Here is a 57,647-nt window from a genome sequence, read left to right on the forward strand (position 1 = left end):
CCACCGGTTGCGCGGTGGAAGATTTCCCGCAACGCCCGATCATCGGCCGGCCAATCGCCAACGTGCGTGCCTACGTGCTGGATGCGTTCCTTAACCCGCTGCCGGTGGGCGTGCCCGGCGAGCTGCACATAGGCGGTGCCGGGGTGACCTTGGGTTACCTCAACCGCGCCGAACAAACCGCCAAGGTATTTATCAACGACCCGTTTTCGCCGCTGCCAAAGGCGCGCATGTACAAGTCCGGCGACCTGGTGCGCTGGCTGCCGGACGGCCAGCTTGAATACCTTGGCCGCATGGACCATCAGGTCAAAATTCGTGGTTTCCGCGTGGAACTCGGCGAGATCGAAGCCTTGATCGGCGCGCAACCCGGCGTGCGTCAGGCGGTGGTACTGGCGCGCGAAGACGTGCCCGGTGACAAACGCCTGGTGGCCTACGTCACCACCGACCACGCGGCTGATGTAAATGCCTGGCGCAACAGCCTCGGCGCCGCGCTGCCCGACTATATGGTGCCTTCGGCGTTCGTGGTGCTCGACCAATTGCCGCTGACCGATAACGGCAAACTCAACCGCAAGGCCTTGCCCGCGCCAGACACCCAGGCCGAACCAGACGCGCAAGACCCGCCGCGTACCGACGCCGAACGCCAACTCGCGGCCTTGTGGGCCGATCTGCTGACTGTACCGGTGAGCGCAATCGGGCGTGACAGCCAGTTCTTTTACCTGGGCGGCCATTCGTTGCTGGCGGCGGTGCTGTTTGCACGCTTGCGTCAGCAATTTGCCTCGGTGCCACCGCTGCGTGCGGTGTTCGAACACCCAACCTTGCAAGCGCTGGCCGCGTTGCTGGCGCAGCCGCTGCAAAGCCCTGCCGCAACCTTCGTGCCAGCGCCGCGCCCCGCCAGCTTGCCGCTGTCGTTCGAACAGCAGCGCCTGTGGTTCCTCGAACAACTGAGCGGCGTCAGTGAATACAATGTGGTCAGCGCCGTGCAGTTCGACGGTGAGCTGAACCTGGCGGCGCTGCAATCGGCGCTGAACACGGTGATTCAACGCCACGAAATCCTGCGCAGCCGCATCGTGCGTGAAGCCGCAGGTGACTTGGCGTTGGTGATTGAGCCGTGGTTTGAGCTGGCGCTGGGCCTGACGCCGCTGGATGGCGTCGACGACCAACGCTGGCAGCAACTGACCGACGCCGCGATCCAGGCCGCCACCGCGCAGCGCTTCGACCTGGCGCGCGAAGTGCCGATACGCGCGACATTGCTTCAGCGCAACCGCCAGGCATTGTTGGTGCTGACCCTGCATCACTGCGCAACCGACGACGCGTCCACCCAGAACCTGCTCGACGAATTGGCCGAGTGTTACAGCGCACACTGCCAGAGCCGCACGCCCAACCTGCCAACGCTGGCGCTGCACTACGCGGATTACGCCGTGTGGCAACGCGAGCCTGCGCAGCACGCGCTGTTCGACAGCCAACTGGCGTACTGGCGCACGCAGCTTGAAGACCCAGGCTACCGGCTCGAACTGCCCACCGACCAGCCGCGCCCGCAGGTGCTCGACCCGCGCGCCGGTTCGGTGCAGTTGCAACTGCCCGCCGAGCTGACCACGCGTTTGCGCCAGTTTGCGCAACAGCGCGGTGCGACCCTGTACATGCTGTTGCTGAGTGCCGCGCAACTGCTGCTTGGGCGTTACGCCAACCAGCGCGACGTGCGCATCGGCAGCCCGGTGGCCCAGCGGCCGTTGGCCGAGTTGCAGCCGCTGATCGGTTGCTTCGTCAACACCGTGGTGATGCGTGCCGACCTGGAGCCGAGCCTGGATTTCGCCGGTTTGCTCGATCAGGTGCGCAATACCGTGCTGGACGCGCAACAGCATCAACAGGTGCCGTTCGACCAAGTGGTCGAACACCTCGCGCCGCAGCGCAGCCTCGGCCAGACGCCGTTGTTCCAGGTGCTGTTGGTGATGCAGAACGGCGCCGCGAGTGCCAGCCAGTGGCCGCAATTGCAGGTCAGCGAACGTGCGGTCACCGCCAGCGCAACCAAATTCGACCTGAACTGGGAAGTGCACGACGGCGAGGTGCTGTCGGTGTTGCTCGAATACCGCAGCGCGCTGTTCAGCCACGCCACCGCCCAACGCTGGTTGACGCAATGGCAAGCGCTGTTGGAAACCATGCTGGAAACGCCACAGATGCGCCTTGGCGACTGGTCAGCGGTGACGCCCGCCGAGCGTCAGCAGCAGCTGGAATGGAACGCTACCGCGCGCGATTACCCTGGGCCGACGCACTTGCACACGGCCCTGAGCCAACAAGCCGCACTGACCCCTAATGCAACGGCGCTGGTGTTCGAAGGCCAGCGCCTCAGCTATGCCGAGCTGGACCTGCGCGCGCAATCCGTCGCCCGCGCCCTGTGCAGCGCCGGTATTGGCCGCGAGTCGATTGTGCCGGTGTGCATGCAGCGTTCGGTGGAGATGGTCGTTGCCTTGCTCGGCGTGGTGCATGCCGGTGCGGCCTGGTTGCCGCTGGACCCGGAATTGCCTGCATCACGCGTGGCGTTTTTGATTGCCGACGCAGACGCCCAAGTGACGCTGACGCAAGCGCAGTGGCTGCCACACTTGCCCGTTGGGCACACGGCGTGGACGCTGGAGACGCTGCCAGAAGCACCTGCCGCAGACCCGCTGGCCGTCCAGGCCAGTGACCTCGCCTACGTGCTGTATACCTCCGGTTCCACCGGCCAGCCCAAAGGTGTGATGAACGAGCACGGCGCGCTGATGAACCGCCTGCACTGGATGCAGGACGCGTTCCCGATTGGCCCGAACGACCGCGTACTGCAGAAAACCCCGTACAGCTTTGACGTGTCGGTCTGGGAGTTTTTCTGGCCGCTGATCACCGGTGCGACCTTGGTGGTTGCACGCCCCGACGGCCATCGCGACCCGGCTTACCTGAGCCAGTTGATCCAGCAGGAGCAGATCACCACGCTGCACTTCGTGCCGTCGATGCTCCGCGCGTTTGTCGAAGAGCCGAGCCTGGCCGACTGCCGCAGCCTGCGCCAAGTGTTTGCCAGCGGTGAAGCGCTGCCAGTCGACTTGGTGCAGCGCTTTATGTCGCAACACCCGGCGGCGCTGGTCAACCTGTACGGGCCGACCGAAGCGGCAATTGACGTGTCGGTATGGCGCTGTTCAGTCACCGATAGCGTGGTGCCCATCGGCAAACCGATCGCCAACCTGCGCCTGTACATCCTCGATGACGCCCAGCAACCGCTGCCGATTGGCAGCATCGGCGAGCTGTACATCGGTGGCGTCGGTGTCGCGCGTGGCTACCTGAAACGTGATGACCTCAGCGCCGAACGCTTCCTGATGGTCAACGGTGAACGCCTGTACCGCACCGGCGACCGTTGCCGCTTCCTAGCCGACGGCAATATCGAGTACCTCGGCCGCCTCGACCATCAGGTCAAACTGCGCGGCCAGCGTATCGAACTCGGTGAAATCGACGCCGCGCTGCTGGCTCAGCCAGGCGTGCGAGACGCCGCCACCTTGCTGCTGGATCAGCGTCTGGTGAGTTTCTGGAGTGGCGACATTGATGAAGCCAGCCTGCGCGCGGCACTCGGCAATCAGCTGCCGACGCACATGCTGCCAAGCCTGCTGGTGCAGCTCGACCACCTGCCGCTGAACAGCAACGGCAAGCTCGACCGCAAAGCGCTCGCCGCCATCAACCTGCCGGACGCGCCGCGCGAACAGGCGCACCGGGCGCCGCACAACGCCACGCAAACGCTGCTCTGCGAACTGTTCAGCGAGGTGCTGGAATGCCCGCTGCCCGGCATCGACGACAACTTTTTTCAGCTCGGCGGGCATTCGTTGCTCGCCACGCGCTTGGTCGCCCGTGTGCGTGAACGCCTCAACGTCAGCTTGCCATTGGCGCTGGTGTTTGCCCAACCGACGGTGGCGGCGTTGGACGCGCACCTGCGCGATGCGTTGCCTGGCGAGCTGATCACTGCGCAACCGCGCCCGGCAGTATTGCCGCTGGGCCTGGCGCAACAGCGCTTCTGGATGCTCAGCCGCTTGGTGCCGGAGTCGCGCGAATACCACATGCCGTTCGCACTGAGCTTGAACGGCAACCTCAACGTGCCCGTGTTGCGCGAGGCATTTGACCTGGTCAGTGAGCGCCACCTGGTGTTGCGCAGCCGCATTGTCGACGTCGCTGGCGAAGCGCAATTGCTGATCGACGCGCAAGGCCCGGCGCTGCGCGTGACCGAGGTTGCCACCGATCACTGGAACACCGCGTGCGGCCAGGCACAGGCTGACTTGATGGCCCCGTTTGACCTGGCGAATGCCGCCCCGTGGCGCGCGCAGTTGCTGCAACGCCACGGCAGCGACCAACACCTGCTGCTGGTGTGCCTGCACCACAGCGCCACCGATGGCTGGGCCATGCAGTTGTTGATCGACGAACTGGCGCAGGCCTACCGTGCCGGCCTCGACGCGCAAGCGCCGGGCTGGGCTGCACTGGCGATCGACTATGTTGACTTCGCCGTGTGGCAACACCAAGCGGACACTCAGGCCCGACGCCAGCTCAGCCTGGACTACTGGAAACAGCACCTCGGCCAGGACGACTATGCCCTCGAACTGCCCCTCGACCAGCCACGCGCCGCCGAAGCGGATCGGCGCGCCGGTCAGCTGAGCGTCAGCCTTGGCGCCCAGCGCGCCGCCGCGATCCGCGAGTTTGCGCGGCTGCGCGGCAGCACGCCGTACGTGGTGCTGGCGACGGCCCTGAGCGCATTGCTCGCACGTTACAGCGGTCAGCGCGAGATTCGCCTGGGCACCCCGGCCGACCAGCGTGATCAGCCGCAAACCCAGGCGCTGCTGGCGTGCCTGGTCAACACGCTGGTGCTCCGCAGCGAGGTCGATCAACAGGCCCCGGCGGCGACCTTGTTGGCCAACCTGGAAGCCGACCTGCGCGCCGCCCAGGCGCATGCCGACCTGCCTTTCGCCACCTTGGTCGGCGCCGTGGCCCAGCGCCGCGACCTCAACCGCACGCCGCTGTTTCAGGTGCTGTTTTCGCTCAACCATGGCCGCATGGACAGCCGCCAGTGGCCGGGCCTGAGCCTGACGGAACAGACGCTGCCGGCCATCGACGCCAAGTTCGAACAAAGCTGGGAAGTCCACGACGACGGCAGCGACATGCGCCTCACGCTGGAATACCAGGCCGCGCTGTTCAACGCCGCGACGATGCAACGCTGGAGCGCGCAGTGGTGTGCCCTGCTCGATGCGCTGGTGGCTGCGCCGGAACGCGCGCTGGTCGAGCTTTTCCCGCAGTCGCAGGACCAGGCGCAGCTTGCGCAGTGGAACGCGACCGAGCGTGACTATAAAGGCCCAAGCAACCTGCACACGGCCTTGGCCCAGCAAGCCGCACTGACCCCGAACGCAACGGCACTGGTGTTCGAAGGCCAGCGCCTCAGCTATGCCGAGCTGGACCAGCGCGCGCAATCCGTCGCCCGCGCCCTGCGCAGCGCCGGTATTGGCCGCGAGTCGATTGTGCCGGTGTGCATGCAGCGTTCCGTGGAGATGGTCGTTGCCTTGCTCGGCGTGGTGCATGCCGGTGCGGCCTGGTTGCCGCTGGATCCGGAACTGCCGGCGGCACGCTTGGCGTTTTTGATTGCCGACGCAGACGCCCAAGTGACGCTGACGCAAACGCAGTGGCTGCCACGCTTGCCCGCAGGCCACACCGCCTGGACGCTGGAGACGCTACCAGACGCACCTGTCGCAGACCCGCTGACCGTCCAGGCCAGTGACCTCGCCTACGTGCTGTATACCTCCGGTTCCACCGGCCAGCCCAAAGGCGTGATGAACGAGCACGGCGCGCTGATGAACCGCCTGCACTGGATGCAGGACGCGTTCCCGATTGGTCCGAATGACCGAGTCTTGCAGAAAACCCCGTACAGTTTCGACGTGTCGGTCTGGGAGTTTTTCTGGCCGCTGATCACCGGTGCGACCTTGGTGGTTGCACGCCCCGACGGCCATCGTGACCCGGCCTATCTCAGCCAGTTGATCCAGCAGGAACAGATCACCACGCTGCACTTTGTGCCGTCGATGCTCCGCGCGTTTGTCGAAGAGCCGAGCCTGGCCGACTGCCGCAGCCTGCGCCAAGTGTTCGCCAGCGGTGAAGCGCTGCCGGTCGACTTGGTGCAGCGCTTTATGGCGCAACACCCGGCAGCGCTGGTCAACTTGTACGGCCCGACCGAAGCGGCAATTGACGTGTCGGTATGGCGCTGCTCGGTCACCGATAGCGTGGTGCCCATCGGCAAACCGATTGCCAACCTGCGCTTGTACATCCTCGATGACGCCCAGCAACCGCTGCCGATTGGCAGCATCGGCGAGCTGTACATCGGTGGTGTCGGCGTCGCGCGTGGCTACCTGAAACGTGATGACCTCAGCGCCGAACGCTTCCTGATGGTGAATGGCGAACGCCTGTACCGCACCGGTGACCGTTGCCGCTTCCTCGCCGACGGCAATATCGACTACCTCGGCCGCCTCGACCATCAGGTCAAGCTGCGTGGCCAGCGCATCGAGCTGGGCGAAATCGACGCCGCGTTGCTGGCTCAACCGGGCATCACCGGCGTGTGCACACTGGTCATCGATAACCGCTTGGTGGCGTTCTATAGCAGCCACTCGCCGCAGCCGCACCTGGCCGCTGCGCTCGGCGCCGAGTTGCCGGCCTACATGCTGCCTGCGGTCTGGGTTGAGGTGCCGAGCCTGCCGCTGACCAGCAACGGCAAACTCGACCGCAAAGCCTTGGCGGCGCTGCCGTTGCCACAGACGCAACACGAACCCGTGGCGCCGCGCACTGCGCTGGAAAGCCTGGTGTGCCAACTGTTCAGCGAGTTGCTTGGCGACAGCCTCACCGCTGGCCGCGCGGTCGGTGCTGCAGACAGCTTCTTCGCCTTGGGCGGTGACTCGATACTCGGCCTGAAGTTGATCTCACACTTGCGCGACCACGGTTACGCGCTGACGCCGAAAGACCTGTTCCGCGCGCAAACCCCGGCGGCACTGGCCCTGGTTATCACGCCGCTGCTGGCCGTGGCCGAGCAAGGCGACATCGTCGGCCCGATGCCGTTGATGCCGCTGCACCAGTGGTTTTTCGACCAGCAACAACCGCAGGCCGCTTACTGGAACCAGTCGGTGCTGGCCGACAGCGAGCGCCCACTGCAACTCGCCCACGTACAAGCGACACTCGACCGGCTGGTCGCGCATCACGACGCCTTGCGCCTGCGCTTCACCGACGTGGACGGCGCATGGCGAGCGCACTTCGCCGCGGTCGAACCTGCGCAGTTGACCCGCGTGACGCACGTGGAGCAACTGCAACAGGTCGCACAAAGCCTGAACCTGCAACACGGCCCGCTGTTCGCCGCCGCGCTGCTCGAAGGCACGCCGCAACGCCTGTACCTGGTGGCGCATCACTTGGTGATCGATGCGGTGTCCTGGGCGCCGCTGCTGGAAGACTTCCAGACGCTGTATGCCGCGCTGGAAAACGGTACGCCGGCGACACTGCCGGCGAAAACCACGGCCTATCGCCAGTGGGCCGAGCAGATGCACGCGCACGCGGCCAACGTCGGCGCCGAACAGCCTTACTGGGCCAGCCAGGTCGCCGCTAACCCTCGGCCACAGGCAACGGTGGCCGAGCGCGAGACCCTGGCGGCGCGTTGGGATGCGCCGCGCACCCACCAATGGTTGACCGAGTCCCATGCGGCCTATCGCACCCAGCCCGAAGAACTGTTGATCGCCGCGCTCGCCGCGACGTTGGCGGAAGTCGAGCAGCGCCACGACATCGTCGTCGACCTGGAACGCCACGGCCGTGATGCAGGTTTTGCCGGGCTGGATGTCAGCCGCACCGTGGGTTGGTTCACCACCCTGTTCCCGCTGCGGGTGAACGCGCGTGGCAGCGTCGGCGACTGGGTGCGCCAGGCCAAAGAGGCCTTGCGCGCAGTTCCAGGCCAAGGCTTGGGCCACGGCTTGCTGCGCCTGCGCGGTGAATTGCCGGCCGCCACCGGTGACGTGCTGTTCAACTATTTGGGCCACGAGCAACCGCCCGCCGGTTGGCTGCGCGCCAGCACGCTGGCGGCGCCGCCCGAGGTTGCCGGCATGAACCGGGTGAGCCATGCCCGTGAAGTAGTGGCGTGGCTGGAAGACGGCGTGCTGCACCTGCACTGGCACAGCGTCAGCCCGGCCGCCGACCGCGACCTGCCGGCGCGCCTGCTGACGCACCTGCAAGCACTGCTCGAACACTGCCTTGATCCACACGCCGGGGCACTGATGCCGTCCGACTTCCCGTTGGCCAAGGCGCTGAATCAGAAGTCGCTGGACACCTTGCTGAGCAAGCTCAAGCGCAAACCGAATGCCTGAAAACGCTGCGTCGTTCGCCGTTTTCTCCCCGTATTTGAAATGGATCGCACACCAATGAACAACATAGAAGACATCTACTCGCTTTCGCCGACGCAACACGGTTTGCTGTTTCACAGCGTGGTGGAGCCCGAGTCGCGGGTGTACTACCAGCAACTGAGCCTGGAAATGAACGGCCCGCTGCAACTGAACGCGTTTCGCAGCGCCTGGCAAGCCCTGATGCAACGCCACGCGGTGCTGCGCAGTGCATTCCTGTGGGAAGACCTCGACGACGCCTATCAAGTGGTTCAGGGCGACCTGCAACTGCCGTTGACCGAACTCGATTGGCAAGACCGCGCCGACACCCAAAACGCGCTGCAGCAGTTGGCGCTGGAGCAACGCGCCCAGCCGCTGGAGCTGAATGACGCGCCGCTGATGCGCCTCGCGCTGGTGCGGCTTGAGCCTGCGCGCTGGCACCTGATCTGGACGTTCCACCACATCATCATGGACGGCTGGAGCGTGGGCATCGCGATTCAGGAATGGCTGGCGCTCTACTACCAGCACGCGCATGGCCGCCCGGCCAACCTGCCGCCGACCCGCGCTTACCGCGACTACATCGCCTGGCTGGCGGAGCAGGACATGGCCGCCACCGAGAGCTTTTGGCGTGAGCAACTGCACGACGTCAGTGAGCCGACGCCATTGCCCGACTTCGGCCTGCGCCTGACGCCGCCCACCGACGCGCCTTGCGCCGAGCGCGAAAACCGCTTGAGTGTCGACGAAACCGAGCAACTGTCGCAGTTTGCGCGCCGTCATCACCTGACCCTGAACACCCTGATCCAGGGCGCCTGGGCGTTGCTGCTGGGCCAACACGCCGGGCGCGACGACGTGATCTATGGCGTCACCGTGGCCGGTCGCCCGGAACAACTGGCGGCTATCGACAGCACCGTCGGCCTGTTCATCAACACCCTGCCGCTGCGCGTGCAATGGTCCGAAGGTCCGGCGTTGGTGGACTGGCTGCAACAGTTGCAGCAGGCCAACAGCGACCTGCGCCACCACGCCTACCTGCCGCTGGGCAAACTCAAGGCGATGAGCAAGATCGCCGCCGAGCAGGCGCTGTTCGACTCGATCCTGGTGTTCGAAAACTTCCCGGTCACCGACGCGCTGAACCAGGACGCGGGCGGTTTGAGCTTCGCCGACCCGAACCGCGAGCAGGCCGTCGATGGCCTGACGCTGACCCAAGGCCGCAACCATTTCCCGCTGTCGCTGATCGTGGTGCCGGGCGAGCAATTGCATTACCTGTTCAGTTACGACCGCAAGCGCTTCAGCGATGCAGAAATGGCGCTGCTGTCGACGCAATTGCGCAGTGTGCTGTTGGCCATGGCCGCGCAGCCAGCGTGCCGCGTGGGCGAACTCGACTGGCTCAGCGCTGCCGAGCGCACGCAGTTACAAACCCTCGGGCGCGGTGCACCGCTCGCCGTCGCGCCACTGTGCTTGCACCAGCGCTTTGAGCAACAGGTTGCGGCCGCCCCCGACCAACCGGCGCTGCGTGACGCACACGGCGCGCTGAGTTACCGCGAACTCGACCAGCGCGCCAACCGCCTCAGCCAGCATTTGCGCGCCCAAGGCATCGGCCACGACAGCCTGGTCGCCCTGGCGCTGGAGCGCAGCGCCGATTTTGTCATCGCCCTGCTCGCCACCCTCAAGGCGGGCGCCGCCTACCTGCCACTGGACCTGAAACAACCGCTCGGGCGTTTGGCCGATGTGCTGCAAGACAGCCGCGCCGCGCTGTTGATCGGCGCGACCGCGTCGCCGTTGCTGGCCCGCCTGGCCGAGCACACGCCACTGCTGTGCCTGGCTGAACAGGCCGCCGTGATTGCCGCCCAGCCCGACACCGCGCCGGCTATCACGCACTCGCTGGATGCTGCGGCCTACGTGATTTACACCTCGGGTTCCACCGGTACGCCAAAAGGCGTGGTGGTCGAGCATCGCGCCATCGTCGACTACCTGACGGCGGTGCACAGCGTACTCACACCGCCAGCCGCCGCGCGCTACGGCCTGCTGTCGAGCATTGCCGCCGACTTGGGCCACACCCAATTGTTCGGCGCGCTGTGCAGCGGCGGCAGCCTGTTGCTGGTGGATGACGAAAGCGGGTTCAGCCCACTGGCACTCGCCGAGCTGTTCAGCCAACACCCGGTGGATGTGTTGAAAATCACCCCAAGCCACCTCGCCGGCCTGTTACAGGCGCTGCCGGATGCGCGCTTGTTGCCCACCGCGCTGCTGGTGTTTGGTGGCGATGCCCTCAGCCCCGCGCTGCTGGCCCAAGTCAACGGCCTGGCCCCCGGCCTGCGGGTGTTCAACCATTACGGGCCGAGCGAAGCCACGGTCGGCGCAATCGCCACCGAACTCACAGCGGGCCAGCGCAGTATCGCGCTGGGCAAGCCACTGCCCAACCGCCAACTGCGGGTGGTCGACGCGCAAGGTCGCGAGGTGGCCACCGGGGTCAGCGGCGAATTGCTGATCAGCGGTGCCCTCGCCCGTGGCTACTTGCACCGTGACGACCTGACCGCCGAGCGTTTTCACAGCGATGCCCGGCAGCAACGCTGGTACCGCACCGGTGACCGCGTGCGCTGGCTGGTCGACGGGCAACTGGCGTTCCTCGGCCGCGTCGACAGCCAAGTAAAGATCCGTGGCAACCGCCTGGAGCTCGGCGAAGTCGAGGCGCAGATCCGGCGCTTGTCGCCGCTGATCGAGCAAGTGGTGGTGCGCGCGGTCGAGCTGGAGGGCAGTGTGCGTTTGGTCGCCTACCTGGTTGCCAGCCAGTCGCTGTCAGCGGTCAAGCTGCGCAACGACCTGAGCAGCCGCGTGCCGGATTACATGGTGCCGGCGCATTTCATCACGCTGGATGAGCTGCCGCTGACGCGCAACGGCAAGGTCGACGTACACGGCCTGCCGCTGCCGCAACCCGCCAACGATGAGAGCGCCACCCACGTCGCCCCGCGCAATGAAGTCGAAACGCTGCTGGCGGCGATCTGGCAAGACGTACTCAAGCGCGAACAGGTCGGTGTCAACGACAACTTCTTCGCGATTGGCGGTGATTCGATCCTCAACCTGCAAATCATCGCGCGGGCCAACCAGCAAGGGCTCAAGCTCACCCCACGGCAACTGTTCGAAAACCGCACCATCGCCGACATCGCCCGCGTACTCGGCGCCGATGCCAGCCATGCGGTGGCCGAGCAACTTGCCGATGGTTATGCGTTGCCATTGAGCGCCGGCCAACGCGCGCGCCTCGAACAAGGCCCGCTGACCGCCACTTGGCGTTGCGTGAAACTCGCACAGCCGCTGGACACTCAACTGCTCGCCGAAGCCCTCGGCGCGCTGCAGCAACATCATCAAGCGCTGCGGCTGGCGCTCGACAGCGACTGGCAACAGCGCGTGCTGGTCGCCCCCGCCGCGCCAGCGGTTTCGCTGGGCGAGTACACCGAGGCCGAGTTGCACAACGTGGCCCAAGCCGCTGTCGAGCGCCTTGACCTGCACGCCGGGCAAAGCCTGCATGCCAGCCTGCTGGGCGAGCACCACCTGCTGCTGGCCGCGCACCCGCTGTGTGTGGATGACGCGTCGTGGCCGTTGCTGCTCAACGACCTCAACCTGGCGCTGGGCCAGTTGCGCTTCCAGCGGCCGGTGCGCTTGTCTTACACCGGCGGTAACTTCACCCAATGGGCACGCCACCAGCACACCTACGCCGAAAGCGATGCGCTCGACGACGCCTGGGAACACTGGCTGCAATACGCCGCGGTGGACACGCTGCAACTGCCGCACAGCCAGCACGCCAGCCAAGTGATAGAGCACTGCCTGGGCGCCAAGCCCAGCGGCGACCTCAAGCGCTTGGTCGAAGTGCTGCACTTGGACTGGAACAGCCTGCTGGCGAGCGCCGTGGTTGAAGAATGCCGCGCCCACTGCGGCGACGGCCTGCTCGCGTTAGACCTGCACGCCGCACGGGCGACTGCCGAGCGCTTGCCGGTCAACGCGCCCATCGTCCTCGCCGACCTGCAACCGCAACTGATCATCGGCGCGCTGGACCTGGCCGTGCCGGTGTTCGTGCACACCGAAGGCGCGACGCTGCTGCAACGCGTGCAGGCAGTCGCGGCGCAACTGCGCGCCTACCCGCAACACGGCGCCGACTATGGCGCCTTGCGCTACTTGTCGGATAACACCTACCTGCAAGAACCCTTGCGCGAGTTGCCACAGGCAGCGGTTGCGATCCATTGGCGCGGCGACCTCGACAGCCACCGCGAACAGCGCGGCCTGCTTGAGCAGGTGACGGCAGCGAACACGCCAACACCCTCGGCGCACGCGTTACGCATCGATGCGCATTGGCAGGACGGCCAATTGCACCTGCGCTGCGAAGGCGCACTCGCCGCCGAGTGGGCCGCGCCACTCGCCGAACGCCTCAGCGCGCTGGCGGCACTGCTCGCCGAGCCTGAGCTGCGCCCGGCGAGTCAAGCGTTCCCGCTGTGCCACCAACAGGCGGCCACCCTCGCCGCCGAACCGCTGGACTGGGCGAACCTCGAAGACGTATACCCGCTGTCGTCGATGCAACAGGGCATGCTCTTGCACACCTTGCTTCAGCCCAACAGCGGCATCTACCTGATGCAGCAACGCTACAGCTGGGACGGCGTGTTGCAGCGCCCGGCGATGCAAGCGGCGTGGCAAGTGTTCCTTGATCGGCACCCGATGATGCGCACCGCGTTCTGGTGGCAGGACGACCATGAGCCGCTGCAATGCGTGTACCGCAGCACCGACCCGGCGTTCGACTGGCAGGACCTTCGCCACTTGAATGACGCGCAGCAACGCGCAGCCATGGACCAGGCTCTGGAAGCGCAGCGCGTGCAGGGTTTTGACATGAGCAGCGCGCCGTTGACGCACTTGCGCGTGTTCCAGCTGGATGAGCGACGCTTCGCCGTGGTGCGCAGCTTCCACCATATTCTCACCGATGCCTGGTGCTTCGGCCTGCTGATGGAAGACCTGTTGGCGATCTATCAAGCCATCGTGCGTCAGGAGCCGGTAGCGCGCCCGCGCTTGCGTTCGTTCCGTGGCTACATGAGCTGGCTCGAACGCCAGGACATGGCCGCCGCGCACGCCTTCTGGCAGGCCGACCTGGCCGGGTTCAGCGAGCCGACGCCGCTGCATGTAGACACAGCCCTCGCCCGCCCGGAACAAGCGCCGGAACAGGTCGGCGACTTCGACCAGACCCTGAGCATCAGCCAGACCCAACGGTTGCAGCAGCTCTGCCAGCATTACCAATTGACCCCCAACACCTGGATTCAGGGTGCGTGGGCATTGTTGTTGTCGCGCTACAGCGGCAACCGCGACGTGCTGTTCGGCGTGACCGTGGCCGGTCGCCCGACTGACCTTGCCGGTGTCGAAGAAATGGTCGGCCTGTTCATCAACAGCCTGCCATTGCGCATTGATGTGGACCCGCAAGCGCCGGTGGCCACCTGGTTGCAGGCCTTGCTCTCGCACAACGCGCGCCTGCGCGAACACGAAAGTGCCTCGCTGGTGGATATTCAGCGCAGCAGCGCTGTACCGCGCGGCCAACCACTGTTCGACAGCCTGGTGGTGTTCGAAAACGCGCCGCTGGACATCAGCAGCGTGCAGCTGGATGCCTTCAGCATCGACATTTATGAAGACCGCGTGCACACCAACTTCCCGATGACCGTGGTGCTGTACCCCGGCGACCGTTTGGGTATTCGCCTGTCGTATGACAGCCAGCGCTTCAGCAGCGACACCGTGCAGCGCATGCTCGGCCACTTGGTGCAGCTGCTGTCGAGCATGCTCGATGCACCGGAGGCGCCATTGGGCAGCCTGCACATGCTGCCGCCCGCCGAGCGTGAGCAACTGCAAGTGGACTGGAACCGCAGCGCGGTCGATTTCCCGCTGAGCCAAGGCTACGCGGCGCTGTTCGCCGATCAGGTACGCCGTCGGCCGCAGCAGATCGCCGCTGTGCATCAGCACGAGACGCTGACCTACGCCGAGCTGGACCGTCGCGCCAACGCTGTGGCGCACGCCTTGCAAGCCGCCGGTGCCGGCCCGGAAAGCCTGGTGGCGCTGTTCGCCGAACGTGGCCTGGCCTTGCTGACGCTGATGATCGGCACGCTCAAGGCCGGCGCTGCGTTCCAGGCGCTGGACATCCAACAGCCGCCCGCGCGTTTGGCCGAATTGCTGAACCTGAGTGCAGCGCCGCTGTTACTGGTGTGCGACAGTGCCGCCGCTGCGCTTGACGCGGTGCTGCCGCAGATTCTCAAGCAGCCCACCTGCCTGATCGCGCAGCCACTCTGGCAAGGCGAGGCCAAGCCGGCCGTGGCTTACACACACAACCCCGACCAGCTGGCCTACGTGATTTTCACCTCCGGCTCCACCGGCAAACCCAAAGGGGTGATGGTCGAACAGCGCGGCATGCTCAACAACATTTTCGGCAAAGTTCCGGCGCTGGGCCTCGGCGAGCACGACCGCATCGCCCAAACCGCCTCGCCGGCGTTCGATATTTGCGTGTGGCAGTTCCTCGCCGCGCCGCTGGTAGGCGCCCGTGTGCACATCCTGCCGGACAGCCAGGCGCATGACCCGCTGGCCTTGCTCGACGCAGTGCAGGCGCAGCAATTGAGCCTGCTCGAAACCGTACCGGCGCTGATGCGCGGAATGTTGCAGGAGGCGCGTGCGCAGCACAGCCTGTCGACGCTGCGCTGGCTGCTGCCGACGGGCGAAGCGCTGCCACCGGCGCTGGCGCAGGACTGGTTTGCGCGCTTCGCCTCGGTGCCATTGATGAACGCCTACGGCCCCGCCGAGTGCTCGGATGACGTGGCCTTTTACCCGATCACCGAGGCGCCGGGCGATGACTGCCTGCACATGCCGATTGGTCGGCCGACCGCGAATAATCAAGTGTTTGTGCTGGATGCCGAGCTGCGCAGCGTGCCCATCGGCGTGCCGGGCGAACTGTGCATCGGCGGCGTGGGTGTCGGCCGTGGTTACCTGCACGACCCGCAGCGCACGCGTGAAGCGTTTGTCGCGCACCCGTTCGAGCCGGGCGCGCGCCTGTATCGCAGCGGTGATATTGGCCGCCTGCGCGCCGATGGAGTGATCGAATACCTCGGGCGCCGCGACCAGCAAGTGAAGATCCGTGGCTATCGCATCGAACTGGGCGAAATCGAAAACCGCCTGATGCAGCACCCGGCGGTCGACAGCGCGGCGGTATTGGCGCTGCCAGATGCGCGCGGCGCGTTGCAACTGGTGGCCTGCTACGTACTCGACAACACCGCAGACCTGGGCGGGCAGCCCGCGCAGCAGGTACTCAGCGCGCACCTCGCGCAGCAATTGGCGAGCTATATGCTGCCGGCGCGCTGGCTGAACCTCGCGCAGTTGCCGTTGAACGCCAACGGCAAGGTTGACCGTCGGGCCTTGGCTGCACTCGACCTGCCGCACGCCGAGCAGGCCGAAGGCGAATCGGTGGCGCCGCGTACGCCGACAGAACACGTCTTGGCCGAGCTGTGGCAGGACATTCTCGGCGTGGCCACGGTCAGCGTGCACGATGACTTCTTTGCCATCGGCGGGCACTCGCTGCTGGCCACACAAATGCTCTCGCGAATTCGTCGACGCCTGAACGTCAGCCTGCCGCTGCGCACCTTGTTCGAAGGCGGCACCCTGGAGCAATTGGCGCTGGCGGTAGAGCAACAGGCTCAGGTGCCCGACGACCACCCCATCGTGCCGGTGCCGCGTAACCAGACCCTGGCGTTGTCGTACAGCCAGCAACGGCTGTGGTTCCTCGAACGCTTCGAAGGCCCGAATGCGGCCTACAACATGACCAGCGTGGTGCGGCTGCGCGGCGCGCTCAACATCGGCGCCTTGCAGCAAGCGCTGCAACGCGTGCTGGAACGGCATGAATCGCTGCGCACCAGCTTCCACCTGAAAGGCGACCAGCCGTGCCAGGTGATCAACCCGGCGCCGATGCTCAACCTGACGCCGATCAGCGTGCAAGCGCACGCCCTGCAAAGCCTGATTGATCAGCACGCGGCGCAGCCGTTCGACCTGCAACATGCACCGATGCTGCGTGCGCATTTGCTGCAGGTGGGCGCGGATGATCACGTGCTGCAACTGGTGTTGCACCACATCGCCACGGACGCCTGGTCGATGGGCATTCTGATTCAGGAGTTGATCACCGGCTACCAGGCCTACGCCAGCGGTTCGGCGCCGGTATTCACGCCGCTGCCGATCCAGTACGCCGATTACGCGCAATGGCAACGCAGTGAACCGCAGCAGCGCCAATTGGCGCGTGCGATTGACTACTGGCGGCGTCAGCTCGACGGCGCGCCAACCCTGATCGCGTTGCCGCTGGATACGCCGCGCCCGACGCAGCCGGACTACCAGGGCGCGGTGCTGACCCAGCACTTCAGCCCGGCGCAAACGCAGGTGCTCAAGGGGTACGCGCACACCCAGCGCGCCACGCTGTTCATGGTCTTGCTCAACGCCTTCAACAGCCTGTTGCAACGCGCCACCGGCACGCACGACTTTATCGTCGGCACCGACCTTGCCAACCGCGAGCAACCGGCGCTGGAACAACTGATCGGCTTCTTCGTCAACGTGCTGCCGATCCGCGCACGTCTGAGCGACAGCGACAGCTTCGACAGCCGCCTGCAACGCCTGCGCGAAGACTGCCTGGCGGCGTTCCAGCACCAGCAAGTGCCGTTCGACAAACTGGTTGAAGCGCTGCAACCGCCACGCACGCCGGGGGTTAACCCGCTGGTGCAGGTGTTGTTCGTGATGCAGAACACCCCGCAGGGCACGGCCAGCCTGTCGGGCCTTGAGGTGGAACACCTGGAGCCGCAGCAGCAGACCAGCAAGTTCGACCTTGCGGTGTTTGTCGAGGAAGACGAAAGCGGCCTGAACCTGCGCTGGGTGTATCGCACCAGCGTGCTGCAGGCGCAGACCATTGCGCGGCTGGAACAAGGCTTCGAGCAACTGCTTGAACGCTTGACGCTGCAGACGTGGGCATGGCGCCTGGAAGGCGACAGCCAGCCTGCGCCAGTGGCCATAGACGAGGCGCAAGCGCGCAGTGAGCGCAAGCAGTCGAAGATGAGCAAGCTGAAAAACACCCGCGCCACCGCCGTCAGCCAGCTGGCGCATGAGCAGGTGCGCACGCGCACCTTGAGTGACGCGCAACCGCTGCCGCTGGTGATCGAACCGCTGCTGGCGGATTTGGACCCGGTGCACTGGGCCGTGCAAGCGCGTGAGTGGATCAATGCGCAATTGCGCACCCACGGCGGCCTGCTGTTTCGCGGTTTTAACCTGCCGGACGCAAGCGCCTTCGAACAGTTCGCCCAAGCCATCGAGCCGGACCTGTTCGGCACGTATGGCGACCTGCCGAAGAATAAGTCCGGGAAGAATATCTACCACTCCACGCCGTACCCGGAACAACACATGATTCTGTTCCACAACGAAAGCTCGCACTTGCCGCAGTGGCCGCGCAAGCAGTGGTTTTACTGCGAGATACCCGCGCCACGCGGTGGCTGCACGCCGATTGTCGACTGCCGCCAAGTGCTTGCGCAGTTGCCGGCCGACATCGTTGAACGCTTCAAAGCCTTGGGCCTGCTCTACGTGCGGCACTTCACCGACAAGCTGGATGTGCGCTGGCAAGACTTTTTCAAAACCGAGCAGCGCGAAGAGGTCGAGCGCCAATGCCGGCAATCTGGCATGCAGTGGGAATGGCTGGGGGCAGACAACCTGAAGATCGCCCAATACTGCCCGGCGATTGTTGCGCACCCGGACACCGGCGAGGCGTCGTTTTTCAACCAGGTGCAACTGCATCACAGCGCCTGCCTGGAGCCGGAAGTGCGGCGCAACCTGATCAACCTGTTTGGCGCCGGCAACCTGCCGCGCAACGTCTATTACGGCGACGGCAGCGTGATTGAAGACGCGGTGATGGAGGTGATCGGCGCGGCGTACGAAGCCTGTGCGGTGCGCTTCGCCTGGCAAAAGGGTGACATGGTGATGCTCGACAATATGCTGGTGGCGCATGCTCGCGACCCGTTTGAGGGTGAACGCAAAATCTGCGTTGCCATGGGCCAGATGATGAACCGCGAACCACTGAACCGCACCGAGGAACAGGCATGAGTAACCACCCGGCAGCATTCGCCCTGTCGCCCCAGCAACGCAGCCAATGGCTGGCGAACGCGCCACCGGCACGCTTGGTGCTGGAGGTGCGCGGCGCCACCGCGCTGGCACAGTTGCAGCAACGGCTGGCGTCGCTGGCCACGGTTCACGATGCGCTGCGCCTGCACACCCGGCCTGAGCCGGGCATGCAGGTGCCGCTGCAGATCGTCGCCGCCACCAGCGCCATCGGTGTTGACGTGCAGGCGCTGGGCGATGAGGTGCAGCGGGTCACGTTGCAACTGCCCGCCCTCGCCGCCGACCGTGGCACGCTGCTGCGGCTGGCGCGGGCGCTGGGTTCGGCGCAGGCGCCGGTGGCTGACGCCGAGGCGATGACCTACACCCAATACAGCGCCTGGATTCACGACTTGCAGGCCGATGAAGACGCCGCACAAGGCCGCCAATTCTGGGCCGGCCTGGCGCTGGGCGCGCACGCCGGCAGCGAGTTGCTGTACCGCGAAGCACGCAGCGATCAGGCCGATACGCCGCTGACCACGCGCTGCGCGCTCAACCCGGCGTTAAGCGCCACGTTGCAAGGGCACAGCGCGCCCGCCGAACAGCTGCTGATGGCCGCTTGGGGTGTGCTGTTACAGCGCTTGAGCGCGAGTGACAACCCGGCCCTGAGCCTGAACTGGGTGCATGACTGCCGTGACGACTATGAAGAACTCGCCGAGTGCTGGGGCTTGTTCGCCAAGGCCCTGCCATTGCCTTGGCAAGCGGCACCTGAGCGCCCGTTCGGCGCGGCACTGGCGACCTTGCAAGCGCTCTGCGAGCAGGTCGGCGAGTGGCAGGAATACTCGCCGCCCGCCACCCCCTCAGCCTATGGTTTTCAGTGGAGCGCGGCACCTGATGTCGCTGCGGGCAGCCCGTTCAACGTGCTGGAGGTAGACGCGATCCCCGCCGGCATCGAACTGCTGCTGGTCGCCGAAGCCGACGCGACGGGCGCCTACCGCCTGACGCTGTGCCATCAGGCCAACCGTTATAGCGTGCAGGCCGCGCAGACCTTGCTGGAACAACTGCAATCGCTGCTGCTCGACGCCCTCACCCACCCGGCCAAACCCTTGGCCGAGCTGTCGCTGCACGCGCCGTGCTTTGCGCAAGCGTTGGCGGCAAGGCATGCCAGCGTCGCACCGGCCTTTGTCAGCGTGCCTGCGCGCTTCAATGCGGGTGCCGCACGCTTTGCCGAACACCTGGCGTTGCGCGACCCCGGCCAGCACCTGAGTTACGCCGAACTGCACGCGCGCAGCAACCAACTCGCGCATTACCTGCGCGCCCAAGGCATTGGCCGCGAAGACCGCGTGGCGCTGTACATGGACCGTTCGGCGCCGATGGTGCTGGCAATGCTCGCGGTGCTCAAGAGCGGCGCAGCGTTTGTGCCGCTGGACGTGCACCAGCCGGCGCAGCGTTGCCTGGCGATCCTGCAACAGGCGCAAGCGCGCTTTGTACTCACTGGCGCCGACGGCAATGCGCCGCTGCTGGCGTCGATGGGCAGCCTTGACCTGCGCGATAGCGCCGCGTGGCAACACACGCCGATGACCGACGTGAGCCACGAGATTCAGCCGAATGACGCGGCCTACGTGCTGTTTACCTCGGGCAGTACCGGCGTGCCCAAGGGTGTGATCATCGAGCACGCGCAACTCGCCAGCTACGTCGACAGCATCTGCGCACGCCTGCAACTGCACGCCTTCGAGCGCAGCGCCGTGGTCACCTCGCTGGCCGCAGACCTGGGTTACACCCTGCTGTTCCCGGCACTGCTCAGCGGCGGCGAACTGCACCTGCTCGACAAACAAACCGCGATGGATGCCCAGGCTTGGGCTGCCTGGCAGGCGCGCTACCCGATTGATCACCTGAAAATCGTGCCGTCGCTGCTCAACGCCTGGCTGATCAGCGCGCAAAGCGCCGCGGTGTTGCCACGCAAGCAACTGATTGTGGGCGGCGAAAGCTGCTCGCAGCGCTTGCTGCACTCGATCCGCCAGTTCGCACCGCAACTGACGCTGTTCAACCACTACGGGCCAACCGAGACCACCGTCGGCGTAGCGATGCACATGCTCGACCCGGCCTGTGACTACCGGCGCTTGCCGCTGAGCGATCGGCTCGACGGCATGCGCCTGTACCTGCTGGATGAGCAACAGCAACTGGCGGCGCCGGGGCAACACGCGGAGCTGTATATCGCTGGCCCACAATTGGCGCGTGGCTACCTCGATGCGCAACACAACGCCGAACGTTTTATCGAGCGCGACGGCGAGCGCCTGTATCACAGCGGCGACCGCGCGCGTTATCGGCACGACGCCAGCCTGGAAATCACCGGCCGCTCGGATCGCCAGGTCAAGGTGCGCGGGTTTCGCATCGAGCTCGACGAGATCCAGGCGCAGCTCGCCAGCCTGCCGGGCGTGGCGCAGGCGGCGGTGGAGTGCTTGCCTAAAGGCGAGCTGGGCCAGCAATTGTTTGCCTTCCTGACCCTCGCGCCGGGGCATTCAGTGAGCGTGGCGCAATTGCACGGCCAGGCGCAGGACCGTTTGCCGGATTACATGCTGCCGAGCTTGCGCATCGTCGACGCCTTGCCGCTGATGGGCAACGGCAAACTCGACCGCAAGACTTTGCAGCAATGGGCCGACAAGGTCCTCGACAGCGTCGGCGGCGCCTTGCCGCGCACGCCGTTGGAGGCGCTGCTGGCCGAGGTCTGGGCGCAGGTGCTGGGGCTGGAACGGGTGGGTATCGAGGATGACTTTTTCGCGCTGGGCGGGCACTCGCTGGCCGCAGTCAGCCTGGCCAGCCGCTTGCAAAGCGTGCTGTCAGCGCCGGTCACGGTGAACGCGGTGTTCAATGCGCCGAGTGTCGCGGCGTTTGCAGCGCTGGTGCAGTCCGAGTTCAAGCTGTCGCCGCTGGTGCGATTGTCGGCCGCGGACAGCGACGCGAAGCTGTTCTGCTTCCACCCGTCCACCGGCCATGTACAGGATTACCGCACGCTGTTGCCGCATCTGCCGAACTGGCAATTGTGGGGGTTGCAGGCGGCGTATCTGGGCGATGACAGCGCAGGCCTGGCCGACGGCGACATCGATAGCCTGGCTGCGCTGTACGTCGAACACTTGCGCCAACAACAGCCCAACGGGCCGTATCATTTGCTCGGGTTCTCGCTCGGTGGGCTGCTGGCGATCAGCGCCGCGGCGCAATTGGAGCGTTGCGGCGAACAGGTGGCGTTTCTCGGCATTCTTGACTCGCAATACCAGCGCGAGGCCACGCAAGACAGCGTCGCGGCGCTGATAGCCTCGGCTGCGCAGGCGCTGAGCGTGGAGAGTCAGGCGCTACTGCGCCAGTTGCCGGCAGCGGTATCCGCCGCGTTGAGCGCACACCTCGCTACACTGCCGGCCGCGCAGCGCCTGCCCGCGCTCGCGCAATGGGCACAGCAGCAGGGCTTGCAACTCGATGGCGACAGTTGGGAACACCTGCACACGCGGCTGGGTTACCAACAGCATACGCAGCAGTTACTCGGCAGCTTCCAACCGCCACGGCTGAGTTGCCCGGTGCATGTGTGGTGGGCCGACGCCACGCTGCGCGAGACGGACTTTGCCGACCCGCAGTGGCAACAACTGAGCAGCGCGCCTGTTGCGCGTGAAGTGGTGCAGGCGCAGCACTTGAACATTCTTGAGCACCCGGCGGTGCATGCACAATTGGCGGCCGCCCTTGCGGCGCTGGCAACAGATGGAGCGGTTTAATGGATTTGCTGATACTCATGGCCAAGCGTTCGTGGCGCGCGCTGTTGGTGGCGACGCTGACGGGCCTGGCCTGCGGGCTCGCGGCGGCAGGCTTGATCGCGATGATCAACCACAGCCTCACAGTGTTCGATCAACTGCGACCGATTGACGGCCTCTACTTTGGCGGCCTGGTGCTGTTGGTAGCGGTGTCGCGGATTATTTCCGACATCAGCCTGCTGCGCCTGGGCCAGGCGGCAGTCAACGATATGCGCCTGCACCTGAGCGCCAAGCTGATCGACACGCCCTATGCGCAGTTGCAGCGCCTGGGCAAACACCGGCTGCTGGCGATGTTGACCGACGACACACAAACCATCAGCCAAGCGGTGGAGCTGGTGCCGATTCTGTTGGTGAATGGCGGAATCATCATTGCCTGCCTCGGCTACCTCGGCTGGCTTAGCTTGCCGTTGCTGGGCTTGACGGTGTTGTTGATCGTACTCGGCAGCTTGAGTTTCAATTGGCCGCAACGCCGTGCGCTGACCTCGATCTCGCGTGCGCGCGAGCTGAAGGACCAGTTGTTCGAGCATTACCGCCTGCTCACCGATGGCAGTAAAGAACTGCAGCTCAACCACCCGCGTCGCCAGCACTTTTTTACCCGCTTGCTGTTGCCGGTCAGCCAGCAATACCGCCGCGACTTTGTGCGCGGCATGAGCATTTATGCCGTGGTGCTCAACTGGGGCAATGCGGTGTTTTATATGCTGATCGGTGTGGTGTTGTTTGTCGCGCCGCACTTTATCGACCTGAGCGTCAGCCTGGTCACCGGTTACATCCTCACGATCCTGTACATGATCACGCCGCTGTCGGAACTGATGCACGCCCTGCCGACACTCGGCCGCGCCAGCGTTGCGCTGAACAAGGTGCGCAGCCTGGAAAGCGAGATGCACGGCGCCAGCGAAACCCTCGAAACCTTCGCCCCGACTCAGGTGCGCAGCCTGGTGTGCCGTGACGTCACCCACACCTACTACCGCGAACGCGAGGACGGGCATTTCACGCTGGGGCCGATCAATGTCACGTTGAATACCAGCGAAGTGGTGTTCATCACCGGCGGCAATGGCAGCGGCAAGACCACCCTGGCGCTGTTGTTGACGGGGCTTTATCGCCCGGAAAGCGGGGACGTAATGCTCGACGAACAGGTGTCCTCAAGCAACGACAACCACCATTTCCGCCAGCATTTCTCGGCGATTTTTACTGACTTCTGCCTGTTCGAAAATCTGTTCGACGGTGACAACCCACAGTTGGTGCAGCAGGCGCAGGATTACCTGGTGCACTTGCAACTGGACCACAAGGTGCAAATCGAAAAAGGCCGCCTGACCACGCTGGCCCTGTCGACCGGGCAACGCAAACGCCTGGCGCTGCTCAGTGCTTATCTGGATGACCGCCCGTGCTACCTGTTCGACGAGTGGGCGGCGGATCAGGACCCGGTGTTCAAGCACTTTTTCTACACGCGGATTCTTGCGGACCTGCGTGAGCGCGGCAAGCTGGTGATCGTGATCTCCCACGACGATGCGTATTTCGGCCTGGCCGACCGGCTGCTGCGCATTGAACACGGACGGCTGAGTGAGGCGCGCCTGAGCGCCGGTGCCGAGGTTGAACTTCAGTCGTAAAGCGAATGCAGGTAGCTGACCTGCTCGGCGACGGGCAGGCGGTGCAGTTTGGGGCAGGATTCGCAGAGCACCAACGGCTCGCCTTCAACCAGCGGGTGCAGTTGATAGTGCAGGCAGCAATGCCGACGCAGCGGCAGGCGCGGGCAAATCTCGGGGGCCGGCGACGGCACCTGGCGTTGCAGGCCGCGCAATTTCAAGCGCCCGTCGTTGACGCTGACCGTTTCCAGCCACTGGTGCGCCTCGGCAAAGCCTTCACGGGTCAAGTCGGGGTCAAGCCGGTCAAACGCGCCGTCCCAGATCGCCACAAAATTGCCCCACAGCACCTTCGGCGCCAAGCCCCCCGCCACTGCCAGGCTGGCGAACAACGGCGCCAGGTGTTCGTGCACCCAGCGCGACCAATACGCGGCGCGCTCCGCTGCGGTGATGGGCGACAAGGCGCTGGAAAAATACAACGCCAACGGTTGCCCGGCATCCAGGCGCAACACCGCGTCATCGCCCCAAAAGTCGATTGCGCGCTGCCCGGTGAGCACGCAGGCCAGTGTTGCCGGCACCACGATGCTCATGTAGTTCATCGACCACTGCGACACCACGGCCGCCTGGTTGATGCCGGGGTAACGCAGGGCGAACTCGGCCAGCACCGGGTGCAACAACGCGGGGGCGGCGACGCGGCTCAGTGGAATGAACGGCTGATCATTCGGTTCAAGCTGGATGACCCGCTGAATAGGCGGCCACGCCTGCTTGAGCCAGTCTGGAAATTCGATAACGCGGCTCCTGTGGCTTTCCCTTATGAATGCAAGCGATTAGCATTGGCAGATCCTATCCTCCCTCCCCTGCAAACTCAACGTCGCCAACGACCGGACCTCTTCAGCCCTCATGCATACACTTCGTAATTTCTGGCGCCTGGCACGGCCATTCTGGACCTCCGAGCAGAAATACCCGGCCTTGTTGTTGCTGTTGGCCACCGTGCTGATGAACCTGTGCCTGGTGGGCGTGAATATCCTCAACAACTTCTGGAACCTGCATTTTTATAACGCACTGCAAGAGAAGGACTACCCAGGCTTTTTGGTGGGCGGGCTGCAATTCATTCTGCTGCAAGTCGGCCTCGCGGCCTTTACCGTCGGCGCGTTTCACTTCCAGCAAAAACTCACGTTAATGTGGCGGCGCTGGTCCACGCGCAACATGCTCGATCAGTGGCTCGACAATCAGCGCTACCAGAAACTGAAACTGACCGAGACCGATGTCGATAACCCTGACCAGCGCATCGCTGAAGACATCGACCTGTTTATCATCAAGTCGCTCAAGCTGAGCCTGGGGTTGCTCACGGCGGTGGTGTCACTGTTCTCGTTCCTGAACATTCTGTGGCAGGCCTCGGGCTTGATCAGCATTCCGTTGGGCGATCAAAGCGTGGTCATCCCGGGGCTGTTGGTGTGGGTGGCGCTGGTGTATGCGCTGCTGGGCACCGGCTTCGCCTTCTGGCTCGGCCGCGCCCTGCCCCGGCTGAACTTCATGCAGCAACGCCGTGAGGCGGATTTTCGTTTCTCGTTGATGCGCCTGCGCGAAAACGCCGACTCGGTTGCCCAGTACCGTGGCGAAGCCGTGGAAAATCAGCGGTTCAACCAACGCCTCGAAGCCGCGCTGCAAAACTTTTGGGTGCTGGTGAAAAAGCAGAAGCTGATCATGGGCTACTCGACCTTCTACCTGCGCAGCGCCACAGTGATTCCGATGTTTATCATGGCGCCGCAGTTCTTCGCCGGGGCCTTTACCCTCGGGCGCCTCACGCAGATCAGCGCGGCGTTTGGCGAAGTGCATTCGGCCGTGGCCTACCTGGTCGGCGTGTTTCCAGAGCTGGCCGAGTGGAAATCGGTGATCGATCGGCTGGACGGCTTCCAGAAACGCCTGGATAACGTCAAGGTCGACTCCGACGTAGTGCTGACGCAACAGCGCGACGGTTTGCGGATTCGCAACCTGGACATCTGGCTGCCCGATGGCCGACGCCTGTTTACCGGCTTTAACCTCGCGCTCAAGCCCGGCGACAGCCTGCTGATCAGGGCGCCGTCGGGGTACGGCAAATCCACGCTGATTCGCGCCGTCACCGGGCTTTGGCACCACGCCTCAGGCACGGTTGCCTATGACCGTGAGCGTACGCTGACGCTCTCGCAAAAAACCTACCTGCCCCTGGGCAGCCTGCGCGAAACGCTCTGGTACCCGAACCCCGCGCCTGCCGCAGAGGACGCCCTGTTGCAGCAGCTCATGCAGCAAGTCGGCCTCGAACACCTGTGCCCGCAACTCGCCCAAGAGCGCGACTGGGCACAAACCCTGAGCATCGGCGAACAACAGCGCTGCGCCTTCGTGCGCGCGCTCCTGGCCCGCCCTGCGGTGCTGTTCCTCGACGAAAGCACCTCGGCAATGGACGCCGCCAACGAAGCCCGGTGTTATCAGTTGCTCAAGGAAATGCTTCCGGAAACGATCCTGATCAGCGTTGGGCACACTGTCTCGCTGGAGAGTTTTCATGAGCAGGCGCTGGAGTTGCAGGGTGAGATGAAATGGGTGCGTCGTGAGGTGAGGCAACCGGTTTAAGCGGCAGCGCATTACGAAATACCGATGCGCCGAATGCACTCGGCGCAATTCTCACAGCCCTCTCAAGCACTGCGTATTCGACGTATCAAACGGATACCACACGAACTTGGGAGGCTTCCTACATCAAATCTTTTTCCGTCTTGTTAGCGTGCTCTGAAATTTGAGCTTGCGCAGGCTGTGGCTTGGGCGTCGCGTTTTAAAGGATAAGCGTATGTTCGCACCGGCCAATGCTGCGCACTTCACGTTGTTACTTGATTGCCGCCAGCAAGGGCTTTTTAAAGCTCCGGTGATCCAGTGGCACTGGTTTGACCAGGACAAGCGGCATTACCAGGATGTTATCGCAAGCGCACTGAGCAAACCTCCACTGACGTTGACGCGCCACGAAACCCTTTTATGAGCCGTTTATTCCTTGTGCTGTTAATGGGCGGTATGTCGCTGCTGGGCTGTGCGCAGCCCCAGCCTGAACGATTAGGCACGCCCATCTAGGGCTATAGCCATACCTCGGCGGCGATTAACCGGTTCTCGGTGAATGGTAACGGCGGGCCAAACGTCGGCCCTTATGGTGGCGGTGGAAAGCAGAACTGCTGCGCGCCGCTTCCGGTGAAGTGGCACCCAGGTTTGACCGTCGTGGTTGAGTGGGAGAAAGACCCGAATCCGCATGCTTCAGCCAATTGGCCTCCGCTTGGGACAGATGGCTACAGGGCTGCTTACAAGCTGCATGCGGCCAAATACACCCGTCATCGTGTGGTTGTGGCCGTGGTGCCATATGAAGACTTGGGCTTGGTGAACGTGCATTTCTTACCCTGCAACCAGGTTGCTGTATCAGCGGGCACTACTTATCCCGGCCGCTCAGATTATCCGTTCCACTTCCCTAAAAAAATGGATGAGCCAGCCACATGTCTGAAGCCATGACCCCAAAACTCCAAAAGCCTGCTGCGGAATTTCTCAGCCCGACTCCCGATTTCGAAATGGGTGGGCTGTTGCCGCAAATATCTGGGGATGTATTGCGTAATTATCGAACGCAACAGGTGGCCTACGATCCTTTTGAACAACAGTCGATGGACGAACACCGTGCAGCTGGATTGGTGTATCCGGGCCCCCCGTGCATGCAGATTGTGACGATCACGCTTTGCTTCGACGGCACCAACAACCATGAACCGTCAGACAGCCTCGCATTGCCTTCAACCACGACCAATGTGGCTCGCCTGTACCACGCCAGTGTGGGTAGGGATGACAGCGAGGCCGCGGAGCAAGAGGGTTTTTATGCTTACTACATGCCGGGGGTTGGCACCGAGTTCAAAGAAATAGGCGAGTTCAAACCTGATAGCCAAGGGCTCACCATGTCGACAGGGGGCGAGAACCGGATCAACTGGGGATTGACCCGTTTGATCGATGCGCTGAAAAGGGCTTGCGATGAGAAACCACTGAAAGTACCCGAAGCCTATGCCCTTGTGCAAAAAATGGGCACCAGCCTTACCGAAGACGCACTCGGTGCTTCGATATTCAAAAACAGCTACACCCGCCGCCAAGAGGTGTTGGCCCAACCGCTGGCGGAACTTAAAAGCCAAATTGACGCAGCACATACGGCCAAGTCGATCCCCAAAATCATGGCGATACGTCTGTTTATCTACGGCTTTTCACGCGGAGCCGCCGAGGCGCGAGCGTTTGCGACCTGGCTTGAAGCCCTGACCAAGGTCGAGGTGGAAGGTGAAACCTGCTACTTGTTTGTCGGGCTGCCGATCAAAATTGTGTTCATGGGGCTATTCGATACGGTGGCCTCGGTCGGCCTTCCGTACCTGGTGCCGTTTGCTGCCGGGCATATGGGCTGGGCCGACGGCGCCATGCGCTTGTCCGACTCCGAGGAGTTTCTTGAACACTGCGTGCACTTGGTGGCGGCCCACGAACAGCGCAGTTGCTTCCCTGTCGACTCGATTCGGCGCAAAGCCAACCCGGACGATCCAAACTGCCCGTCTACCTATCGCCAGGGCACGGCGGAATACATTTACCCCGGCATGCACTCCGACGTCGGCGGCGGCTACCCGCCCGGCGACCAAGGCAAGGCCGCCGAGGGCGGCCACATGGTGTTGTCGCAACTCGCTCTGCACCATATGTACAGTGAGGCCTACAAGATTGGTGCGCCGTTGCAAGCACCGCCAAAAGCGTTTAATAGTGAGTTGAAAAAGCGTTGGCCATGGTTAGTCATGGATGTACAAACAGAACACGAGTACGACGTAGGCCCCCAACTCATCGAACGCTTCAACATCTGGCTAGACGCCATGGACAACGGCCCGCTGGAAGCGGTCATGGCCCGCGAAGCCGGGCATATCACCGGTTGGCGAATCAGCCGTTATGCCAAGGGCCGTGCCAAACACACCGACTTTTACGCCCGCCTGATGAAAAACGGCCCCGCGGCAGACATGACCGCCGAGGAAGTCGCCGCCTTTGAAGCGTTACACAGCCTGCAGCTTGAGGAAGATGCCGCCAACCGCGCGGGCACTCCGGCGCCGGTCTGGTCTGAACGTCAGTTGGCCACGCAAAACGATAATCAACTGATCAAGCTGAACTACGAACGTCGCACCGGCGCCCGCGCCTCAAGTGCTTTTAACACCAGCAAAGTGTATGAACCGAACCTGGATTGTCGCCAGTTGCTCAACGCCATTGCCGATTTTCGGCGCGACTATGTGCCGGAATGGACTTGGCCCGCCGGTGAACTGTTCAGCCTTGGCACGCTTGCCAATACCTTGGTCGGTGGCCTCGTGTACATGACCAACGCGCAAGACGAAGCCCAGCACTATGCCGACCTGCGCGAGGCCGGCGAGATGAACTACGCCAACCTGTTCGGCGCAGACGGCAAATCGTTAAACGACAAGGTCTACCCAGCACTATGCCGACCTGCGCGAGGCCGGCGAGATGAACTACGCCAACCTGTTCGGCGCAGACGGCAAATCGTTAAACGACAAGGTCTACCCGATCATCCAGATGTTTGATGAACACGTGCACGACTCGCGCGCCTGGTTTATGAACGCGGCCTTGAATGAACGGGAAATTTTCAGCGACTACTTTCGTTATCGCGGCATATTTTTCGACACTGNGTGCACGACTCGCGCGCCTGGTTTATGAACGCGGCCTTGAATGAACGGGAAATTTTCAGCGACTACTTTCGTTATCGCGGCATATTTTTCGACACTGAAACCAATAACCCGCTATCGCTGTTGGTCACCGCCGAACGCGTGGTGGGCGTGGGGTTGGCGGTNTTTATGAACGCGGCCTTGAATGAACGGGAAATTTTCAGCGACTACTTTCGTTATCGCGGCATATTTTTCGACACTGAAACCAATAACCCGCTATCGCTGTTGGTCACCGCCGAACGCGTGGTGGGCGTGGGGTTGGCGGTCGCCAGTGTTGGCCTGACGATCAGACGCCGCAACCCACGCTACCTGATCGGGCTGACCGCCGAACGCGTGGTGGGCGTGGGGTTGGCGGTCGCCAGTGTTGGCCTGACGATCAGACGCCGCAACCCACGCTACCTGATCGGGCTGATTGTTCCGTCGCTGGGCACGCCGGTGATTCGCGGCAAAGTGGACTTCCCCAGCATCCGTGCGTTTGACCGTGCCACCGGCCTGACACTGCCGATGCTTGAGGGGCTGGAGGCGATTCGCGCCTTTACCGTTGAGACCGGCGCTGCGTCAGAAGCGGTGCAAGCCTTGCCGGTGCCGCCTGCATTGACGGCGAGCACCGCCACGACTCAAGACTTGATCGAGATACTCAAAGCCTCGCAGGCATTAGAAGCCCAGGTACCACCTTCCCAAAGCTGGCTGGACCAGGCTAAGGGCGCGGTGGCAAGTGTCACGCCTTAGAGAGCCCGGCAATCCCCTTTGATTACTTCACTGGCGTCATTCGTCGCACATTTAACTTAAACTATTTATCCATTCATCTGCGGCATTGTATCTCGCAAAATCAGCTCGCTTTTTCGCGTCATTTGACGGTTTTAAACTTGATGCCATCAGTCCTTACCTACTTGAACAAGGCTTTACCGAAGAGCAGGTTAAAACTGCGCTTAGCGACCTGCACAATCTCCATCAGCAACAAGGCTGATATTGATATGAACGCAGCAATGATCGATGACCTGGTTAAAGCTCTTGGGCGCACTTACCCCGAGTTGATCGCCTCCGGCATGTATCTTCCGGGCGGTCCACCAAAGGGTATTTTTGACGACAGCGACACTTTGTCGATGTCGCCTGAACCGGGTATAGAGCTGGGGTTCTGGGCTGGTAATAAACGGTTTGAAGATCTATTTATTACCTTTCTTAAGGGCTTCGAAGGAGAGCCAATATACAAAGGTAGTCTGCCATACCCACTCAACAGCAAGATGACTCAGGCCTGGGTTAAATCTCAATTCGGCGAACCTCTGGAGTCAGGCGCCCCTTACAGAATTCCGGTAAACGGCATGACTGGCGGATGGGACTGCTACCGACTCCCTGGCATGTCCAAACACATCAATGTGCTGTTCAAGTACACCGTTGAAATGAAGGTAGATGGCATCGTCTTCAGGTTGAACGAAAAATCCCACGCCTGACAACTGGCAAGCCCGCTTACCGTCTGCGACCGGACGCAACTACCCTTGGCGACACCGCGGAATCTGCAAGCCCAAACTCTCCCGCAGCGTCGTACCTTCATACGCCGTGCGATAAACACCACGCGCTTGCAACAACGGTATGACTTCCTGGGTAAAACGCGTGAATTGCTCCGGGTGCCCGATATAGATATTAAAACCATCTACAGCGCGTGCTTCGAACCACGCGGCGATCTTTTGCGCGACGGTCTCAGCCGTGCCTACGAAAGCGCCGGGGCGCAGTTGTCGACCGAACGCTATGGCTTGGCGCAAGCTGAAACCTTGCTCGCGGGCCTGGTCTGCAATGCGTTTGGCAGCGGTGAAAAAGCTGCTGCGTGCGGCCTCCAGGCTCTGCTGCGGAAACGGCGCATCGAGGTCGTACTGGCTGAAATCATGCCAGCCGAAATTACGCCCGAATTCCTTCAGTGCAAGCTCAAAACTATGGTCGGCCTGATGGTAGTGCTGTTCGATTTCACGTGCGTGCTCGTCGGTGTCGCCGACGTAGATTTCGGCCCCCGGCATTATCAGTAATTGCTCTGGGTCGCGACCGTGCTGCGCCGCCCTGGCCTTTATGTCGCGGTAAAAAGCCTGGCCCTGCTCGATGCTGGCTGCATGGGTAAAAATCACATCGGCCGTCGCGGCGCCGAGGTCGCGACCTTGCGCAGAATCGCCGGCCTGGAATATCACTGGCTGGCCTTGCGGCGAGCGTTGGATATTCAGCGGACCGACCACCGAAAAGTGCTCGCCCTTGTGGTTCAGGCTGTGCAGTTTGCTCGGGTCGAGAAACTCGCCGGTGGCTCTGTCACGCACAAACGCATCGTCCTCGTAAGAGTTCCACAGCCCCTGCACCACCTGGACGTGTTCGGCCGCCCGGCCATAGCGGGTGTCGTAATCATAATGTTCGTCGCGGCTGTAATTACCGGCAGTGCCGGCGTCGCCGCTGGTGACCACGTTCCAGCCGGCGCGGCCTTTGCTGATCAGGTCGAGTGAGGCCAGGCGCCGCGCGACGTTGTAGGGCGAGTTGTACGAAGTGGTCAGCGTGCCGACCAAGCCGATATGCCGCGTGCTGACGGCAAGTGCCGAGAGCAGCGTCAGCGGCTCCAGGCGATTCAGGTAATGAGAGGGCGAACCCTCGGTGATGAACTGGCTGTCGACGATAAACATCAAGTCGAACAGTGCCGCCTCGGCCTGGCGCGCGATGTCGATGTACCAGTCGACGTTAACGCTGGCGTCGGCAGGCAGTTGAGGGTCAAGCCACAGGTTGTGGCGGCCTGGCCCACCACAGCCCATGGTCAAGGCGCCCAGTTTGAGCTGTCTTTTGGTCATATCAAACTATTCCTTCAAGCGTTCAGGGCTGAGTGGTGGCGACGGCGGGCTGCAATGCGGCCGCGAATGACGGGTCGAACAGGCTGGCTGCCGGGTACGATTTGACCAGGCCCTGGCCTGCGAAAAAGTCCACGGTCTTTTGCGCCTCGACGGGCGACTGCGCCGTGAGTGGCTCGACCGTGGTGCGCGCTCTGGCAAACCAGGCGCGTGCGATGTTTGCATCGGCGCGTGTGCGTTTGGCCCAGGCGTCTGCATAAGCATCGGTGTTGCCGGGGCTTTGACGTGCCCAGTCACGGGCTTTTTTCAGGCGCTGGAGGAAGTCACTGATTTGCGCGCGCTTGGCTTCCACGGCTTTCGCGTTGGCGGCAATAAAACTTTGAGCGGGGATCAAGCCGTCGGCGGTTGCCAGCACCCGTGCGCCTTGGCGCTCAAGCTGCGTCACGTAGGGCTCCCACGTGGCAATGACGTCAACCGAGCCGCCCTCAAGCGCATGTGATGCGTCCAGCGCGCTCAGGTAGCGCAACGCCAGCGAGTCGCGTGGCACACCGGCTTTGTCCAGCGCGGTGAGCAGCAGTTGCTGGCTCCAGGAGCCTTTCCACACGGCCGCGCGTTTGCCTGCAAGGTCCGCGAGGCTGTGGATCGGCGAGTCCTTTTTGACCAGAATGGCCACGCCGTCGAGGTTTTGCCGACTGACTGCAATCACCTTGATCGGCGCGCCCAATGCGCCCAGGAACAGCACAGGCGCGTCACCCAGCAAGCCAATATCGAGGCTGTTGGCGTTGAGCGCTTCGGCGACCGGCGACCCCGCTGTAAATTGCTTCCATTCAAGCTGATAGGGCAAATCGTCGAGCACGCCCGCCGCTTCCATCACCGCTTGGGCGTTATAACTTTGGTCACCGACCACCAGCGTTTGCGCGTTCGCGGTCAGGCACAGGAATGCGGCGGCCATGGCCGCCGCGAGTTTTGTCAGGTAACGCACGTTCGTCTCCAGATGCCCTATCGGGCATTTCAAGTCGATCCGCGCGCACGGTCTCGGCATTCTGTGTAGGGGTGCACACGATGAAGGCCTGAGCGCCGCCTGTAAAATACTGATAACGCATAACGTAATTCACAAAAAATGCAATAAATGCATTTATTGGCTGACCAGGTGTCGCCTCTGGCCGTCGCTCCTCAACTGAACCGAATATCCAACGCGCGCAAATACGTTTGCAGCCCCGCGTCCTGGATCGGGATCAGGAACGCCTCTTTGTCGGATTCATTGAAGTGCGCGTGCCAATAGCCCGGTGGCGTCACGAACGCCAGGCCGGGCGACCAGTCGACGCGCACCGGGTTGTGAATATGCCCTTGCGCGTCCAGCTCTGTGCCGACCAGCGAATAACAGCCCGTGGGGCAGTCGATGATGAAGTCGAGTGCTATCGATTGGTGGCGGTGGGGCTTTTGGATCGAGCCGGCGGGCAGGATTCCGTACATGGCCCACAGCACATGGGTCACGGTTCGGGTCTGCGGGAAGTTGCGATTGCCCAGCAGAATACTGATACGGCTGCGGTCTTCGGCACGCGGGTCGTCTGCCGCTTCGCGCAGTTTCAAGTTAGCCAGCGCTGCGGGATACAGCGTCGGCAAGAAGCGGTCGGTGCTGCGCGTCACGCCCAGGTAGCGCAACAGCGGTTCATCGTGCACGTAGTAAAGACGCGCATCCTGGGTGGCGCGAAAGCGCGCTTGCAGCAGGCCAGGCAGCGCGATAAAACAGCCGGCGGACCATTCAATGGCGTGCTCGCCCTGCACCACTGTGCCCGCGCCTGCGATCACATAAAACACTTGTGAAGTGGCATTCGGGTGCAGGTTCAGCGCGTCACCGGCGTTCAGCCGAATGAAATTGGCGCACAGCCCAGGCCCGGTCGCCGGGCCTTCGCAGCCCAGCTCGGCACTGAGGTCAAGCGGCACTACCCGTGAGGGGCCGCTGTCATACAGCGCTGCCGGAAAGCTGTGGTAAGGAATCCGGCTGATCAGATTGGCGCTGATCGGGTTGGCCGCTTTGCTGTACTCAAAGTACTCGGCGTCGACCAAGGGGTTTGACACATCGTCGGGCAGGTCAGGTTTGAATTCGCGGTTCATTATGCTCACCTTTATTGTCTGGCGTTCACGGCCACCCGGTGAATCAACGGGGCGGTAGAACCACTATAGGCGCTCGGTCGGTGCATTTGGCGCGCCGCTCATGCTCAAACGTCATAATCCCCTGTTCGTCTGCGTGGTAATCTCGCGCCACCATGAATAGACATTGATCGTCACTCGACGATGACCAGAGCCAGGAAAGAACATGCCAAAAATTTCTCACTCAGCGCTGCGCCGCCAATTCCGTGAACTGTTTGCAAAGCAAATCTGCGTTGAAACCGCTTCCGTCTTCGACCCCATGTCTGCGCGCATCGCCGCCGACCTGGGTTTTGAAGTGGGCATTCTGGGTGGTTCAGTCGCGTCGTTGCAGGTACTCGCGGCACCCGATTTTGCGCTGATTACACTGAGTGAGTTCGTTGAGCAGGCGACCCGGATCGGCCGTGTGGCCCAGTTGCCGTTCATCGCCGACGCCGACCACGGCTACGGTAATGCGCTGAATGTGATGCGCACCGTCGAAGAACTTGAGCGCGCAGGCGTTGCGGCGCTCACCATCGAAGACACGCTGTTGCCCGCGCAATTCGGGCGCAAGTCCACCGACCTGATTACGGTTGAGGAAGGCATCGGCAAGGTCAAGGCGGCGCTTGAAGCGCGCGTCGACCCGGAACTGTCGATCATCGCCCGCACGAACGCCGGCGTGTTGCCGACCGAAGACGTGATCGCGCGCACCAAAGCCTATGAAAAGGCCGGTGCGGACGGTATTTGCATGGTCGGCGTGAAAGACTTCGAGCACCTTGAGCAGATCGCACAAAACCTCAGCGTGCCACTGATGCTGGTGACCTACGGCAACCCCAAGCTCAATGACAGTGAGCGCCTGGCCGCGCTGGGCGTGCGCATTGTGGTCGCAGGCCACGGGGCCTACTTTGCGTCGATCAAGGCGACTTACGACAGCCTGCGCGCCCAACGCAAGTTGACCCACAGCACCTCCAACCTCAGCGCTACCGAGCTGACGCACACCTACACGCTGCCGGAAAGCTACCTCGCCTGGGCTGAAGAATTCATGGATGTGAACGAGTAAACCCGCCCCACACCGGCGCAGAGTCAGCCGATAACCCGCGCGCGCGATTAACGCTGCTCAATCTGCTTGAGCAGCGTTAATCGCGCGCGCAGTTAATGGGCCGGCTCTACCCTACCCAGCCGACAGCGCTTTTGGGAATTACCTCCGACTCATCCAGTTTGGAGGCAAACATGCTCACCGCTTCGACGGCATCGCTGGTGCTGGTGCGGATTTGCAAGATCACCGAGCCCGCTTGGTCGGCCAGGCTGACGCCGCGCTGCGCGCCTTCCTGGGTGGCGTTCATGCTGGTCACAGCGTCACGGGTTTCCGAGAGGATCATGCCGATCATCTCGGCAATTTCTGCCGTGGAGCGGCTGGTGCGCCCGGCCAATTGCCTGACCTCGTCCGCCACCACCGCAAACCCACGGCCCTGATCACCTGCGCGTGCAGCCTCAATAGCCGCGTTTAGCGCAAGCAAGTTAGTTTGGTCGGCGATGCCGCGAATGGTGTTGACGATGGCGGTAATTTGCTCGGAGCGCTCGCCCAACTGCCCCACCAGCTTGGCCGAGGTGCCGATGTTATCGGCGATCCGGCGCATTTCACTGGCGGTGTCCTGGATCACCTGGGTGCCGTGCTCGGCGAATCGCTCGGTTTCCGAGGAAATATGGTACGCCCGAGAGGCACCCCGCGAATCTTCCTCGAACTTCTCGACGCGCTCGGTGATGTCGCTGGCGAACTTGACGATTTTGACCAGCTTCCCTTCACCGTCGTACACCGGGTTGTAACTGGCCTCCAGCCACGTGACCCGGCCATGCTTGCCGAGGCGTTTGAATTGCCCGGTGAAAAACTCACCGTTGTTCAAGCGTCGCCAAAAATCGCCATACTCGCTGCTGTTGATCAAGCTGGGTTCGCAAAACAGACGATGGTGCTTGCCTTTGATTTCCGCCAACGCGTAACCCATCACCTGCAAAAAGTTTGGGTTGGCGTCCAATACCTGGCCGTTCAGGTCAAATTCGATCACCGCCATGGCGCGATCCAATGCCGTCAGTTTGCTGCGGGTAACGGCTTCCTGTTCGACCTTGTCGGTCACGTCCAACGCGTACTTGACCACTTTCACGGCTTGCCCGCGCTCATCCAGCACCGGGTTGTAGCTGGCCTCCAACCACACCGTGCGGCCACTGCTGTGCACACGTTTGAACGTGCCGGAAGCAAACTTCCCGGCTTTGAGTTCGCGCCAGAACTCGGCATAGGCGGGGCTGTTGGTCAGCGCCGGCAAGCAAAAGTCACGGTGCGACTTGCTGGCCAGTTGATCCGCGGTGTAACCCATCGTCCTCATAAAGTTATCGTTGGCGCGTAACACCTTGCCGTTAAGGTCAAATTCGACCACGGCCATGGAGCGCTCGAGTGCAGCAATCAGTCCTTTGTACTCGGTAACGTCGGCCCTCCTGGCCGCCAGTTCTGTTTTGAGTTTTTTGTTGAACATGACTTAGCCTCTGCCGTGCGGAAAATCCAGGTGTTCCAGTTGGCTATCGACCCGTAAAGACGCGACTTGATGGGTAAAAAATAATTATTAATTGACGTCAAATATTCGCTGGCCAATCAGCGTCGCACCCCCGCAAACGTAAGGTTGTAGGCGGCGTCTGTGGTTAAATTGGCACTCTTTTTTCCGCCAGGACTACCGCATGGCCAACCACGACCTGAGCTACACCCCCGACCCCGATGCCGACTCGATTTCATCCGACGTTATTGGCTTCAACGGCATTCTGGTGTCCACCCAGATCCCGACCCGCGCCGATGGCAGCCTGGAGCTTGGCGATATAACGCTGCAAAGCGAATGCACCCTGCAAGCCCTGAAGGTTGCGCTGGAAAAAGCCGGCAGCTCGATGGACCGCGTGATGCACCTGACCATCTACCTCACCGACATGGCCGACCGCGCGGCGTTTAACGCGGTCTACACACGCTATTTCGCCAAGCCATGGCCGGTTCGCGCTGCCGTGGGCGTCGCCGCCCTGGCGGTTGAAGGCATGCGCGTGGAAGTCACCGCAATGGCCGCCAAGGCCTGAATTGTGGGAGCGGGCTTGCTCGCGATAGCATCAACCTGGTGTGCCTGCTGTACCGAGTTGCCTGCATCGCGAGCAAGCCCGCTCCCACAAAAGCGCTACCGCGCTGGCAGTCTCGCCAAAGCTTGCCAGCTGCCACATAATGCGCACCTCAACCGTGACAAGCCTGACTAAAAAAACTATGTCCTTGCCCAAGCATCACCTAGAATTGCTCAGCCCTGCCCGCGATGTGTCCATCGCGCGCGAGGCTATCTTGCATGGCGCCGACGCCATCTACATTGGCGGCCCAAGCTTCGGCGCGCGCCACAATGCGTGTAACGAGGTGAGCGATATTGCTCAACTGGTCGAATTCGCCCGGCGCTACCACGCCCGTGTGTTCACCACCATCAACACCATCCTGCATGACAATGAGCTGGAACCCGCGCGCAAGCTGATCCATCAGCTGTATGACGCCGGCGTTGATGCGTTGATCGTGCAGGATTTGGGCGTGATGGAGCTGGATATTCCGCCGATCGAGCTGCACGCGAGCACCCAGACCGACATCCGCACCCTCGGCCGCGCGAAGTTTCTCGACCAGGCCGGTTTCTCGCAGTTGGTATTGGCCCGCGAGCTGAACCTGCAGGAAATTCGCGCGATTGCCGACGAAACCGACGCCGCCATCGAGTTCTTTATTCACGGCGCCTTGTGCGTGGCGTTCTCCGGGCAGTGCAATATCTCGCACGCGCAGAAGGGCCGCAGTGCCAACCGTGGCGACTGCTCGCAGGCCTGCCGCCTGCCGTACACCTTGAAAGATGACCAGGGCCGCGTCGTCGCCTTTGAAAAACACTTGCTGTCGATGAAAGACAACAACCAGAGCGCCAACCTGCGCGCGCTGGTGGATGCCGGTGTGCGTTCGTTCAAGATCGAAGGCCGCTACAAAGACATGGGCTATGTGAAGAACATCACTGCCTATTACCGCCAGCGCCTCGACGAAATCCTCGAAGACCGCCCGGACCTTGCCCGTGCGTCCAGCGGGCGTACCGCGCACTTCTTCCTGCCCGACCCGGAAAAAACTTTCCACCGTGGCAGCACTGACTACTTTGTCAGTGACCGCAAGATCGACATTGGCGCCTTCGATACCCCGACCTTCACCGGCCTGCCGGTCGGCGTGGTAGAAAAAGCCGGCAAACGCGACCTGCACGTGGTGACCCATGAGCCGCTGTCCAACGGCGACGGCCTGAATGTGCTGGTAAAACGCGAAGTGGTGGGTTTTCGCGCCAACATCGCCGAGCCTAAAGGCGAGTTCGAAGAAGACGGCGAAAAGCGTTACCGCTACCGCGTCGAACCGAATGAGATGCCGGCCGGCCTGCATCAGCTGCGCCCCAACCACCCGCTGAACCGCAACCTCGACCACAACTGGCAGCAAGCCCTGCAGAAGACCTCGGCAGAACGCCGTATCGGTTTGTCGTGGGCCGCTCGGTTGCGCGAAGACCAGTTGCACGTGACGGCCACCAGCGAAGAAGGCATCAGCGCCAGCGTCACCCTGCCCGGCCCGTTCGGCGTAGCCAACAAGCCGGAACAGGCGCTGGACACCTTGCGCGACCTGCTCGGCCAACTCGGCACCACCGAGTACCACGCCACCGCTGTCGAGCTGGATGCACCGCAGGCGTTCTTCATCCCCAATTCGCAGCTCAAGGCATTGCGCCGCGAAGTGATCGAAGCACTCACCGCGGCACGCATCGCGGCTCACCCGCGCGGTGGGCGCAAGGGCGAGACGTCGCCGCCGCCGGTGTACCCCGAAGCGCACCTGTCGTTTTTGGCCAACGTCTACAACCAGAAGGCTCGCGAGTTTTACCATCGTCACGGCGTGAAGCTGATCGACGCCGCCTTTGAAGCCCACGAAGAAACCGGCGAAGTGCCGGTGATGATCACCAAGCACTGCCTGCGTTTCTCGTTCAACCTGTGCCCAAAACAGGCGAAGGGCGTGACCGGCGTGAAAACCAAAGTGGCGCCGATGCAGTTGATTCATGGAGACGAAGTGCTGACCTTGAAGTTCGATTGCAAGCCGTGCGAGATGCACGTGGTGGGCAAGATCAAGGGGCACATCCTTGGGTTGCCGCAACCGGGCAGCGTGGTGGGACACATCAGCCCGGATGATCTGCTCAAGACCATCAGCCGCGCACCGCACTGACTGAAAAGCCCGCTTGTTGGGGCAAGTGGGCCTCTGTGGCGAGCGGGCTTGCTCGCGTTGGGCCGCGTAGCGGCCCCAAAACCGGACATGAAGATCTTTCTGAAAGAACGCGGTGCACATCAAGGGGCCGCTACGCAGCCCAACGCGAGCAAGCCCGCTCGCCACAACAAGCCGCTTGGCACAACTAGCAGGCCTGCGTGGCAGCGCCCAGCCGCGCTGCAGCGCCGTTACATCCTGTAATAGTCTAAATGCCAGTAAAAGGCCATTAACCGCTCACCTTCGACGAGCGGTACTTCAGGCAACTATGAGTGCGACGAAATAGAGATAACCACAAAAAGAGGCTCTCTATAATGCTACGTAAACTAAACCTCGCCCCGCGCTCTGCCCTGTTCTTCGGGTTTTTCTGCCTGATGATTATTGCGCAGGGGCTGATTGCCCTCAAACAGGCCTCAACGTTAAACGCTGCTGAAAAATTCGTCGAAACCAACGTCGTGCCGAGCATTGCCCTGCTGGGCCAGGTTGACCGGGAATTCACTAACATACGCGGCCTCAACGCACGGCTGCGCAACCCTATCGAGCCAGCCGTTCGCAAAACGCAAGCGCTGCTGGACCTCAATAAAGCCCGGGCAAACATCCTCGATCTGTTATCGACGTTGCAACCACTGATCGTAACGCCTGCTGGCAAAAAGTTTTTTGCTGAGCTGTCGGAGCGCTATACCGGTTATCAGCAAGTACAGGAGCAGTACCTGGCGCTGATCGCAGCCAACAGCCTGGATGACGCGGTCAAATTATCCAGTGAGGCGATGAAGCAATCGGCTGACACCGTAGAAGGCTCCATCAAACAGATGATCGAGCTGAACAACAACAAGGCTAAAAAGGCTGGCGACGACGCCACGCGCAGCTACGAACAGTCCACACTGATCGTGACTGCATTTATCTTGATCGGCACATTGGCGGCCATTGTGCTTGCACTGCTGTATACCCGCAGCGTTACCCGCCCGCTCAGCCAATCGCTGGCCATCGCTGAGCGCATTGCCAAAAACGACCTCAGCGAAGTCATCGAGGTGCAAGGGCGCGACGAAGTGGCCAGGCTCATGCTGGCGCTGAAAGCCATGCAAAGCGGTTTGCGCAATACGCTTTCCTCGATCGCCGATTCGTCTAATCAGTTGGCGTCGACGTCTGAAGAAATGCATGCCGTCACCGAGGACGCGAACAAAGGCATGCAGCGCCAGAATAACGAGGTCGAGATGGCGGCCACCGCCGTCACCGAGATGAGCGCAGCGGTAGAAGAAGTGGCGAGAAACGCCGCCGCCGCCTCGCAAGCTGCCAACCGCTCCAATAGCGCAGCGCTTGCGGGGCGTGCCCGCGTGGATGAAACCGTGCAGGCAATCAGCTTGATGGTCGGCAACGTTGAAGCCGCTTCCCGGGAAGTGCAAGGGCTTGAGGTGATGGCGACCGACATCAGCAAGGTGCTGGACGTGATCAGGGCCATCGCCGAGCAAACCAATTTGCTCGCGTTGAATGCCGCCATTGAAGCCGCGCGTGCCGGTGAAGCCGGTCGAGGTTTCGCAGTGGTGGCCGATGAAGTCAGAGCGCTGGCGCATCGCACGCAGCAGTCAACCAGCGAGATCGAGCAGATGATCAGCTCGATTCAAAAAGGCACTGGCGCGGCGGTGTCGGCAATGACCCACACCAATGCCCAGGCTCAGCGAACGCTGGATACGGCTCAAGGCGCGGGCGCCGCGCTGGTCGAAATAACCGAATCGATCGACAATATTACCGAGCGCAATGTGTTGATTGCCACCGCGTCGGAAGAGCAGGCCCAGGTGGCCAGAGAAGTCGATCGCAGCCTGGTCAGCATCCGTGACCTGTCAAGCCAGACGGCGCAGGGGTCTAGTCAAACGGCGATTGCAACGTCGGAACTGAGCAACCTCGCGCTCGACTTGAACCGGTTGCTGAAGCAGTTTCAGATGTAACAACACGCCCACTTCGCCAAGGAACCAGGGGCGCCTGCCCCTGTTCACACACCCTGAATGGTCAGTCTTGCAGCGCTTTGGCCGCGCTCAGCAACCCCTGGAACTTGCGATAACGCGCCGCCAGCACCGGCTGTTGTCGCAGGTCTGGCAGGTAACGCGTCTTGACCGGCATACCTGTTTCCAGCAGTTGCGCGCCCTGCCCGATCGCCATAAACCCCAGCTTCGCCGCACCGATACACGCGCTCAGCTCACTGCCGTGCAAGGTGAAAACCTCTCGCTGCAGGATGTTCGCCAGCAATTGCGCCCAATACTCGCTGCGTGCCCCGCCGCCGACCAGCGCACAGGCACCGACGTTGGCACCTGCCGTTTGCACCGCGTTTAAAGCATCCAGCAAGCCAAAACTCACGCCTTCCATCACCGCATAACCGAGCATCGCCGGGGTGCAGTCGTGGCCCAGGTTCATAAACCCACCGCGCAGCAACGGGTCGTTATGCGGCGTGCGTTCACCGGCGAGGTAAGGCAGAAACAGCGGCGTGTTCAGCGGCACCGGCGCACCCATTGGCAACTGCGCCTGCACGTGGGCCAACAAGGTTTGCTCATCCGGCGTGCCGGTCAATTGCGTCACCCAGCGCAAGCAACTGGCGCCGGCCAACAGCGCGCCCATGGTGTACCAGCGGTTTGGCAGCGCGTGGCAGAAGCTGTGCACCGCGCTGGCGGGGTTGCCTGCGGCGTGGTCGGTGATCGCGACAATCGCCGCGCTGGTGCCGAGGGTAATCAACGCATCACCGGCGTTGATCGCGCCGATACCGACGGCCGCCACCGGGTTGTCGCCGCCGCCGCCGGCGATCACCACGCCGGGCGCCAAGCCCAATTGCGCAGCCATCGCCGCCGTGACACAGGCACTCGCTTCGCCGCCTTCGACCAGCCGTGGCATCTGCGCCGGCACCAGGCCTGTGGCGTGCAGCATTGGGGCAAACCACTGACGCTGCGCCACATCCAGCCACAGCGTGCCGGCGGCGTCCGACATCTCGCTGATGCGTTCACCGCTCAAGCGCAAACGCAGGTAATCCTTGGGCGACAATACGCAGTCAATCGCCTCGAATACCTCGGGCGCATGCTGTTGCAGCCAGAGCAGTTTGGGCGCCGTGAGCCCGGCCATCGGCAAGCTGCCGGTGACCTCGGCAAAGCCTGGCCCGAGCTGTTCGGCGCAGGCAGCCGCGCGCGAATCATCCCAGAGAATCGCCGGGTACAGCACGCGGTCATCCGCACCGAGCAGCACCGCGCCGTGCATTTGCCCCGACAGGCCGATGCACGCCACGCGCGCAAACGCTGGGTGCGCGCGCAACTCATCAAGTGCCTGCAAACAGGCCTGCCACCACGCTTCGGGCGCCTGTTCAGACCAGCCGCTGTGACGCCGGGAGACGCTCAAACGCACACCGGCATGCGCCAGCACGGCGCCGCTGGCGTCCATCAGGATCGCCTTGAGCTCTGAGGTGCCGAGGTCGATGCCAAGAGAAACGGGACTGTTCATACGCGGTTATTCCAATCAGCTGCAGCCACATGAATTTCGATACTGCACGCTGGGCGCCAGGCGCACACGTTGAACGGGAGCGTCGGGCGACGCCATGCGTTGCAGCAACAGTTGCACCGCGCGCGCGCCAAGTTGCTTGACCGGCTGGGCGATCAAGGTCAGGCGCGGCACGAAAAAATCCGCCCAGTCAAAATCGTCAAAACCGACCAATGCCATGTGCCCCGGCACATCCAGATGCGCGTCACGCAGCGCATGCATGGCGCCGAGGGTCATCATGTTGTTGCCCGCCATGATCGCCGTCGGCGGTTCGCTCAAGGCCAGCAACTGCTCAGTGGCCGCGCGCGCCGGTTGGCTGTTGGAGCCGCCGTTGACCAGCAGTTGCGGGTCGAACGCCAGCCCCGCCGCCTGCAACGCCTGCCGATAACCCGCTACGCGCTCATCGGTGGTGCCCAACCCCGTGCGCCCGGCAATAAAACCGATGCGCCGGTGCCCGTGTGCAATCAGGTGCGTGACCAGGGCGTGGGTGGACGCGGTGTTCTCCACCCCAACCTGATCAAACGGCGCGTCCAGCATGCGGTCTACCAGCACCCCCGGAATCTGGTTGGCCTGCAAATACGCCAACGCGATGGAACCGGCTGCCGGTGCCAGTAAAATCCCGTCGACACGCCGATGATGCAGGGCGGTGACCACGCGAAGTTCTTGCGCCGGGTCGTCGTGGGTGTCGACAAACAGCATCATGAAGCCGTGCCGGGCGCACTCGGTTTCAATCGCGTGCACGGTTTCACTGAAGTAATGGTTGGACAGCGACGAGATCGCCACACCGATGGTATTGGTGCTCGACCGCGCCAACGAGCGCGCCAGCGTATTGGGCACATACCCCAACTGCGCAATGGCTTGCTGCACGGCCAGCACCGTCGCCGGGCTGACCTTGCGGGTGCCATTCAACACGTGGGACACGGTCGACGTGGACACGCCCGCCCTGCTTGCCACGTCATCCATGGTCACCACGACGCGCCCCTTTTTACGTCAATCAATCAATGCTTGCTCGACCAGCCGCTGTAGGTGCCGATGTTGTCGCGGGTGATCAGTTTTGGCGTAAGCAGGGTCACCGCTTCGGCCGGGGCTTTGTCATTGAGGAGGTCATTGCCGACATTCACCGCAGTTTGCGCCATGGCCCACGGGTCCTGGCTGGCGGAGGCCTGAATCTGCGTGTCGGTTTTCAGTGCGTTCTCGATGTCTGGCGCACCGTCCACCGAGGTGATGATGATGCCGCTGCGCTTAAGCTGCTTGGCCGCCAGGTCGCTGCCGATGGCTTGCGGGTCGTTGATCGCAAACAAGCCGTCGATTTTCGGGAAGCGCGTGAGGTAACCCTGCATCACGTTCAAGCCGCCTTCGCGCGAGCCTTTGCCGTCCTGGTCATCGGACAGCACCTTGATCTCCGGCGCAGTGGCCAGCGCCGCTTTGCAGCCTTTGACACGGTCAGTCACCGCGGTAACTTGCGGGCCGTTCTGGATGATTACGTTGCCCTTGCCCGAGAGCTTGTCCACCAGGTACTGGCAGGCCAGCCTGCCGGCTTCGACGTTGTCGGTTTGCACGGTCGCGTTGACGCCTTTGGCGTCGACATCCACGGCTACCACGACGATGCCGGCGTCCCGCGCTTTTTTGATCGCCGAGGCCATCGCCGACGGGTCGACGGCGTTGATCAGGATCAAATCGACCTTGGACGAGATGAAGTTGTCGATCTGCGAAAACTGTTTACTCAGGTCATAGTCGGCCGACACCGACGTCACCTTGACGTTGGGGTTCAGCGCTTTGGCGCGCGCCGTGGCGCCGTCGGCCAACGTCACGAAATAAGGGTTGCCGAGCGAACCCATGCTGATGCCCACGGCTTTAAGTTCGCGGGCCTCTGCGCTTTGGGCGACCAAGGCAGCCAGAGCAATAACGGGAAACAGGCGTTTGAAGTTCATGTGGGTCTCTCTTGTGATTGTTGTTTGAGTGAAATCAGGTGCGGGCGCCGGACTGGCGATAGCGATCCAGCGCGACCGCGCCGATGATCACAATGCCCTTGATGATGTACTGCCAGATGTCTGAAACTCCCAGCAGCACAAGGCCGTTGGTGAGCACAGCGATAATCAGCGCGCCAATCAGCGTGCCGCCGATGGTGCCGACGCCGCCGGTAAAACTGGTGCCGCCGAGGATCACCGCGGCAATCGCGTCCAGCTCGTACGATTGGCCGAGTTGCAGGCCGTTGGCGGCGAACAGGCGCGAGGCACTCATCACCGCACCGAGCCCGGCCAGGGCGCCGGACATGGCGTAGACGAACAGCAGCACTTTCCACACCTTGATCCCCGACAGCCGCGCCGCCTCCGGGTTGCCGCCCACCGAGTAAATCTGCACGCCCATGACCGTGCGCCGCAGGATGAACCATGACAGTGCCACCACCGCCACGGCGATCACCACCAGCCACGGCACGCCGAGGATCGAGTCATTGCCGATAAAGGCGAACGGCAGGTCGGGGTTGAACACGGTTTTGTCATCCGCCAGCAACCGCGCGAGGCCACGCATGGCGGTCAGCGCGCCGAGGGTCACGATAAACGGCGGCAGGCGCATGAACGCGATCAGCCCGCCGTTGACCAGCCCCAGCAACAGGCCGAAGCCGATACCGGCGGCGATCCCGAACATGCCGAACTGCGGCGACATTGAGGCCTGCAACGCGACCACGGCAGACGCGGCGAGAATCGCGCCGACCGACAGGTCAATGCCCGCAGTGAGGATCACGAAGGTCATGCCCGCTGCGAGTACCACGTTGACCGAGGCCTGTTGGGTGATGATCGAGAGGTTCTGCACGGTCAAAAAGTTTTCACTGGCCAGCGCAAAACCCACCAGTAACAGCACCAGCACCGGCAACATGCCGACCGTGCGCATCAACTCGCGGATACGCTCAGCTTTGCCAATCGGCGCAACCGTCAGTGTGTTGTTGTTTGAATCAGCCATGGGCAGCCACCTGATCGCCACCGGTGGCGAGGTCAATAATACGTTCTTGGGAAATTACCTGGCCGGAGGCGCCGCCGACTTCGGCCACCAACTGGCCTTCGCGCATGATCAGCACGCGGTCGCAGGTGCCGATGATTTCCGGCAACTCGCTGGAGATCACCACGATGCCGACACCCGCCAGCGCCAGTTGATTGATGATGCGGTAAATCTCGGACTTGGAGCCGATATCGACGCCACGCGTCGGTTCGTCGAGGATCAGCACATGCGGCTTGACCTCCAGCAGCCGCGCCAACAGCACTTTTTGTTGATTGCCGCCGGACAACGCGCCGACATTGACCTTGCCCGACGCCACCCGAATCGACAGCGACTTGATCGCGTCATCCGACCGTTGCGCAGCATGGCCGCGATCCAGCACACCACCGGCGTGCGCATCCGGCACACACGCGCACACATTGATGTTGTCGGCCACGCTCATGTCGAGAAACAGGCCTTGGGCCTTGCGGTCTTCAGTGAGGTAGACCACGCCTGCGCGAATCGCATCGGCCGGGGTGCGCAACTGGGTAACGTGTTTGCCGACCACTTCGAGGGTGCCCGAGGTGCGCGGGTCGGCGGCAAAGATCAGCCGCGCCAGCTCCGTGCGCCCTGCCCCAACCAGCCCGGCAATGCCCAGCACCTCGCCCACGTGCAGGTCGAAACTGCAATTGCGCACGCGTTTGCCGTCGGCCATGTCGCGCACGCGCATCACCACGTTGCCGGGGTTATAGGCGGCGTGTTCCTTCTTGTAGAAACCGGAAAGGTCGCGGCCCACCATCATTTTTACCAACACCTCGGCCGACAGCGCATCGCGCGTCAGTTCGCCGATGTATTGGCCGTCGCGCAGCACTGAAACTCGGTCCGACAACTCGTAGATCTCGGCCATGCGGTGGCTGATATAGATAATCGCCAAGCCCTGGCTGCGCAGTTGTTTGATCAGCGCAAACAAGCGGTCGGTCTCACGCGATGACAGCGGCGTGGTGGGCTCGTCCATCACCAGGATTCGGGCGTGGGCATGCAGGGCGCGGGCAATTTCGACTAGTTGGCGCTCGGCAATCGATAGGCTGCTGACCGCTGTGCCGGGTTTGAACTCGGCGCCCAGGCGTTGCAGCACTTCCACGCAACCGGCTTGCATGCCCTTGCGGTCGATGGTCCAGCCACGCCGCAGTTCGCGGCCCAGGTAGATGTTTTCAGCGACGCTCAGGTTCGGGCACAGGCTGAGTTCCTGATAGATCACGGCAATGCCGAGGGTTTTCGCAGTGGCGGGGTCGAAGCTGGCGACGGGCTGGCCGTCAATGCGGATTTCGCCGCCGGGGTCGGCCTGGTAAGCGCCGGAGAGGATTTTCATCAGGGTCGATTTGCCGGCGCCGTTCTCCCCCATCAAGGCGTGGATTTCGCCGGGGTAGACCTTAAGGCCGACATTTTTGAGCACGCGCAAACCGTTGAAGGTTTTGCTGATGCCCTGCATCTCAAGCAAGGGTTCAAGGCTCATCATGAGCTCCTGGAATTATTATTTTTGTAGTCGAGTGCTGCCGACTCTAAGGCAGATACATTTCGTTACGCAAGCGCTTGCGTGTGCCGTTTATCGTTTGATTAAACGTTTCACCCATCACGCAAATGCAGAATACGCCTGTTTCGCAGGCGTTTTGCCGAGCTTGGCGCTCTGGCGCCTTGATCGTATGGTCAAACAGCACGCTGCCTTTATAAAAACTATCCATTTGAGTGCTTGTGGCGTGTTGATCGGCGCTTTGAGCCTTCAAAACGCCATGATCTCTGCTATTGTCAAAGAATCTCATCTCCTCCTCGTCGCCTTTGTGCGATCTTCTGTGAGTATGCTCTGCGCCATCGCGTTTTGATGATGGCGGGCCTGTAGTTCATGGAACGCCACCGCGATGGATAAAAGCCCCACCGATCAACCGCCCGAACCGCAATCGCGGGCCGAAAAAATCGTCGAGTTCAAGCGGCAGAAGACCCTGCTGAAGACCGGCGCACTGCAAGACGCGATCTTCAACAGCGCGTATTTTTCCAGCATCGCCACCGACGAAAAAGGCGTGATCCAGATCTTCAATGTCGGCGCCGAACGTATGCTCGGGTATGCCGCTGAAGACGTACTGAACCGCATCACCCCCGCCGATATTTCCGACCCCGCCGAACTGATTACCCGCGCCGCCGCCCTCAGCCTGGAGCTCGACACACCGATTACCCCAGGCTTTGAAGCCCTGGTGTTCAAGGCCTCGCGCGGCATCGAAGACATTTACGAACTGACCTATATTCGCAAGGATGGCAGCCGCCTGTCGGCGATGGTCTCGGTGACCGCGTTGCGCAACCGCCACGACACGATCATTGGCTACCTGCTGATCGGCACCGACAACACCGCGCGCAAGCAGGAAGAAGCCGAGCGCAAAGGGTTTGAACGCGCACTCGAAGAAAAGAACCTGGAGTTGGAGCACGCCAACCGCATGAAGTCCGAGTTCCTCGCCACCATGTCCCACGAGTTGCGTACGCCGCTGAACGCGGTGATTGGCTTCTCCGAGGCGTTGAAGGATGGCTTGGTCGGCGACATGAGCGAGGTGCAGCGCGAATACATCGGCGACATCTTCACCAGCGGCCAGCATTTGCTGTCGCTGATCAACGATATTCTCGACCTGTCCAAGGTTGAAGCCGGGATGATGGACCTGGAGCTGGAGGCCGTGGAGCTTGCCGGGTTGCTGGCCAACAGCTTGTTGATTGTGCGCGAAAAAGCCGCGCTGCAGCGTATCCAGTTGAAGCTCGACAGCGAGCGCGATTTCGGCACCCTCGAACTGGACCTGCGCAAGACCAAACAAATCATCTATAACCTGCTGGCCAACGCAGTGAAGTTCAGTGAACACGGGAGTAGCGTGACCCTGGCGGTGCGTGAAGTCAGCCGCGAACAGGTCGGCAAAACACCCGGCGACTGGCCCGCCCACGGCTTCGCGCTGAAGCCCAGCGCACACATGCAGTTTCTGGAGCTGAGTGTCAGCGACACCGGCATCGGCATCGCCAAAGACGACATGAGCAAGCTGTTCAAAGCGTTCAGCCAGATCGACAGCAGCCTGGCGCGTAAATTTGAAGGCACAGGCCTTGGCTTGGCAATGGTCAAGCAACTGACCGACCTGCATGGCGGCAGCGTTGCGGTGGCCAGTCGCGAAGGTTTGGGCACCCGCTTTGTGGTGTGGCTGCCGCTGCACCGTGCACCGGAGGCTACATGGCTGAAATCCTGATCGTTGAAGACAACCAGGCAAACATGCGCCTGGCGCGCCTGTTGCTGGAGAATGCGGGCCACACGGTGCTATGGGCCGCAGATGCCGAAACCGGCCTGACCCTGGCCCGTGAACAACAGCCGGCACTGATCCTGATGGATATTCAATTGCCCGGCATGGACGGCCTGGCCGCCACCCAACTGCTCAAGCAAGACCCGAACACCGCGCATATCCCGGTGATCGCTTTGACCGCCATGGCCATGAAGGAAGACCGCGAAAAGACCCGACTGGCCGGCTGCGATGCCTACATCATCAAACCGCTGCGCTACAAAGAGTTGTATCAGGTCATTGATACCCTGCTGCAAAAGAACATCAGCCCCCTTATATGAGTCGTCTCCATGGCCAGCCCCCCCGCCACACTGTTGATCGTTGATGACGAACCACAGGTTCGCAAGCTGTTGGAAACCCTCCTGCAACACGAGGGCTACCAAACCCTGACTGCCAGCAGCGGCGAGGAGGCGCTATTGTTGGTGGCGCAAACGCCGCCTGACCTGATTCTGCTGGACATCATGATGCCGGGCATGGACGGCTACGAAGTCGCCAGCCAATTGAAGAATGACGAAGCCACCGCCAACATTCCGATCATCATGCTGTCGGCCCTCAGCGACCCGAGCGCGCGCGTCAGCGGGCTCGAAAGCGGCGCCGAGGAATTCATCAGCAAACCGGTGGAGCGCGTCGAGTTGTGGCTGCGGGTGCGCAACCTGCTGCGACTCAAGGCGCGCGGCGATCAGTTTAAAAGCCATAGCCTGATGTTGGAGCAACAACTGCACATAAAAACCGGCGAAATGGCCAGCATGAATGTGCACGACCTGGCTCGCCAGGAGCTGGAAGCGGATTTGCGAAAGGCGGTTGAACTGGGCAATTTCAGCGTGCATTACCAGCCCAAAGTTGAACTGGCCGGCGGCCGCATCTGCGCTCTCGAAGCGTTATTGCGCTGGGAACGGCCAGGATACGGCGCCGTGTCGCCGGCGATATTCGTGCCGATACTGGAGAGCCTCGGGTTGATCGTGGAGGTGGGCCGCTGGGTCATCGACAGCGTGTGCCAACAGATTGCCGAGTGGCAGAGCGGCGCTATCGGCGCAGTCGAAGTGTCGGTCAACGTCTCTGGCCATCAGTTGATCGAGGGCGACCTGATCGCCGATATTGCCTGCATCCTCGCGCGAACCGGGGTTGCGGCGCATTGGCTGGAGGTTGAACTGACCGAAAGCTCACTGATGGAAAACACCCAGCACACCATCGCAAGCCTGGAACGGTTGCGGGACATGGGCGTAAAGATTTCCATTGATGATTTCGGCACCGGCTATTCGAGCCTGGCGTATCTGCGGCGCTTTCCGATTGATACGTTGAAGGTCGACATCGCGTTTATCCGCGAAGTGACGACCAATCCGCAGGACGCGGCGATTACGCGCACCATCATTGAATTGGCGCACAGCCTGAACCTGCGGGTGGTGGCCGAGGGTGTGGAGACACAGGCGCAATTGGCGTTTTTGAAGGAAGCGGGCTGTGATCAGATTCAGGGGTATCTGTTTAGCCGGCCGTTGCCGCCGGCGACACTGGAGCGATTGCTGATGGAGCGGTTGGTGGAGGATTGAACCCAAATGCTATCAACGGTGGGAGAGGTCTGTGGGAGCGGGCTTGCTCGCGATGCAGGCAACTCGGTCCATCAGGTACACCGCGTTGATGCTATCGCGAGCAAGCCCGCTCCCACAAAAGCCCTACCCTACTTACTATTAGAGACCGCGCTCAGCGCCGCCACAAACCGCAGTGATAGTCCTGTAACTCCGCGGCCGAGCCAAGGTTCAGCTCGGTCAGCGCCACCTGCGTGGTCAACAACACCACGCTGCCGTCAACGCGCGGGGCCATCAGCAAACCGTACTGGCTCAGAGCGTCACCGCGACTCTCGGCATAGTCACGCAACAGCGCCAACGGGTCGACCCCTTCTGCCTGCGCCGCCGACAGCGTGCGGCCGCTATAGGTATGCCCCATTAGCTGAACAGGCAGCACCCGCCACTGCTCATCAAGCCCGTTACGCGGTTGGTTAACGGCGGCGAACACCTGCGCACGCAAACACGCAATGTGCACATGCAACTGATTCTGCGAGCGCCCATAACGTGAATTAATCGCCACTGCCACATACTGATCCGGCACCGGCCGTGCCAACCCGGCGGACAACACGTCGCGGCGGCGCCAAGCCTGAGCAACGTAATGCGGCAGCAACCCACGGCCGAGCGCCGGGTCTTCGATGCCGGTGATTTTGTCGGCAGCAATCAGCAAGACATGCAACGGCCCCTGGCGGTCCTTGAGCAGTGCGTAGCCGCGATCCAGATCCACCGCCAGGCACGGGTCGGGTTTTTGCTGCTGTTGCTGATTGGGCACACATTGCTTGCTGACGATATGCCACAAGGCATCCGGGTTGCCGCGCCACGTCCAAAACCCGGCTAAAACCGCGGCCAACAGCAACACACCAGCGATCTTGAACACGGTACTGCGCTTCATGCAAAAAACCTCAACGTACGGGGATGTCAGTTATTTTTGTCGCAGACATCCCTGTCGTGGGGTTAACGCCTGGCGGCGGCGACCCCCTGCGGCCCGATCAGATTGTTTATCGCGCTCGCCAGAATACACTCGAAATATGTCAGTTCATCGCGCCGCAAGCGCTTGAACCAATCACATTGAACCTGCGCCCGGCCACAGTCCTCCAAGCTGGATAGATCACGGCCGCGGTGCATGTTCGATGACGTTTATTTTATGGTTGGCCGTATTGGGCACAGTGTTGCTGACACTCGCCCTCACCTCCTCCTATTTGCGCTGGATGCCGGTGACCACCTCGGCGGTGTGCCTGTTGCTGGGCGTGGCAATCGGGCCACTCGGCGTGGACCTGTTGCAGCTGGACATCAAAGGCTCCGCACGCTGGATGGAGCATCTTACCGAAGTCGCCGTGCTGTTTTCGCTGTTCGTCAGCGGCTTGAAACTGCGGCTGCCGCTCGCGCATCGCACGTGGCGCATCGCGTTTGGCATGGCCGGGCCGGTGATGCTGCTGACTATTCTTGGCGTGTGCCTGGCGCTGCATTACCTGTTCCAGTTGTCTTGGGGCGTGTCGCTGCTGGTCGGGGCGATTCTGGCGCCGACCGACCCGGTGTTGGCCGGGCTGGTTCAGGTCAACAATGCGCAAGACTACGACGCGCTGCGCTTTGGCCTGTCCGGTGAGGCGGGGCTGAACGACGGCACGGCGTTCCCTTTTGTGATTTTCGCGCTGTTGTTCATGCAGCACGGCGGGTTTGACGGTGACTGGTTCGGCGGTTGGGTGCTGAAGAACTTGCTGTGGGCCGTGCCGGCGGGCTTGTTGATCGGCTATTGGATGGGCCGCGGCATCGGGCGCGTGGCGTTGTGGATGCGCATCACCAACGCGGACAGCACCTTGTCGCCCAACGATTACCTGACGCTGGCGCTGATTGCCTTGGCGTATGTCGCGGCGGAGGCCGTGGGCGGTTATGGGTTTCTGTCGGTGTTCGCCGCGGGGTTGGGCTTGCGCCAAGCGGAGTTCCGGTCCACCGGCAACGCTGAAACGCCGTCGGAGCATTTGGCGCTGCCAGTGGTGGGCCATCTGGAAGTGCCGCCGGAGCGAGCATTAAAAGGTGATGTGAGTGAACTGGCGGACACGCAGATCGCTGCTGGCGTGATGATGGGCGACATGCTCTCGTTCGGCAGCCTGGTAGAGCGCTCGATGGAGGTGTTCCTGGTCACGTTGCTGGGAATTGTGCTGGTCAGCCACTGGGACTGGCGCGCGTTGCCGGTGGCGGCGCTGCTGTTTTGCGTGATACGACCGGTCAGCGTGCTGGCGATGCCTTGGCGCAGCCTGATCGGCTGGCGACAACGTGGCTTGATGGGCTGGTTCGGGATTCGCGGCATCGGCAGCATTTACTACCTGTTCTACGCGCTCAACCACGGGCTGATCGGCACCAGCAGTGCGGTGGCGGTGAACCTTACGATTTCGGTGATCGCCTTGAGCATCGTCGTTCATGGCCTCAGTACCCAGCCGATGCTGGCGTGGTATGAACGACGTGCCCAGGTGAAAAATCAGTCCTGATTCTCGGTGTTGCCTACGTCCGCCGCTTCGTCCAGATCGTTGAGCGGCACTTCTGCATCATCCATCAATGAGCCCGGGTCTTCGTTGCCCGGATCGTTGAGTTCGTCGTCGAGTTCTTTGGACATGAACGTCTCCTCTAACCGCCTTGGGTATCAATATCGGCATCGGTTTCAGGATCGGCATCGGTTTCAGGCTTGGCCTCAGGCTCGGGCTTGAAGTCTGGACTGTAGTCGTTTTCGCGGGCTTTGGGGTCGCTGGCAGGTTTGGGGTCTTTGGGCGCATCGGCGGCAGTGCCGGGCGCCGGCTCACCGCCATCGATGGCCGGGTCATTGCGGTTGCTGACTTGCGGATCGTTGCTTGTGGTCATGGGTCACCTCTTCGCAGGCTCTGAAAACACCGTCTGCGTAACTATAAGGTTGCGCGTGACGCCATGAAGTTCCAACGATTTATGAGCCGGGGTTGTCCACCTGGATATAGAACGCATAGGCGCCGAGCACCACCCAGAACACCATGAAAATCCACGGCGTGCGCACCGAGAACAACAGCGACTTGCGGTAACCCTTGTGCGAGGACTCCACCTCGGAAAACAGCGGCGACTCATCATAGGCCATGCCCATCAACGGCTCGCTGCGCAGCAACTCGCTCTGTTTGAAGTGCCAATGGTCAATGATGTCATAGGCCGCACGGATGCCCGGCCAGGCATTCAGCGAGCTGAGAACCCCCAGCGCCGCGAGAAATACCGGCACCACCACGGTGAACAATTTGCCCCATTCCGGGTTGAGGTTGCCCATGCCCGAAACGAAGGCGATGACCAGAAACGACTGCGCGGTCAGGTAGGCGTCGGTGCGGTTGGCCAGAATGGTGGTTTCGTACTGGATTTCACGGCGATAGAAGTCGAGCCGGTCCTTGGGCGAACCGAAGATCTTGGCGTTGTGCTCGCTGTGGTCGTCCAAAGCCGACTCAGGCGTGCTGGGGGAAATAATTCTGGGCACAGCCGTGCTCCATGCAGGTACTGGACTCGTTAGAAGAAGCGGGTGTGCAAGAAGTTCAAGTTGTTCGCGCACCGTTTTGGGTCATTTTGGACGGATGACCAGTTGTGGCAAGCGGGCTGTCAGGTAGAGCGGGCTCGCCACAGTAGCCCACTAGCCACCAAATCCGCACCCCCAAGCCCATTCCGGCACACGCATTGCTTAATCCATTCATCTGCCCGGTTACAGGAGCAATCGTTACCCGCCGACCCAGAGCCGACTCCATAAGAAAGTAAGGACCAGACCCAGTGGCACGATCAGCCACGGGCTCATAAAAAAATGCGTTTTTTAAAGCGGCAGTGCCTCCCCATGCAACCCTCGGCACTGACAAGGTACTGGAATGGCTCGATCTTTCTTTGATGAAATGAATGACGCAGATGGCGTTTGCCGTGCGCACTATCAGGATTTCTCCCGCTGGCTGGCGAATACGCCGCCGGAACTGCTGGCCCAGCGACGCCGCGAAGCCGATTTGCTGTTCCACCGCGCGGGGATCACTTTTACCCTCTACGGCGACGAGCAAGACACCGAACGCCTGATCCCCTTCGACATCATCCCGCGCAGCATTCCCGCCAGTGAGTGGAGCGTGATCGAACGCGGCTGTATCCAGCGCGTCAATGCGCTGAACATGTTCCTCGCGGACATTTACCACGACCAGCGCATTATCAAGGCGGGCATCATTCCTGCCGATCAGGTGCTGGGCAACGAGGGTTACCAGAAGGCGATGGTCGGGCTGGACCTGCATCGCGGCATCTACTCGCATATTTCCGGGGTCGATCTGGTGCGCGATGGCGACGGCACCTATTACGTGCTGGAAGACAACCTGCGTACGCCCAGTGGCGTGAGCTACATGCTCGAAGACCGCAAGATGATGATGCGCCTGTTCCCGGAAGTGTTCGCCAAACAGCGCATCGCGCCGGTCGACCACTACCCCAACCTGCTGCTCAGCACCTTGAAAAGCGCCAGCCGCCTCGACAACCCGAATGTGGTGGTACTGACACCCGGGCGCTTCAACAGCGCGTTCTTTGAACATGCGTTTCTCGCCCGCGAAATGGGCGTGGAACTGGTCGAAGGCGCCGACCTGTTCGTGCACGACCTCAAGGTGTTCATGCGCACCACCGACGGCCCCAAGGCGGTGGACGTGATTTACCGGCGAATCGACGACGCGTTCCTCGACCCGCAGGCGTTCAACCCTGACTCGATGCTCGGCGTGCCGGGGCTGGTGGCCGCCTATTGCGCCGGCAATGTGGTGTTGGCGAATGCCATCGGCACCGGCGTCGCCGATGACAAATCGATCTACCCGTATGTGCCCGAAATGATCCGCTTCTACCTTGATGAAGAGCCTGTGCTGCAAAACGTGCCGACCTTCCAATGCCGCAAGCCCGATGAACTGTCGCATGTACTCGCGCATTTGCCGGAACTGGTGGTCAAGGAAACCCAGGGCTCCGGCGGCTACGGCATGCTGGTAGGGCCAGCTTCAAGCGCCGCCGAAATCGAGGACTTCCGCCAGCGCATCAAGGCGCGCCCGCATGCGTATATCGCCCAACCGACCCTGTGCCTGTCCACCTGCCCCACGTTTGTCGAAAACGGCATCGCGCCACGGCACATCGACCTGCGGCCATTTGTGCTCTCGGGCAAGGAAACCCGTCTGGTGCCCGGCGGGCTGACCCGCGTGGCATTGAAGGAAGGCTCGTTGATCGTCAACTCGTCGCAAGGCGGCGGAACCAAGGACACCTGGGTGGTGGAGGGCTGAGTATGTTGAGTAGAACCGCCGCAGATCTGTACTGGATGTCGCGTTACCTTGAGCGGGCCGAAAACCTCGCGCGCATGCTCGAAGTCAGCTATTCGCTGTCGTTGATGCCGCAGGCCGGGCGCAGCGATGGCCTCGACGAATTGGCGATGTCGTTGCTCAGCAGCGGCACACTGGACAACTACCTGGAGCGACACCAGCAACTGGACGCCGAGCGCATGTTGCACTTCTTCGCCCTCGACGAAGAAAACCCCGCGAGCATTTACAACTGCCTGCGCGCCGCCCGAGGCAATGCGCACGCGGTACGCGGGCGAATCACCGCCGACATGTGGGAAAACCTCAACGCCACCTGGCTGGAAATGCGCAGCATCGCCGCCGGCGGCCTGGCGCGCCATGGCATCAGCCATTTCTGTGACTGGGTCAAGCAGCGCTCGCACCTGTTCCGCGGCGCGACCTCCGGCACCATTATGCGTAATGACGCTTACCGGTTTATTCGCCTGGGCACATTTGTTGAGCGGGCCGACAACACCTTGCGCCTGCTGGATGCGCGCTATGAGATGTTTGGCGAGGAGTCGGAAGAAGTCAGCGACCTGTCGGCGCGGGGGTATTACCAGTGGAGCGCCCTGCTCCGGGCGTTGTCATCTTTTGAGGCGTATACCCAGTTGTACCCGAACGCGCTGAACGCCCGCTCGGTGTCGGAGTTGCTGCTGTTGCGCAGCGACGTGCCGCGTTCGTTGCATGCTTGCATTGAGGCGTTGAGCCATATCCTGGCGGAATTGCCGGGGAGTTATGGGCGCACGGCGCAGCGCCTCGCGGCCGAGTTCGAGGCGCGCCTGCGGTATACCGGGATTGATGAGATTCTTGAGGACGGGCTGCACAGCCGGTTGACTGACTTTATCGACACCGTGCGCGAGCTGGCACGGGCGATTCACAGTTCGTACCTGGAGGTGGTTTGAACCTGTGGGAGGCCCCACTGCATCTTTGATGTAGCGCTGTCGCGCGGGAAACGGGCTTGGGGTGTTCTTTGGGTTTTCGTGTATATCCGTTCTTTGGGGGATGGCTTGTATCGGTTTCGCTCTTACAGCCAGCCCTTTCAAGGTCTTTGATAAAATCCCCCAAAACGCCAGTCAGGGGAACGAAATCGATGTGGGCAGAAGTTCTAGCGCGGTT

At 62.2% G+C, this 57,647-nt stretch carries 35 protein-coding genes and 2 pseudogenes (1 of these 37 cut by a window edge); 21 read left to right on the forward strand and 16 right to left on the reverse strand.

Translation table 11 applies throughout. From position 1 onward, the window contains the following. The 4 genes in view from AO240_RS06705 to AO240_RS06720 are tightly spaced (at most 54 nt apart) and all read left to right on the forward strand, a layout consistent with a single transcriptional unit that may run on beyond the window. Positions 1 to 8,369, forward strand: partial view of a non-ribosomal peptide synthetase gene (locus tag AO240_RS06705; protein WP_099235657.1) — the 3' portion only. 5,542 nt of this gene lie to the left of the window's left edge; 8,369 of the gene's 13,911 nt are visible here — the last part of the coding sequence; its start codon lies beyond the left edge, outside the window; the stop codon is at positions 8,367 to 8,369. Between the two features lie 54 nt (positions 8,370 to 8,423). Continuing rightward, positions 8,424 to 18,503, forward strand: coding sequence for a non-ribosomal peptide synthetase (locus AO240_RS06710; protein ID WP_099235658.1), 10,080 nt, complete (start codon positions 8,424 to 8,426; stop codon positions 18,501 to 18,503). Beyond that, positions 18,500 to 22,252: an amino acid adenylation domain-containing protein gene (locus tag AO240_RS06715; protein WP_099235659.1), complete on the forward strand. Its 3,753-nt coding sequence runs from the start codon at positions 18,500 to 18,502 to the stop codon at positions 22,250 to 22,252. Before AO240_RS06710 ends, AO240_RS06715 begins: the two co-directional genes overlap by 4 nt. After that, complete coding sequence (locus tag AO240_RS06720; RefSeq protein WP_099235660.1) at positions 22,252 to 23,892, forward strand: cyclic peptide export ABC transporter; 1,641 nt, start codon at positions 22,252 to 22,254, stop codon at positions 23,890 to 23,892. The genes AO240_RS06715 and AO240_RS06720 overlap by 1 nt, the downstream gene beginning before the upstream one ends. Here AO240_RS06720 and fhuF read toward each other — a convergent pair. Further along, positions 23,883 to 24,539, reverse strand: coding sequence for a siderophore-iron reductase FhuF (gene fhuF / locus AO240_RS06725; protein ID WP_099235686.1), 657 nt, complete (start codon positions 24,537 to 24,539; stop codon positions 23,883 to 23,885). The genes AO240_RS06720 and fhuF overlap by 10 nt on opposite strands. A gap of 226 nt (positions 24,540 to 24,765) precedes the next feature. On the opposite strand from fhuF, the gene AO240_RS06730 reads away from it, so the two are divergent. From AO240_RS06730 to AO240_RS06755, 7 genes and pseudogenes are all read left to right on the forward strand, one after another. Continuing rightward, positions 24,766 to 26,469, forward strand: coding sequence for an ABC transporter ATP-binding protein/permease (locus AO240_RS06730; RefSeq protein WP_099235661.1), 1,704 nt, complete (start codon positions 24,766 to 24,768; stop codon positions 26,467 to 26,469). 211 nt (positions 26,470 to 26,680) lie between these two features. Then, positions 26,681 to 26,866: a hypothetical protein gene (locus AO240_RS06735; protein WP_099235662.1), complete on the forward strand. Its 186-nt coding sequence runs from the start codon at positions 26,681 to 26,683 to the stop codon at positions 26,864 to 26,866. Positions 26,867 to 26,970: 104 nt separating this feature from the next. Beyond that, positions 26,971 to 27,381 (forward strand): annotated as a pseudogene (locus tag AO240_RS06740) (DUF3304 domain-containing protein); the annotation flags it as partial. 194 nt (positions 27,382 to 27,575) lie between these two features. Continuing rightward, positions 27,576 to 29,456 carry a DUF2235 domain-containing protein gene (locus tag AO240_RS06745; protein ID WP_256585874.1) on the forward strand — a complete coding sequence of 627 codons (1,881 nt, stop codon included), beginning with the start codon at positions 27,576 to 27,578 and terminating at the stop codon, positions 29,454 to 29,456. Then, positions 29,380 to 29,589 (forward strand): hypothetical protein, encoded by a 210-nt coding sequence (locus AO240_RS29230; RefSeq protein WP_371918599.1) that lies wholly within the window; start codon positions 29,380 to 29,382, stop codon positions 29,587 to 29,589. The genes AO240_RS06745 and AO240_RS29230 overlap by 77 nt, the downstream gene beginning before the upstream one ends. An 8-nt stretch (positions 29,590 to 29,597) precedes the next feature. Continuing rightward, entirely contained in the window at positions 29,598 to 30,326 is a 729-nt protein-coding gene (locus tag AO240_RS29235; RefSeq protein ID WP_371918600.1) for a hypothetical protein, read from the forward strand. A gap of 245 nt (positions 30,327 to 30,571) precedes the next feature. Next, entirely contained in the window at positions 30,572 to 31,045 is a 474-nt protein-coding gene (locus AO240_RS06755; RefSeq protein WP_177445793.1) for a DUF6392 family protein, read from the forward strand. A gap of 39 nt (positions 31,046 to 31,084) precedes the next feature. Here AO240_RS06755 and AO240_RS06760 read toward each other — a convergent pair whose 3' ends face one another. From AO240_RS06760 to AO240_RS06770, 3 genes are all read right to left on the reverse strand, one after another. Beyond that, complete coding sequence (locus tag AO240_RS06760) at positions 31,085 to 32,407, reverse strand: LLM class flavin-dependent oxidoreductase (protein WP_099235663.1); 1,323 nt, start codon at positions 32,405 to 32,407, stop codon at positions 31,085 to 31,087. 22 nt (positions 32,408 to 32,429) lie between these two features. Then, positions 32,430 to 33,386, reverse strand: coding sequence for an ABC transporter substrate-binding protein (locus AO240_RS06765; protein ID WP_099235664.1), 957 nt, complete (start codon positions 33,384 to 33,386; stop codon positions 32,430 to 32,432). 191 nt (positions 33,387 to 33,577) lie between these two features. Beyond that, positions 33,578 to 34,519, reverse strand: coding sequence for a cupin (locus AO240_RS06770; protein WP_099235665.1), 942 nt, complete (start codon positions 34,517 to 34,519; stop codon positions 33,578 to 33,580). 202 nt (positions 34,520 to 34,721) lie between these two features. Here AO240_RS06770 and AO240_RS06775 point away from each other — a divergent pair, with 202 nt between their 5' ends. Next, positions 34,722 to 35,591 carry an oxaloacetate decarboxylase gene (locus AO240_RS06775; protein ID WP_099235666.1) on the forward strand — a complete coding sequence of 290 codons (870 nt, stop codon included), beginning with the start codon at positions 34,722 to 34,724 and terminating at the stop codon, positions 35,589 to 35,591. A gap of 106 nt (positions 35,592 to 35,697) precedes the next feature. On the opposite strand, the gene AO240_RS29240 is transcribed toward AO240_RS06775, so the two are convergent. Further along, positions 35,698 to 36,192 (reverse strand): methyl-accepting chemotaxis protein, encoded by a 495-nt coding sequence (locus AO240_RS29240; protein ID WP_371918601.1) that lies wholly within the window; start codon positions 36,190 to 36,192, stop codon positions 35,698 to 35,700. Positions 36,193 to 36,285: 93 nt separating this feature from the next. Then, positions 36,286 to 37,053, reverse strand: a pseudogene (locus tag AO240_RS29245) (PAS domain-containing protein); the annotation flags it as partial. 199 nt (positions 37,054 to 37,252) lie between these two features. Here AO240_RS29245 and AO240_RS06785 point away from each other — a divergent pair. From AO240_RS06785 to AO240_RS06795, 3 genes are all read left to right on the forward strand, one after another. Continuing rightward, the gene (locus AO240_RS06785; protein WP_099235668.1) at positions 37,253 to 37,633 is read left to right on the forward strand and encodes a RidA family protein; all 381 of its coding nucleotides are present in this window, start codon (positions 37,253 to 37,255) and stop codon (positions 37,631 to 37,633) included. A gap of 178 nt (positions 37,634 to 37,811) precedes the next feature. Then, positions 37,812 to 39,800 (forward strand): U32 family peptidase, encoded by a 1,989-nt coding sequence (locus tag AO240_RS06790; protein ID WP_099235669.1) that lies wholly within the window; start codon positions 37,812 to 37,814, stop codon positions 39,798 to 39,800. Between the two features lie 347 nt (positions 39,801 to 40,147). Then, complete coding sequence (locus AO240_RS06795) at positions 40,148 to 41,776, forward strand: methyl-accepting chemotaxis protein (protein WP_099235688.1); 1,629 nt, start codon at positions 40,148 to 40,150, stop codon at positions 41,774 to 41,776. 61 nt (positions 41,777 to 41,837) lie between these two features. Here the strand turns inward: AO240_RS06795 and xylB are convergent, their stop codons facing one another. Genes xylB through AO240_RS06825 form a run of 6 tightly spaced genes read right to left on the reverse strand, consistent with a single transcriptional unit; the run spans position 41,838 to position 48,130 of the window. Further along, positions 41,838 to 43,307, reverse strand: coding sequence for a xylulokinase (gene xylB / locus AO240_RS06800; RefSeq protein WP_099235670.1), 1,470 nt, complete (start codon positions 43,305 to 43,307; stop codon positions 41,838 to 41,840). Positions 43,308 to 43,322: 15 nt separating this feature from the next. After that, the gene (locus tag AO240_RS06805; protein ID WP_099235671.1) at positions 43,323 to 44,315 is read right to left on the reverse strand and encodes a LacI family DNA-binding transcriptional regulator; all 993 of its coding nucleotides are present in this window, start codon (positions 44,313 to 44,315) and stop codon (positions 43,323 to 43,325) included. Between the two features lie 26 nt (positions 44,316 to 44,341). Next, positions 44,342 to 45,274, reverse strand: coding sequence for an ABC transporter substrate-binding protein (locus tag AO240_RS06810; RefSeq protein WP_099235672.1), 933 nt, complete (start codon positions 45,272 to 45,274; stop codon positions 44,342 to 44,344). 34 nt (positions 45,275 to 45,308) lie between these two features. Further along, positions 45,309 to 46,301, reverse strand: a complete 993-nt coding sequence (locus AO240_RS06815) for a ribose ABC transporter permease (protein WP_058411548.1) — start codon at positions 46,299 to 46,301, stop codon at positions 45,309 to 45,311. Next, positions 46,294 to 47,826: a sugar ABC transporter ATP-binding protein gene (locus AO240_RS06820; protein WP_058411549.1), complete on the reverse strand. Its 1,533-nt coding sequence runs from the start codon at positions 47,824 to 47,826 to the stop codon at positions 46,294 to 46,296. The genes AO240_RS06815 and AO240_RS06820 overlap by 8 nt, the downstream gene beginning before the upstream one ends. Positions 47,827 to 47,872: 46 nt before the next feature. After that, positions 47,873 to 48,130 (reverse strand): hypothetical protein, encoded by a 258-nt coding sequence (locus AO240_RS06825; RefSeq protein WP_143505325.1) that lies wholly within the window; start codon positions 48,128 to 48,130, stop codon positions 47,873 to 47,875. 96 nt (positions 48,131 to 48,226) lie between these two features. On the opposite strand from AO240_RS06825, the gene AO240_RS06830 reads away from it, so the two are divergent. The 3 genes from AO240_RS06830 to AO240_RS06840 are packed head-to-tail and all read left to right on the forward strand — an operon-like array spanning position 48,227 to position 51,207. After that, complete coding sequence (locus AO240_RS06830) at positions 48,227 to 49,576, forward strand: HAMP domain-containing sensor histidine kinase (protein ID WP_099235674.1); 1,350 nt, start codon at positions 48,227 to 48,229, stop codon at positions 49,574 to 49,576. Next, positions 49,561 to 49,944, forward strand: a complete 384-nt coding sequence (locus AO240_RS06835; RefSeq protein WP_058411551.1) for a response regulator — start codon at positions 49,561 to 49,563, stop codon at positions 49,942 to 49,944. Before AO240_RS06830 ends, AO240_RS06835 begins: the two co-directional genes overlap by 16 nt. Before the next feature lie 9 nt (positions 49,945 to 49,953). Further along, positions 49,954 to 51,207: an EAL domain-containing response regulator gene (locus tag AO240_RS06840; RefSeq protein ID WP_099235675.1), complete on the forward strand. Its 1,254-nt coding sequence runs from the start codon at positions 49,954 to 49,956 to the stop codon at positions 51,205 to 51,207. A gap of 151 nt (positions 51,208 to 51,358) precedes the next feature. On the opposite strand, the gene AO240_RS06845 is transcribed toward AO240_RS06840, so the two are convergent. Then, entirely contained in the window at positions 51,359 to 52,111 is a 753-nt protein-coding gene (locus AO240_RS06845; protein ID WP_099235676.1) for a CDP-diacylglycerol diphosphatase, read from the reverse strand. Between the two features lie 238 nt (positions 52,112 to 52,349). Here AO240_RS06845 and AO240_RS06850 point away from each other — a divergent pair, with 238 nt between their 5' ends. Continuing rightward, positions 52,350 to 53,702, forward strand: coding sequence for a sodium:proton antiporter (locus AO240_RS06850; protein ID WP_099235677.1), 1,353 nt, complete (start codon positions 52,350 to 52,352; stop codon positions 53,700 to 53,702). Here the strand turns inward: AO240_RS06850 and AO240_RS28870 are convergent. The 3 genes from AO240_RS28870 to AO240_RS06860 all read right to left on the reverse strand — a co-directional run bounded on the left by AO240_RS28870 (position 53,693) and on the right by AO240_RS06860 (position 54,694). Further along, positions 53,693 to 53,827, reverse strand: coding sequence for a hypothetical protein (locus tag AO240_RS28870; RefSeq protein WP_014718417.1), 135 nt, complete (start codon positions 53,825 to 53,827; stop codon positions 53,693 to 53,695). The genes AO240_RS06850 and AO240_RS28870 overlap by 10 nt on opposite strands. 11 nt (positions 53,828 to 53,838) lie before the next feature. Then, positions 53,839 to 54,069 carry a hypothetical protein gene (locus AO240_RS06855; RefSeq protein WP_099235678.1) on the reverse strand — a complete coding sequence of 77 codons (231 nt, stop codon included), beginning with the start codon at positions 54,067 to 54,069 and terminating at the stop codon, positions 53,839 to 53,841. Between the two features lie 79 nt (positions 54,070 to 54,148). Then, positions 54,149 to 54,694: a hypothetical protein gene (locus tag AO240_RS06860; RefSeq protein WP_058411556.1), complete on the reverse strand. Its 546-nt coding sequence runs from the start codon at positions 54,692 to 54,694 to the stop codon at positions 54,149 to 54,151. A gap of 376 nt (positions 54,695 to 55,070) precedes the next feature. Here AO240_RS06860 and AO240_RS06865 point away from each other — a divergent pair, with 376 nt between their 5' ends. Together AO240_RS06865 and AO240_RS06870 are read left to right on the forward strand one after the other, a co-directional pair. Beyond that, positions 55,071 to 56,480: a circularly permuted type 2 ATP-grasp protein gene (locus AO240_RS06865; RefSeq protein WP_099235679.1), complete on the forward strand. Its 1,410-nt coding sequence runs from the start codon at positions 55,071 to 55,073 to the stop codon at positions 56,478 to 56,480. A 2-nt stretch (positions 56,481 to 56,482) separates the two neighbouring features. Next, positions 56,483 to 57,433, forward strand: a complete 951-nt coding sequence (locus AO240_RS06870) for an alpha-E domain-containing protein (RefSeq protein ID WP_058411558.1) — start codon at positions 56,483 to 56,485, stop codon at positions 57,431 to 57,433. Positions 57,434 to 57,647 lie beyond the last annotated feature (214 nt).

Source organism: Pseudomonas sp. ICMP 460 (assembly GCF_002723595.1).
GTDB lineage: Bacteria > Pseudomonadota > Gammaproteobacteria > Pseudomonadales > Pseudomonadaceae > Aquipseudomonas > Aquipseudomonas kitaguniensis.

Coding starts and splice junctions, on each gene's coding strand:
- AO240_RS06710 (WP_099235658.1), top strand. CDS start 8,424: ATGAACAACATAGAAGACATCTACTCGCTTTCGCCGACGCAACACGGT.
- AO240_RS06715 (WP_099235659.1), top strand. CDS start 18,500: ATGAGTAACCACCCGGCAGCATTCGCCCTGTCGCCCCAGCAACGCAGC.
- AO240_RS06720 (WP_099235660.1), top strand. CDS start 22,252: ATGGATTTGCTGATACTCATGGCCAAGCGTTCGTGGCGCGCGCTGTTG.
- AO240_RS06730 (WP_099235661.1), top strand. CDS start 24,766: ATGCATACACTTCGTAATTTCTGGCGCCTGGCACGGCCATTCTGGACC.
- AO240_RS06735 (WP_099235662.1), top strand. CDS start 26,681: ATGTTCGCACCGGCCAATGCTGCGCACTTCACGTTGTTACTTGATTGC.
- AO240_RS06745 (WP_256585874.1), top strand. CDS start 27,576: ATGCAGATTGTGACGATCACGCTTTGCTTCGACGGCACCAACAACCAT.
- AO240_RS06755 (WP_177445793.1), top strand. CDS start 30,572: ATGAACGCAGCAATGATCGATGACCTGGTTAAAGCTCTTGGGCGCACT.
- AO240_RS06760 (WP_099235663.1), bottom strand. CDS start 32,407: ATGACCAAAAGACAGCTCAAACTGGGCGCCTTGACCATGGGCTGTGGT.
- AO240_RS06770 (WP_099235665.1), bottom strand. CDS start 34,519: ATGAACCGCGAATTCAAACCTGACCTGCCCGACGATGTGTCAAACCCC.
- AO240_RS06775 (WP_099235666.1), top strand. CDS start 34,722: ATGCCAAAAATTTCTCACTCAGCGCTGCGCCGCCAATTCCGTGAACTG.
- AO240_RS06785 (WP_099235668.1), top strand. CDS start 37,253: ATGGCCAACCACGACCTGAGCTACACCCCCGACCCCGATGCCGACTCG.
- AO240_RS06790 (WP_099235669.1), top strand. CDS start 37,812: ATGTCCTTGCCCAAGCATCACCTAGAATTGCTCAGCCCTGCCCGCGAT.
- xylB (WP_099235670.1), bottom strand. CDS start 43,307: ATGAACAGTCCCGTTTCTCTTGGCATCGACCTCGGCACCTCAGAGCTC.
- AO240_RS06810 (WP_099235672.1), bottom strand. CDS start 45,274: ATGAACTTCAAACGCCTGTTTCCCGTTATTGCTCTGGCTGCCTTGGTC.
- AO240_RS06815 (WP_058411548.1), bottom strand. CDS start 46,301: ATGGCTGATTCAAACAACAACACACTGACGGTTGCGCCGATTGGCAAA.
- AO240_RS06820 (WP_058411549.1), bottom strand. CDS start 47,826: ATGAGCCTTGAACCCTTGCTTGAGATGCAGGGCATCAGCAAAACCTTC.
- AO240_RS06825 (WP_143505325.1), bottom strand. CDS start 48,130: ATGAGATTCTTTGACAATAGCAGAGATCATGGCGTTTTGAAGGCTCAA.
- AO240_RS06830 (WP_099235674.1), top strand. CDS start 48,227: ATGGATAAAAGCCCCACCGATCAACCGCCCGAACCGCAATCGCGGGCC.
- AO240_RS06835 (WP_058411551.1), top strand. CDS start 49,561: ATGGCTGAAATCCTGATCGTTGAAGACAACCAGGCAAACATGCGCCTG.
- AO240_RS06840 (WP_099235675.1), top strand. CDS start 49,954: ATGGCCAGCCCCCCCGCCACACTGTTGATCGTTGATGACGAACCACAG.
- AO240_RS06845 (WP_099235676.1), bottom strand. CDS start 52,111: ATGAAGCGCAGTACCGTGTTCAAGATCGCTGGTGTGTTGCTGTTGGCC.
- AO240_RS06850 (WP_099235677.1), top strand. CDS start 52,350: ATGACGTTTATTTTATGGTTGGCCGTATTGGGCACAGTGTTGCTGACA.
- AO240_RS28870 (WP_014718417.1), bottom strand. CDS start 53,827: ATGTCCAAAGAACTCGACGACGAACTCAACGATCCGGGCAACGAAGAC.
- AO240_RS06855 (WP_099235678.1), bottom strand. CDS start 54,069: ATGACCACAAGCAACGATCCGCAAGTCAGCAACCGCAATGACCCGGCC.
- AO240_RS06865 (WP_099235679.1), top strand. CDS start 55,071: ATGGCTCGATCTTTCTTTGATGAAATGAATGACGCAGATGGCGTTTGC.
- AO240_RS06870 (WP_058411558.1), top strand. CDS start 56,483: ATGTTGAGTAGAACCGCCGCAGATCTGTACTGGATGTCGCGTTACCTT.